This is a genomic window from Streptosporangium pseudovulgare (assembly GCF_014648055.1).
Taxonomy (GTDB): Bacteria; Actinomycetota; Actinomycetes; order Streptosporangiales; family Streptosporangiaceae; genus Streptosporangium; species Streptosporangium pseudovulgare.
The window spans coordinates 112313-168906 of record NZ_BMQJ01000013.1 but is presented as its reverse complement, the minus strand read 5'-3'; the positions used below and the strand labels follow the sequence as shown (position 1 = coordinate 168906).

Genomic DNA, 56594 nt, shown 5'->3' with positions numbered 1-56594 from the left:
ACCGGTGGCCATGGCCGCCAGCGCCAGCGCGTAGCCGAGCTCGATGGTGGTCAGGCCGGCCAGGTCCACGGCGGTCAGGCTGCTGCCCACGACCTGGCGCGTAGTCTGCACGTCGGTGACCTTCGCCGTCGGCCCGAGCCTGCCGCGAAGCGCGGCGGCGACCTGCCTCGGCTGGGCCCCGTCGGTGCTGATCAGGTACATGGTGTCGGCAGGCATGGTGCGGGCCAGGTAGGAGGCGTTGGCCACGAGGAAGCTGTCGCGGGGCGCGGTCGGGAACTCGGTGATGACGCCGGCGTAGTGGAAGGGGACGGTCCTGCCGTTCTCGGTCCGCAGCCGCACCTGGTCACCGAGGTGAAGCTGGAAGTCGTTGACGGTCTCCTGGCTGACCAGAAGCGCATCCGGCTGCCGGGCGAGCCGGTCGAGGATCTCGCGGGCGGTGCCGCCGGAGACGTAGGCGTCGTGCAGGCGCACGGTGGAGGGACGGATGCCGTACAGGTCCTGCAGGTCGGAGCCGACGTAGGCGAAGCGGTGCTGCAGCGGCTCCACCCGGGCGACGCCGGGCACGGCTGCGAGCTGCCCCTGGGTGGCGGCGGCCTGGGAGACGGTGACGTCGGCGCCGTTGGTCAGCTCGGCGTCCACCTGGGCCTGCTGGCGGTAGGTGGTGTCGAAGACGGAGGTGGAGACGGCGAACGCGACGGCCAGCGCCGCCAGGGTGGCCGTGCGGGCCAGCGGGGCGCGCTGGCGCGTCAGCATCGCCGATACGGTGCCCGCCAGGCCGCCGGCCAGCGGCCGCACCGCCCAGGTGATGGGCATCGTCCTGGTCAGGCGCCAGATGAGCAGGCCGGCGCCGGTCCACAGCAAGGCCGGTCCGGCGAAGGCCCAGTAGTCGACCGACAGCTGAGGCAGGCCCTCGGGGACCAGGACGAGCTGGTAGCCGTTCTTGCTGGTGATCCAGAAGACCACCGCGGATCCGGCCAGCAGCCACAGGTCCAGCCCGTACCGCAGCCAGGCGGGAGAGCGGCGCGGTCCGCCGACCGGGCGGCGGGCGGCGGCCACGGTGGTGGCGTGCAGCGTCGGCGGCAGCACGGTGACGGCCGCGACCAGCAGTCCCAGGGCGGCGGCCCACCACGACACGTTCGCCGATCCGAACAGCGCCCGCCCGGCCAGCGCGGCCAGTCCCAGACCTGCCAGCACTCCCGCCACGCCCACCAGCGCCGTCTCGGCCAGGGCGAGCCGCACCAGCGTGCCCCTGGAGGCGCCCCTGGTGCGCAGCAGCGCCTGCTCGGCCATCCGCCGTGGCGCCCCGGTACGGGTCACGAGGCCGGCGAGCAGGGCCGCGAGTACGACCGCCGGGGCGCCCAGAAACAGGAACAGCACCTGGGAGTACAGGGCGTCCTCGCGGGCGGCGTCCAGGGCCGCGCCGAGGTTGTCGCCGACCAGGCCGCTGCCGGCCATGCGCTCCTCAAGGTTGCGCGCCTGCCCGGTGACCGCGGTGTAGGCAGCGGCCGGGTCGGGCGGCAGCCGGTGGTCGATGCGGACGTGGAACTGGGTGCGCACCCGGTCGCGCGCGATGCCGTCGAACATCCGGCGCCAGTCGCTCTCCGGCAGCAGCAGCACGTTGTCCGGGGGTGCCTGCGGCTGCGCGCCAGGGGGTGCGCCGACGCGCTGGAACAGCGAGTCGGCGGCGAGCAGTTCCACCACCCCGGTGACCGTCACCGTCGCGTCCGGCAGCCCTGGGCGGCGCACGGTGACACTGGCGCCGGGCTGGGCGTGCAGGTTGGCTGCGGTCTGCTGGGCCAGCAGCGGCCCATTCGCGTTGCCGGCGAGCAGGCGCAGCTCGCCGGGGAAGGTGGCGGCGTAGCCGGCGGGCAGGCCGAGGACCTGGCCCGCGCCGGTGGTCAGCGTCTGCCCGGCCTGGCGGGACTCGAAGCCGCCGATCCTGGCGAAGCTCACTTGCTTGGACGTGCCGGGCATCGGGACGGACACGCTCTGGCCGGGCTGCTGCTCCACCTGCCAGTCGACTGCCACCCGCTGGATCGAGCGGGCCGTCATGGTGGCCTTGGCAGTCGCGAGGAACGCGCCCAGCGCGGCGGGAAGCGCCACGGCGAGCGCGATACCCGCCGCGGCCGCGGCCAGCCTGCCCGTCCGGCGAACCAGCAGGCCGCGCAGCCAGATGAGGATCAACATGTGAGAGCTCCGTCGCTCATGGTCCAGGTAGCGGGCAACCGCGCCGCGACCAGCGGGTCGTGCGTGGCCACCACGAGGGCCGCCTCCAGCCGGGAGGCCACCTCGATGAGCAGGTCCACCACTCTGCGGGCCAGGTCCGAGTCGAGCTGTGCCGTGGGCTCGTCCGCGATGATCAGGCGCGGCTCGGCGGCCAGTACGCGGGCGACCGCCACGCGTTGCGCCTGCCCGCCCGACAGCTGTTCGGGCAGTGACGCGGCCAGGCCGGCCAGGCCGATCGCACTCAGCGCGGTCAGCGCCCGCTCCTTGGCCTCGGCTTCGTCGATGCCCGCGATGATCAGCGGCAGCGCGACGTTCTCCGCGACGTTGAGCGGGGGCAGCAGGCTGGGCCCTTGGAAGACCACGCCGACGTGGCCGCGCGGGTGGTCGTCGAGGGCGGGCCAGGCGATCCGGCCCGCCGTGGGCCGGTCGAGCCCGGCCAGCAGGTGCAGCAGCGTCGTCTTGCCCGACCCCGACGGACCGGTGATCGCGACCTGCTGGCCCGGCCACAGCTCGCAGGTGACGCTGTGCACGGCGACCAGTGCGTTCGCCCCCTTGCCGTACGAACGGGCCAGCCCCTGGCAGCTGACCAGCGCGGTCATGCCCACCGCCCGGTCCTTGAGCTCCGCGGTCATGTCGCCCGGCCGTCCTTCAGCTCCAGGATGCGGTCGGCCAGCCGCCGCACGGCCGGGCTGTGCGAGGCGATCACCACGGCCGTGCGCTCGCCTGCCTGCCGGCGGATCAGCCGCAGCACGGGCCCCTCCGTGTGCTGGTCCAGTTCGCCGGTGGGCTCGTCGGCCAGCAACAGCGCCGGACGGTTGGCCAGCGCCACCGCCAGCCCCGCGCGGGCCGCCTCACCCCCGGACAGCTCACTCGGCCACGCCCGCGCCCTGCCCGCCAGCCCCAGACCGTCCAGCAACTCATCGCGCAGGCGACGATCACGCCGCCCCGCCAGCCGCTGGGCCAGGTCGACGTTGGCCGCGACCGTCAGGTGCTCGATCAGGTTGCCGCTCTGGAACAACACACCCACCAGCCGGGCACGCAGCGCGGCCCGCTCGGCCTCCGGCCGATGGCTGATGCGGTGACCGTCCACCCTGACGATGCCGCCGTCCGGGTCGTCCAGCCCGCCCAGGCAAGCCAGCAACGTGGACTTGCCCGACCCCGACGGGCCGCTGACCAGTACGACCTCTCCCGCGGCGACATCGAGACTGACTCCGCGCAGCGCCCTGGTCTCCTCATCACCCGACCGGTAGAACCGGTAGAGCTCTTCGGCCTGCACGATCACGACGCCGTCCAGCCGAAGGAGTCGGAGACCGTGCGCCATGGGTCCACGTTGTCCGCGCCGACCGGCCCGGACAGGGTAAGGATCGCTTCGTGCCCGGCCTGGTAGAAGGCATAGCGTTCGACCTCGTCCTTGATGACCTTGCCGGTGACCGGGTCAGGGCTGCTGTCGGCGCGGTAGACGATCCGCACCGCCTTTCCGCCCTTCCTGATCACCGTGTCCACCGTGCGAATGTCGCTGCTGTGCACCTGGCTCCTGACCGATGCCTCGGTCGGCGGGGAGGCGGCGGGCCTGGTCTCGATGCGGATGCTGTTGAGCTTGTCGGTGAAGCTCGCTCCGGTGGGCAGGTCCGTGCGCGCCCACCCTTCGGGCACCTTCACCTCATACGGCTGCCCGGGGTGCCGGTAGGTCACGAACACCGTGTCGTCCGGGATGTCGCCCGGCGGATTCGACTCCGTAGGCTGCGGAGCCGAGGTGTCGTTGCCCGCGGGCGCCTGCGCGTGTGTCTGTACCTGCGTCTGCGTCTGCGGCTTGGCCTGAGTCTGGGCGGGCGTGGCTGCCGAGCAGCCTGCCGCCAGCCCTGCCGTGACCAGGGCGATGACGCTCTGCCGTACCTTCATGCCTCCCACGCTAGGAACAGGCCGGCAAGCGCCCGCTCAGCAACCGGTTAGCGGGACGTTTACCTTCCATATGCCACCCTGGAAGGGTGACAGCGCAGGGCGTGCCGCTGCGGCGGCGGCTGCTGGTGGGGATCGTCAGCGTGACCGCCCTGGCCGTCGCGCTCTTCCTGGTTCCCCTGGCAATCGCGATGAACATCCTTTACCACGACCAGACGGTGGCCGCCCTGCAACGCGACGCCGCCTGGGTCGCCGCCGCCGTCCCCGACGAACCACGGGCGCCGTTGAAGCTGCCAACAGGCCTGCCCGGCGACCTCGCCATCGGCGGCTACACCACGGCCGGCGCCCGCCTGTTCGGCAACGGCCCTGCCCACTCACGCCTGGCCACCTCCGGCAAGGACGGCCGGGTCCACGACATGGTGGAGGACGGCTTCCTGGCCGTGTCCGCCCCCGTCCCCTCCGACGAGGGCCCCGCCCTGATCATCCGGGTGGCCACGCCGAACTCACAGGTCGAGCAGCGCATCCAGCAGGCGTGGCTGCTCATGGGCGGGCTGGCGCTGATCGTGATCGCGCTGGCCGCAGGCGCGGCCGTACGCCAGTCGGCCCGGCTCGCCGCGCCCCTGGAGCGGCTCACCGCCGCGGCGCAGGCACTCGGCGGCGGCGACTTCAGCGTCCGCGCCGCACCCTCCGGGCTACGCGAGGCCGACCAGGCCGCACAGGCGCTGGAGATGACGGCGCGCCGCCTCGGCGACGTGCTCGCCCGCGAGCGGGCCTTCAGCGCTGACGTCTCCCACCAGCTGCGCACCGGACTCACCGGCCTGCTGCTCGGCCTGGAATCGGCGCTGTCTCGCCCCGGCACGGACCTGACCCCGGCGGTCCAGGCCGCGCTGACCAGGGGCGAGCGGCTACAGGAAGTCCTCGACGATCTCGTACGGCTCAGCCGCGACAGCCGCGCACCCGCCGAGCGACTCGACGTGGACGCGCTGATGGAGGAGACCCGGCAAGAATGGCACGGCCCGCTGGCCCGGCAGGGCCGCCGCCTGACCATCACCGTGGAACCCGCACTGCCGCCGGTGACCGCCCAGCCTGCCGCCGTCCGGCAGATCCTGCGCGTCCTGCTCGACAACGCCCTGCGCCACGGCCAAGGAGAGGTCGCCATCACCGTCTCCGACGTGGGGCCCGGCACGGCCGTCGAGGTCAGCGACCACGGGCCGGGCATGGCCCCGGACAGCGACCCGTTCACCAGGTCCAGCGGACACAGCCATGGCATCGGCCTGGCCCTGGCCCGCTCACTGGCCGAAGCCGAAGGCGGCCGGCTGGTACTCAGCCGCGCCAGCCCCCCGCTGTTCAGCCTGCTGCTCCCCGGCCACGACACCTAACGGCCAGACGGGGGCCGGCCGGGGGCGGGTCATAGCTCGTAGCGGTAGCCGCGCCCCCGCACCGTGACGATCCGCTCCATCGCCTCGCCATGCTCGGCCAGCTTGCGGCGCAGCGCGAACACGTGCACATCCAGCGTCTTGGTGGAGCCGAACCAGTTCACGTCCCACACCTCGTCCATCAGCTGCTCGCGCGTCACCACCTCGCCCGCCCGGCTGACCAGCGCCGCCAGCAGATCGAACTCCTTGGGCCGCAACATCACCTCGGCCTGCCCCACATAGACGCGCCGCGCGGGCAGGTCCAGGCGCAACCGCCCGGCCGTCAGTATCCGCTCCCCCGCTGCCGGGCCCCGCCGCCGCAGGTGCGCGCGGATCCTGGCCATCAGCTCCGTCAGCCGGAACGGCTTGGTCAGATAGTCATCAGCCCCCGCGTCCAGCGCCACCACGACCTCGAACTCCTGCGTACGAGCCGTCAACACGACGATCACCGTGTCCGGCACCCTCAAACGCAACCGCCGGCACAGGGCCACCCCGTCCACATCGGGCAACCCCAGATCCAGCAGCACAAGGTCCGGCTGGTGCCGCTCGACCGCCTGCACCGCCTCGGCCCCATCCGCGGCCGGCTCCGCCTCATAACCCTGAGCGGTCAGCGCCTCGACCAGCTCGGACCGGATGACCAGATCGTCCTCCACGACCAGCACACATGCCATGCGGCCGATGGTATGAGTTGCCCTGCCAAGGCGAGGAAACCAGTCAGCGATCAGCCCGGTCACCGCCAAGCTGATCGACCACACGCCACGCCCACGCCGCCGGAAGTCCCCGGAGCCGTTACGCGCGCGGCAACCACACGATGTGACCGCAGATCTTCCCCACCAGGCGGAGAGGATCACTCGATCAACGGTCTGTGCCCGTACGGACCTGCGGCGCGACGGTGCCGTCTGCGTGCAGCAGGCCGAGCCCCAGCAGGATCCAGGTGGCGGAGAAGACCAAAGGGATCGGCCCCGCCTCCAGAACATGGAAGGAACTCGGGTTGATGAAGGCCAGCCCCACATGTTCACCGGTATTGATGACCGGCGCCCAAGGGTTCGGATCGATGACCCCCAATGCCGAGTCCGCCATCCCGACCAGCCCGAGGGCGAGCCCGACCCCGGCCAGGAGCAGGCCAAGGAGTTCCAGGCGGCGATGCCGGCCGCGCAAGGCCAGGTACAGGCTGCGTCCCGGCCCGCAGTCGGGGAAGGCCACCGGAGCCAGGCAGCGTGGTTAAAACGAGAACGCTCCCTCCGCCGGCCGTCCGCATGTCCCTTGTACCCAGCCGACAGGTAGCTGGGGCGATCCTGGCCGCGTCCCAGTTCAGCTCCGCCTGCTGGCTCAGCCCGCTCATTCCGGCACATCCGACACACCGTTTCGTGGCCACACCCTTGCCTGTGGAGAGGATCCCTCATGCATCCCAGGCACGGTCCCAGGGCCTGCAACCGGCGATGTGGCACAGAACTTGCATTATCTGTCACTCAGGCTGCCATCCGCCCGTTTCCGCCCAGCTTGGCCGCCGCCGCCACGACGGCGACTCGGCTGCATTATGTGTCACATCGTCTGCCTGGGAGACGTCCGTGTCCGTCATGTCCTTCCCCGGCCCGCCGACCCCGGCCGCCGGGCCCCCGCCTGCCTCGCCGCTGACGGCCGCGGTCGAACGCTTCCTGGAGTCGGCACAGGCGGCCACCACCCGCACCGGCTACGCCGAGACCCTCGCCCGGCTGACCGCCGTGGCCGGGCCCACCTATCCGGTCGCCGCGCTGACGCCCGAGCAGTACGCCGCGGTGATGGACCGCTGGACGACCGCGGCCGCCGCCACCTGGAACCGGCACCTGTCCGCTCTGGTCTCCTTCACCACCTGGGCCCAGCGCCAGGACCTCCTGGCCACCAACCCCGCCCGGCGCCTGGAGCGGCGCAAGCCCGCCCGGCGCGGCGACCGCGCCATCCCGGCCGCCCGTCTGGACAAGCTGTTCACCGACCCCAAGCACGCCCTGCGGGAGAGGGTGCTGTGGAGACTCCTGTATGACACGGCCGCCAGAGCCGAGGAGATCCTCAGCCTCAACGTCGAGGACCTCGACCTGGAGTTCCGCCGCGCCCGTGTCGCCTCCAAGGGCGGCGCCATCGAGTACGTGCACCGGGCCACCTTCACCGCCCGGCTGCTGCCCCGCCTGCTGGCCGGCCGCACGGCCGGGCCGGTGTTCCTGGCCGACCGGCGCGCCCCCACCTCCGGATCTCGCGTGCCCGCGCGCGGTGACATCTGCCCGATCACCGGGCGGGGGCGGCTGTCCTACCCGCGCGCCGAATACATGTTCAAGACCGCCTCCGCAGAGCTGGACCCGCACCGGCAGGGATGGACGTTGCACCAGCTCCGGCACAGTGCGTTGCAGCATCTCGCGCAGGCCGGACGGACCGCCCCGGATTTGCAAGCCAAGAGCCGCCACCAGCACCTGGCCAGCCTCGGCCGCTACGTGCGCCTGGGCGAGGAGACCTCCGCACGCATCACCGCCGAAGCCGACCCCGCCCAGCGCCGCCGTCCCCGCTGATTCAGCACCCCGGCGCCCAGGTGTCGCCCACCGCCTGACCAGGTCCGGGGTCAGGGACCGGCCAAGACCGTGATCAGCTTGCGAGCAGTGGCTCTCGTCAGGCGCCGCAGTGCCTGACCGGTCCTTTCGCCGTCCCCACGCGGCGCGACCCCCGTGCCCTGAACCACTGCGTCGAAGGCGGTGTCGAACCGCTCGCGCCCGACCTTGCCCACCAGCGTGCTGAGGTACTTCAGCTGCTTGTCGGTGACCGGCCCCGGCTCAGCTTCGGGATGACGTTCACACCGTTGGGCACCGCCAGCACCGGTCGCTGCGCGATCGCCGGCGACTGCATCGCTCCGCTCGACGACCCTCACCGCCTCCGCCCGGCCAGCGCCGGGTTTACCGGTGACGGCCTCCCAGAGGGCATCAGTGGTTAGCGCGGACTCGTCGACGTCCTCGGTCAGACCTGGACCGGTTAGGGCAACCCAGCCGGTACCGGAGCGCACCACAGTGAAGCCGGCCGGCTCAGCATGCTCGGTGACCCAGTTCAGGCCGCACCTGCAGTGGGCGTCGTGATAGCGGCGCCACTTCGAGCCGAGCGCCTCGTAAACGAGTTTGTCGCCGTAGCGCTTGGTGTCGCGCGTGAATCCCGACATCACAGCAGCGTTCCACGGGTTGCCGGCAGTTTCGGCCCGCTCGACCGACGCTGTGCCCTGCACTGGCGATGCCTTGCCGTTTCGAGCACCGACCTCGTGGCCCTCTACCGTAACCGAACCGAGACCTCATCCGGACGACGCTCCGTTATCGCAGGTCAGGATCAACTTCGTTGAAAATTTCTTCATTGCTACCGGGACCCCCTTTCCGTCGGCGGATGACGCCGGCTTCAGGGCCTCCACGAACTTTCCGTCGGCGGATGGCGCCGCCTTCAGGGCCCCCACGAAAGCAGGGCGGTCCGCCCCTGGAGGCGGACGCCTCCGGCAGGGACCCCGGGCTTCGGGATGAACCGCGGCGCGTCCGGCTATAGAATGCGACAAGGATGTCGCAATTTCGACGGAAGTGTTGTAGATGGCGGTAAGCCGAGAACAGATCGTCACCAGGGCGATCGAGCATCTGAACCAGGCGCCGGCCGCCTCGATGGCCGAGATCGCCCAGGCCGCTGGGGTCCATCGCGCGACCCTGCACCGGCACTTCGCCACCCGCGAAGAGCTGATCGTCGCGCTGGGCTGGCGAGCGCACGAGGCCTGGCAGCGGGTTCACGACGAGATCGGCCTCGACGCGGCGCTCAGGACCGGCGAGCGCGTGGAGGAGACCCTCCACGCGCTGCTCGTCGCCCATATCGAGGTGGCCGAGGAACACGGCTTCGCGCTCACCGAGCACCTCGTCGGAATCAACCCCGAGCTGGTGCGGCGGGCCGAGGAACTGGAGGCGCGTGAGATCGAGTTGATCGAGGCCTGCCAGCGCGCCGGCGTCCTGCGGGCCGACCTTCCGCCCCGATGGGTGAGCAACACCGTGTACGGCCTGCTCGTGGCCGTCCGCGAAAGCCTGCGGCGCGGCGACGTCGCCCGGCGCGACACGTCCCGCCTGCTTCTCGAAACCTTTCTCCGGGGAACGTCATGACGCACACCGCGGTCAAGCCGTACACCAGACGCTGGGCGGCGCTGGCCGTCCTGTCGGCCAGCCTGCTGCTGGTCGTGATGGACATGACCATCCTCAACGTGGCGCTGCCGGAGATGTCGGCCGATCTGAAGCCGGGCGCGGTGGAGCTGCTGTGGATGGTCGACATCTACTCCCTGGTCGTGGCGGGCCTGCTGGTGACCGTCAGCGCGCTGGGCGACCGCTGGGGACGCAAACGCATGCTCGTCTCCGGCTTCGCCGTGTTCGGCCTGGCCTCCGTCGCCGTGTTGTGGGCCGACCGCCCGGCCGAGGTGATCGCGGTGCGGGCGCTGCTCGGCATCGGCGGTGCGATGATCATGCCGTCCACCCTGTCGATGATCCGCAGCCTGTTCACCGACGGCCGCGAGCGGGCCACCGCGCTGGGGATCTGGGCGGCGATGGCGGCCGTGGGCGGCGCGCTCGGCCCGATCACGGGCGGGCTACTGCTGGAGGCCTTCAGCTGGCACGCCGCTTTCCTGGTGAACGTGCCGGTGATGGCCATCGCCATCGTCGCCGGGCTGTTCCTGCTGCCCGAGTCGCGCAATCCCACGCCAGGCCGCTGGGACGCGTTGGGGACGGTGCTGTCGGTGGTCGGCATGGTCGCCTTCGTCTACGCCATCAAGCATCTGGCCACCGAAGGGCCGAGCGCCCCGACCATCGGCGCCGCCGCCCTCGCCGCGATCACTCTGGTCTGGTTCGTACGGCGATGCCTGCGCCGCCGAGACCCCTTGCTGGAGGTCAGGCTCTTCCGCAGCGGCGCCTTCACCTCCGGCACCCTGGCCGCCCTCACCACCTCGATCGCCATGGCGGGCATGATGCTGCTCATGGTCCAGTGGATGCAGCTGGTCCAGGGCTACTCCCCGCTGCAGACGGGTCTGGCCATGCTCCCCATGGCCGCCGGCTCCGCGGTGCTCTCGCCGCTGGCCCCGGCCATGGCCGCGCGGATCGGCGCGCGCACGGTGCTGGCCGGCGGGCTGGCGATCTCGGCGCTCGGCTTCCTGGTGCTCTGGATCGCCCCGACGACCTACCCGTGGGTGGCCGCCTCCGTGCTGCTGATCGGCGCGGGGATGGGCTCGCTCGCCATCGCCTCGGCTGTGATCATGTCGGGCGCCCCGGAGGAGAAGGCGGGTAGCGCGGCCGCCATCGAGGAGACCTCCTACGAGGTCGGCGGCACCCTCGGCGTCGCGGTCCTGGGCAGCCTGGCCGCCGTCCTCTATCGGGCCGGGCTGCCCGAGAGCGCCGCCCCCGCGGTCCGGGAATCCCTCGGCGGCGCGCTGGCGGTGGCCCGAGAGCTCGGCTCCTCAGACCTGGCCGTCCAGGCCACGCGCGCCTTCACCGAATCGCTGGAGGTCACCGGCCTGTACGGCGGAGTCCTCATGCTGGTGGCGGCGGTGGCCGTCTGGTGGCTGACCCCTGCCCGGCTGGACCTGGCCTCGGCGCATCACTGAGCCGGACGTTCAGGGCACGGGCGCCCGGTGGGCGCCGGGCACGGGCCGCCGGACGTGTGCCGGCGGCCCGCCCGTCGTCATTGGGCCGTCAGCCGATCGTCCATCGCTGGAGGGCGGACCCGGAGTTCGCCTGCTGGGTGACCAGCGAGCCGTCCGTGGTGAGCAGCAATCCGCTCTTGGCGGATGCGAGGGTGTAGGTGCCGTCGGCCTGGCGGGTGACCACCCAGCGCTGGTTGGCGCCTCCCGTGCAGGTCCACAGGATCACTTCGGCGCCCGCGGCGGTGGAGCCCGCCTCGACGTCGGCGCACAGCCCCGACTCGACACCGGTGAGGGTGTAGGAGCCGTCGGCCTGCTTCGTGAAGTTCCAGTTCTGGTTGGGGCCACCGGTGGGGCTCCAGGTGGTGAGCCGGGTGCCGGGGGTCGTGCCGTGGTCGGGCACATCGAGTGCCTCGCCGCCGGTGACCAGGGTGTGAACGCCGTTGAGGTCGGCGGGCGCCGTCCCGGCCGGGGTGATGGTCAGGGTCTGTTCGGCGGCCGTACGGGATCCGCCGACGCCGCTGCCGCTGACGTCGGTCCAGGCGCGGACCGGGGTGGTCTCGGCCGGCCGTCCCGAGGTGGCCGACAGGCCGATCACCAGGCCGCTGTAGCGGTTGACCAGCCGGTAGGTGCCCGTGGGGGCGCCGTTGGAGGCGGAGGTACCGGCGATGACGAACCACTGCTGGCCGACGGTGGGCCCGCCGCCGCCGGCCGCGGTGACGGTGGGTGCGGTGCCCCAGGCGCGGCCCGAGGTCGAGGTCGAGGTGACGCCCAGGAGCCGGCCGGTGGCGGCGTTGACGACGCGGTAGGAGCCGTCACCGTTGCCGATGAAGGACCACGCCTCCAGGTTCGAGCCCGTCGCGGCGGCGAGGGAGGTGGTGGCGGAGCCGCCGGAGACCTGGGCCAGGACGCGGCCGTTCCCGGCGGCGATGCGGTACGTCCCGGCGGGGTCGAACGGCGCCGGCGCCGGCGTGGACGTACCGATGGAGACGTTGACGTACTCCCCCGAGGAGCCGCCGGAACAGCCGAAGGAGCAGTAGGAGCGGAAGTTCTTGCCGACGATGGTGGATCCGGTCCTGTTGACGCCGTCGAGGAACCAGCGGTACCAGGAGGCGTTGTGGTGGCCGCCGGTGTCGCCGATCAGCGTCCATTTCTGCGTGGCGAGGTTGTCGGTGGCGTAGAACTGCTGCGGCGCGTTCCCGGACTGGTCGACCGCCTGCGGCTCACCGATGTACAGCCCCAGATGGGCGTTGTAGGTGATGTCCATGACGAACAGCGGCGAGGTCGGCGGTGTCCTGCCGGCTGCGACCTGCTGGTCCGTGGTGCCGGTGTTCGCCGGGTCGTACTCCTTCGCCGTGGGCGTGTAGCCGGTGGTGTTCGCCGGGGTCACCGGCACCATGTTGCTCTCCCTGCCCTGCACGCCGGGCTGTGACCACGCGCCGCCGTACCACTTCCGCCACGAGCCGGTCGCCATCTTCCCCGAGATGGGGGCACGGGCCACATGGCTGTGGAACGCCTTCCATCCGCCGTTCTTGTCCACGATGCGGGAGCCGTAGTAGACGTAGAAGTAGCCTGAGGCGGCGTCGACGAACAGTCGCGGATCGCCGTCGCCGTAGTGGTACGTCTGGTTGGGGAAAGCCGCGTTGTCCCCCCGCTTCGTGCTGTACGGCGAGGTGATGGCGTGGCCCTTGATGGCCCACGTCCTCCCCCGGTCCTTCGACACGGCGTAGTCGATCGAGTCGTAGTGGAGACCGTCGCCGAAGGGCTGCGGGGTGAACTCGTTGTGCACCAGCCCGTACCAGTCGCCGGTGTCCGGATCGACCCACACGCCGGCGAGGTCGCAGAAGTTGCGCTGGGAGTAGCCCGATCCGCTGGGTGGATCGGTGGATTCCAGGCCGGTGGGGCTGTTGTTGCAGCGCCAGGTGGTGTCGTTGTTCCTGTCGTTGGGGTTGCCCGGATTCACCGCGTCGCTGATCGCGCCGGAGCGGGTGGCGGAGTCGAAGTCGGCGCCGGTGTAGAAGGTCCACGCCCGGCCCTGGGTGGCTCCGTAGAGGGCATGGGCCTGCTGGTAGTAGTAGGCGCCGTCCTTGTCGATGTAACCGGCGGCCGGGGTGTCGTCCGGACGGGTCCAGGATCCCTTCGAGGTGACGGTGACCGTGTAGGAGGCGCCGGACACCTCCGCGGAGGCCGGTGCCGCCACCGCGCCTCCGGCCACGACCAGGGCCGCGGTGGTCAGTGCGCAGGCGAGTGCCGAGTGGGGGGTACGCATGCCGTGTTCCTTAGTTCCGGCACGGTGCCCGGCGCGGCTGAGCCGGGCACCGTGCCGATGACGTGGGGGAAGTGGTTCGGGGCCTGTGGGCGCGCCGCACGACCAGGCAGGAGGCGACCGCGCAGCCGACGCGGACGAGTGCCGGGCTCACCTTCGCGCGAGAGGCGGGCGGCGTGAGTCTCTGTTCGGTGGATGGCATGACCGTTCATCGGCGACACCGGTGTCGCGCGAAATGTGGTCGGTACCCGTTCGAGCTCTGCGGGATGGCTCGACTATGGCAGAGAATGTTATCGATGCCAAGACACTTCTGGCCCCGTACACGGATGCCGCGGCGCACAGCCGCGACGCCCGCCTGTTCGTCGCTCGTCGACGTCGCATCCCGCGCCCTGGCGGGACCGGCCCGGCGGCGAAGGCGTCACGTACCGCTTGACGAGCCCCTCGGAGGCTTCTCACCACGTGATCCGCCCGGCGGGGCGGTGCTGGCGCGCACGACCAGGGCCGGTTCGACGGCGGCGGGCTCGGGCGCGGCCTCCGGATCGTTGAGATGGCGCACCAGATGGCGGACGGCGAGGGCGCCCATCTCGGCGAACGGCTGGGCCACGGTCGTCAGCGGGGGCGAGCAGTACGAGGCCAGCGCGATGTCGTCGACGCCGACCACGGAGATGTCGCCGGGCACGCGCCTGCCGAGTTCGTGCAGCGCGCGGACGACGCCGAACGCCATCTCGTCGCTGGCCACGAAGACCGCGGTGACGTCGGGGATCCTGCCCAGGATGAGGCCGTTGCGGTAACCGGACTCGGGCGACCAGTCCCCTTCCAGCTCGGGCGGGACGACCCTGCCCTCCGCCTCCAGGGTGTCACGCCATCCCCGCGTGCGGCTGGCCGCCTCAAGCCACTCCCCTGGCCCGGCGACGTGCCAGACGGTCTCGTGCCCCAGGTCGAGGAGGTGCCGGGTCGCCAGCCGCGCGGCCAGCGACTGGTCGACGGCCACGACCTCGGTGGCCGAGGTGCGCGACCCGTCGATCGTGACGGTGGGCACCGACCGGGTGAGCTGCTCGATGCGCCTGCTCACGTGCATGAGCGGGACGGCGAGGATCACCCCGTCCACGCCCTGGTCGGTCAGCCGCGACAGGGCGTCCTCGATGGCGGAGGTGTCGAGGCAGTCCGTGGTGGCGGCCGAGACCGAGTAGCCGGCTTCCTGGGCGGCGCTCTCGATGCCGTACATGAGGGTGACGCGCGAGTAGAAGACGGTCCGCAGCATCACCACGCCGATGCTGCGGCTACGGCCGGACGACAGCACCCGGGCGGCGTTGTTCTTGCGGTATCCGAGCTGGTCGACGGCCGCGAGAACCTTCGCCCGCGTGCTCTCCTGCACGCTGGGGTGGCCGGAAAGGGTCCTCGACACGGTCTGGGGGGAGACTCCCGCCACCCGGGCGACGTCGGCCATCGCGGGCGGCCGCACGGCGTCGCCACCCGCGCTTCGCATCTCCATGAGTCCCTTTCGCCGTCATCTTCGCGGGCCATGATACCGCGCCATCACTCATCACCGCTGTTGCCGCCGCGTTGACGGTCTCCCGGGAGCTTCCTATTGGCATCGATAACATGTTGTGCCATAGTCGCGGCACATCAGTGCGAGCGCCGCACCGAGACCGGGCGGCGGTGCGTCGCCTGCGCCTCGTGACGGGCCGCGGGAGAGCAGGGTCCCGCTCTCCGCTCGTGAAAGGAAAGACCATGAAGAAGCCGATGACGCGCACGGTCACGATGACGGGTGCGCTCGCGCTCGGACTCGTCCTCGCGGGCTGCTCGGATACCGGGCCGGGTGCCACCGGGGCGGCCGGCGGTGGCGGCAAGGCCACGGTGACGTTCTGGGGCTGGGCGCCGGGCTACGAGGACGCCGTCAAGGCGTTCAACGACGGTCATCCCGACATTCAGGTCGTCTACCAGCAGGTACAGCCCGGCGCCAAGGGCGGCTACCAGAAGCTGCTGAACGCGGTCCAGGCGGGCAACGCACCGTGCCTGGCCCAGCTCGGCTACGAGACCCTGCCGAGCTTCGCCGCCCAGGGCGCCCTTCAGGACGTCGCCCGGTACGCGACGGCCGCCAAGGACGAGTTCCAGCAGGCGGCCTGGAAGTCCGTCTCGCTCGGCGACGCCGTCTACGGCGCCCCCGTCGACACCGGTCCCATGGCCCTGTTCTACAACAAGGAGCTGTTCGACTCGCTCGGCCTCAAGCCTCCCGCCACCTGGGAGGAGTACAGGACCGCCGCCGAGAAGATCCACGCCTCCGACCCGGACAGGTACGTCTCCTCGCCGTACATGGACTACGACTACGCGGGTCTGGCCTGGCAGGCCGGCGCCGGCTGGTTCGGCGTCGACGGCGACTCCTGGAAGGTCACCCTGAACTCCGAGGCCAACAAGAAGGTCGCGGACTACTGGCAGGGCCTGATCGGCAAAGGCCTGATCAGTGGCGCCCCGATGTACGACCAGGCCTGGTACGGCGGGCTCGGCGACGGCAGCATCGCCACCGTCGTCGGCGCCGTCTGGCAGGCCGGCGTCATCAAGAGCGGCGCGAAGGACGGCTCCGGCAAGTGGGCCGTCGCGCCGATGCCGCAGTGGAGCGCCGGCGAGGCCAAGGCCGGCAACGCGGGCGGATCGTCCACCGCCGTCCTCAAAGGCTGCAAGACACCCGAGGCGGCCTGGAAGTTCGCGCACTGGATGAGCACGGACCGTGACGCCTACGGCGTCCTCGTCGACAAGGCCGCGCTGTACCCGGCCGCGAAGGCGCTGCTCGACCTGCCGCAGCTCACCGCCGACGACCCCTACTTCGGCGGGCAGAAGATCTACAAGGTGTTCGCCGAGGAGTCCGCGAAGGTCGACACCGGCTGGACATGGGGCCCGATCATGACCAAGACCACCGCCGACCTGAACGACGGCCTCGGCAGGGCCTGGGCGGGCAAGGGCACCATCACCGACGCGCTGCGGACCGCGCAGGAGAAGACGGTCGCGGAGCTGAACGGCCAGGGCCTGAAGGTCTCCGGGTGACCCATGCGGCAGAAAGAGCTCCTGACCGGGTCGTACGAGGAGGAGAGCCGGTGACCGACCTCGCCACGGTGACGGCCACCGCACCCGGACCGCGCGCCGTACCGCGACACGGCGGAGGGAGCGACGCTCCGCCGAGGTGGCGCACGCCGCTGCTGTTCTGCGGCCCGTTCGCGGTGCTCTTCCTGGCCATGTACGTCGCGCCGATCATCTACGCGGCCGTCAGCAGCCTGTTCGCCGTCCGCCGGTCGGGACTCGGGCTGGCGCCGCCGGTGAAGGTGTTCGACCCGCTCGGCAACTACGTCCAGGCCCTCGGCGACAAGGCCTTCGTCGCCTCCCTGGGCCGGGTCGCGCTCTTCGGCGTCGTGCAGGTGCCGGTGATGCTCGCCCTGGCCCTCGGGCTGGCGCTGCTGATCGACTCCAGGTCCGCGCGGGGCAAGGGTCTCTTCCGGCTCGCCGGCTTCCTGCCGTACGCGGTCCCGGGCGTGAGTGCGGCGCTGGTCTGGTCGTTCATGTACTCACCGCAGTCGAGCCCGGTCAACCACCTCCTGCGGCCGCTCGGCCTCGGGATCCCGTTCTTCGACGACGGCGTCGTCCTGTGGTCGGTGGCGAACATCGTCACCTGGAGCTGGACCGGCTACAACATGATCATCATCTACGCCGCGCTGCAGTCGATCCCCGCCGAGGTGCTGGAGGCCGCGAGAATGGACGGCGCCTCGGCGCTCCGGATCGCCTGGAACATCAAGATCCCGGCGGTGCGCGGCGCCATCGTCCTGACCGCGGTCTTCTCCATCATCGGATCGGCCCAGCTGTTCAACGAGCCGACCGTGCTGCAGCCCATCTCCGGCGGCGCGGTCCCCTCGACGTTCACCCCCATCATGTCCGCCCAGGCGGCCGTCGCCGCCGGGAACTACCCGTACGCGGCGGCCCAGTCGGTGATCCTGGCGGTGCTCGTCGGCGCCGTGTCGCTGGCGTTCTTCACGCTGACCGGCCGGGGGGCGAAGGCATGAGCGCGGTCACCGCCAAGCCGCTCCGACTGCGGCCCCGTCGCGAGACCACCCCGCTGAGCCGTACCGTCGTGACGCTGCTCCTGGCACTGTCCACCCTCTATTTCCTCTTCCCGCTGTGGTGGCTGCTGGTCTCCGCCACCAAACCGTTCGGAAGGCAGTTCAGCGGCGACGGCCTGTGGTTCGACGGCTTCGGGCTGTTCGACAACCTCGCCAGGCTCACGGCGCAGGGCGACGGCATCTTCTGGCGGTGGATGCTCAACAGCGTCGTCTACTGCGGGGTCGGCGCCATGGTGGGCACCGTGCTGTCCGCCCTGGCCGGGTACACGATCGCCAAGTACGAGTTCCGCGGCCGTGGCGTCCTCTTCGGGAGCGTGCTCGCCGCCGTGCTGGTGCCGAAGATCCTGTTCACCCTGCCGCTCTACCTGATGTTCTCCGGCATCCACCTGATCAACACCCCGATCGCCGTGCTGCTGCCCAGCGTCGTCAGCCCGTTCGGCGTGTACCTCTCCCGCGTCTTCGCCGCGCAGTCCGTACCGGACGAGGTGATCGAGGCGGGCCGCCTCGACGGGGCGGGCGAGTTCCGGATCTTCCGCACGCTCGCCGTGCGGATGATGCTCCCCGCCCTGGTGACCATCTTCCTGTTCCAGTTCGTCGAGATCTGGAACAACTACCTCCTGCCCGCCATGGTGCTCGGCGATGACCGCCTGCAGCCGGTCACCGTCGGGCTGGTCGGCTGGAACGCGAGCCACGTGGCGGTACCGCCGCCGCTGGTGATCATCGGATCGCTGGTGTCGATCGTCCCGCTGCTGGCAGCCTTCCTCGCGCTGCAGCGGTTCTGGCGCGCCGGCATGACGGCAGGAGCCTTCAAGTGACACTCACGACAGCGGCGGAACACAGGCGCCGGTCCGCGGCGATCCTGTCCTACCCCCACGGTGAACTCCTGCGCGACGGCCGCCCGCACCGCATCCTCGCGGGATCACTGCACTATTTCCGGGTCCATCCCGACCAGTGGGCGGACCGGCTGGAGCGCGTCGCGGCCATGGGCCTGAACACGATCGACACCTACGTCCCCTGGAACTTCCACGAACGCCGACGAGGGCGGCGCCGCTTCGACGGCTGGCACGACGTCGAGCGGTTCGTCCGGCTCGCCCAGGACACGGGCCTCGACGTGATCGTCCGGCCCGGCCCCTACATCTGTGCGGAGTGGGACAACGGCGGCCTGCCGGCCTGGCTGACCGGCACCCCGGGCATGCGGCTGCGCTCCTCCCACCGCCCCTTCCTCGACGAGGTGGCACGCTGGTTCGACGAACTCGTCCCGCGGATCGCCGCGCTCCAGGCCTCCCGCGGCGGGCCGGTCGTCGCGGTGCAGGTCGAGAACGAGTACGGCAGCTACGGAGACGACCACGCCTACCTGCGGTGGGTCCGTGACGCGCTCGTCGAACGGGGCGTCACCGAGCTGCTGTACACCGCTGACGGCCCCACCGAGCTGATGCTCGACGGCGGAACCCTGACCGATGAGCTCGCGGCCGTGACGTTCGGCTCTCGGGCGGCCCAAGCCGCCGAGCTGCTGCGCTCACGCCGCGCCGGAGAGCCGTTCGTCTGCGCGGAGTACTGGAACGGCTGGTTCGACCACTGGGGCGAGAAACACCACGTCCGCTCGGTCGCGAGCGCGGCGGAGACGCTCACCGACATCCTCGAGGCCGGCGGCTCGGTCAGCATCTACATGGTCCACGGCGGCACCAACTTCGGCCTCTGGGCCGGCGCCAACCACGACGGCGACACCATCCAGCCGACCGTGACCAGCTACGACTCCGACGCTCCGATCGCCGAGCACGGAGCGCTCACCCCGAAGTTCTTCGCGCTCCGCGATCGGCTGCGCGCCGTGACCGGCGCTCCGGACCGCCCCCTGCCCGCCGATCCGCCGCTGCTCACCCCCCGCACACTCCGGGTCACCCGCGTCGCCGGCCTGCTCGGCGCCCTGGGCGCGGTGTCCGAGGCCGTGGCCTCCCCGCACCCGCTCAGCTTCGAGGAACTGGGGCAGTCCTCCGGCCTGGTGCTCTACCGCGCACACCCGCGCCTGCCCCGGGGAACCACCGAGCTGACGGTCTCCGGGCTGCACGATCGCGCCCAGGTCTTCGTCGACGGCCGGCCGGCCGGTGTGCTCGACCGGGACACGGCCTCGCTCCCCCTCGACGGCGCAGGCGAGGAGGCGCGGCTCGAACTGCTGGTCGAGAACCAGGGACGTATCAACTACGGACCGCTGCTCGGCCAGGGAAAGGGCATCCTCGGTGGCGTCCGGATCGAACGCCGTCTGGTGCACGGCTGGACGATGCACCCCCTGCCGCTCGCCGAGTGGACCGGTGACGACCTCGCCCGCGCGACCTCCGCCGCGGCTCCCCGGGGCTCGGCCGGATTCGCGACCGCACGCCTGTACGTGGACGAGCCGAGGGACACGTTCCTCGCCTTCCCCGGCTTCGGCAAGGGCTTCGTCTGGATCAACGACGTTCTGCTCGGCCGCTACTGGGAGGTCGGCCCGCAGATGACGCTCTACCTGCCCGCCCCCTTCATGGTGCGGGGCGAGAACACCGTCACCGTGCTGGAACTCGAGCATTCGGGGGACCGGATCGAACTCCGCGGCGGGCCCGACCTCGGGCCGGCCGAAGAGTACGTCGAAACGCTGTTCTGAGCACCGGCACCCGTCGAACACTCCGGTGTCGTCGGCGACCGCGTCGTCGCGGTCGCCGCCCGCGACGGCCACCTCCTCACGGCCGCAGCGAAGGAACCGCGGGGCCGGGCCCGAAGCTCGCCCCCGCCTTCACCCGCCGGTGAGACAGGAGCGTGATATACACCCCCTTAACGAATGAACGAGACTGATGTGCCGCAAGTGGCACAACCGGACGCGCTCGCACCGGCGCTCATCGGCCGCGACGACGCCATGGCCACGATGGTCGCCGCGCTGTCGCGGCCCGCCCTCGTGCTCGTCGAAGGCGAGGCGGGCATCGGCAAATCCCGCCTGCTGGACGAGTGCCTGGCCGCCCCCGCCCTACGCGGGCGCGTGGTGCTCATGGCCGCCTGCCCTCCCCTGGAGGAACCCTTCCCGCTCGGCGCGGTCGTCGACGGGCTGCGCGTCTTCCACGACCGCCTGGGTGGGCTGGCACTGAGCCCACTGGCCGGCGCGCTGCGCCCGCTGTTCCCGGAGTGGGCGCCGTGGCTGCCGCCGGCATTGGAGGCGCTGCCCGACCCGCAGGAGACCCGACACCGGCTCTTTCGCGCGCTCAGCGAGCTGATCGACGCGCTCGGCGTGGACGTACTGGTGGTCGAGGACGCGCACTGGGCGGACGCGGCCACGCTCGACTGGCTGCTCACCCTGGCCGCCTCCCGGGACGCCAAGCGCTCCATCGTGGTCACCTACCGGCCGCTGGACGTCGGCGAGGGCTCGCCGCTGCTGCGCCTGACCTCGCGGCCGCCCAGGAACATGGCCTGGGAGCGCATCTCGCTGGAGCCGCTGGACGTGCCGCAGACCCGCGCCCTGGTGGAGTCGATGTTCGCCACCGCCGACGTGTCCGACCGCTTCGCGGCCTTCCTGCACGAGCACACCGGCGGCATCCCGCTCGCGCTGGAGGAGACCGTGCGCCTGCTGCGCGCCCGGCGTGACATCTTCCGGTCCGAGAGCGGCTGGCGCCGCCGCATCACCGAGGAACTGCGCGTCCCGCCCACGATGCGCGACTCCGTCCTGGAACGCGTCGCCCGCCTCGACCCGGGCACCCGCGCCGTGCTGGAGGCCGCCGCGGTGCTGGAGGCGCCCGCCGACGAGGCGCTCATCGCGGCGGTCGCCGGCCTCGGCGAACCCGCCGCCCGCGACGGCCTGACCGGCGCGCTCGCCTCGGGCCTGCTGCGCGAGGCCGGGCGCGGCACGTTCGCCTTCCGCCACGTGCTGGCCTCGCGCGCGGTCGCCGAGGCCACCCCGATCCCCTCCCGCCGCAGGCTGCACCACCGCGCGGCCCTGGCCCTGCGCGAGGGCGAGCATCCGCCCGTGGTACGGCTGTGCCGCCACTTCCGCGAGTCCGGCGACGTCGAGGAGTGGTGCCGCTACGCCGAGGCGGCGGCCGAGCTCGCCCTGGAGGCGGGCGACGGCCACACCACGGTCGCCATGATGCTGGACCTGCTGACCACCGCCGACCATCCGGTGGAGCGCCGGGTCCGCCTGGCGCGGCGGCTCGGCATGGCCGTCTCCGTGACCGCCGAGCCCCTGCTGGGGCTGGGGGAGCGGGTCCGCGCCGCGCTGGAGGAGACCCTCGCCCACCCCGGCCTGCCGGCCCAGGCCAGGGGAGAGATCGGGTTGCGGCTGGGCCGGCTCCGCTTCCACCTGGGCGAGTTCGAGGCCGCGATGGTGGGCCTGGAGGCCGCCATGCCGGACCTGGAGGACCGGCCCGAGCTCGCCGTCCAGGCCATGCTGTTGCTGGCCAACCCGATGATCCGCGCCTGGCCCCGCACGCGGCACCTGGCCTGGGCCGGCCGGGCGGAGGAGCTCTTCCCACTGGTCAGCGGGCCGGTCGAGCGGGCCGCCTTCCTCAGTAACCAGGCCGCCGCACTGCTCGGCCTCGGCGAGGAGGACGGCTGGCGGGTGGCGCGCAGCCTCCCCGCCGACGGGGCGGGCCGGCTGGAACGCCAGGAGATCGCCCGCGGGCGCCTGATGGCGGGCCAGTTCTGCACGCTGTGGGGCAGGCACGACGACGCCCGCGCCTACCTGGACTCGGCGGCGGCACTGGTGGAGCGAGTGGGGTATCGCCGGATCGAGAGCGTCCTGAGGCTGGCGCGGGCGCACCTGGCCTGGCACGACGGGCGGTGGGAGGGCCTGGACGACGTGGCCGCCGAACTGGCCGGCTCGGAGGCGGCCGACGAGGCGACCCGCCTGGAGGCGCGCATGATCCAGGGCTTGCTGGACCTGGCGCGCGGCGCCCCGCAGCGGGCCGAGCGTCGGCTGCGCGAGGTCCTGGCCGCCAGCCTCCCTCGCGGGCACGTCGATCCGTTCATCTTCCCCGACGTCGCGCTGGCGCGGATCCTGCTCTCGCGCGGCGAGCCGGAGGCCGCGCTGGAGATCACCGAGCCGGTCCTGGACATGATCGCCGGGAAGGACGTGTGGCTGTGGGCCACGGAGGTCCTGCCGGTCCATCTGGACGCCCTGCTGGCCGCCGGGCGGGCGGAGGAGCGTGGCGGCCTGGTGGCGGCCTTCGCCGCCGGGATGTCCGGCCGTAACGCCCCCGCCGCCGCCGCGGCCGTCCTGACCTGCCGTGCCATGGTCACCTCCGACCCGCGAGCGGCGGCCGGCCTGTTCGGCCGGGCCGCGGCGGCGTGGGCGGCGCTGCCGCGCCCCTATGACCGGCTGCTCGCCACCGAACGCCAGGGGCGCCGCCTGCTCCAGGCGGGAGAGCGCGAGCGGGGCTTGACCGTGCTGGAGCAGAGCCAGCGGCTGCTGACGGAGCTGGGCGCGCGCTGGGACGCGGACCGGGTGGCCCACCTGCTGCGCGAGCAGGGAGTCGAGGTGGCCCGCCCGTGGCGCGGCGGGCGCAGGGGCTACGGCGACCGCCTCTCCCCGCGCGAGGTGGAGATCGTCGCCCTGGTGGCGCGCGGGTGGACCAACAAGCGCATCGCCGAGATCCTGACGCTGTCGCCGCGCACGGTGGAACGCCACCTCAGCGCCGCCATGCGCAAGCTGTCGGTCACCACGCGCACCGCACTGGTCACCGCGGCCGCCGCCGAGGGACTGCTGGACCAGGCACCGACATAGAACGCCTCTTCCGTATTAATTGGGTGATTTGCCGAATCGCGACGTAGGTGGGCCCGCTCGATCCTGATCTTCATGGGCAACGATCAGCCGGACACCGAGCCGGACACAGCGTCGGGCACGGTGCCGGACACGACACCCGATACCGAGCCGGACACCGCCGGGGAGCGGCAGCACCTCCCCGACGAGCCCCCGCCCGACGGCGCGCACGAGCCGCTGTGAACCACCACGTCGTCCGCCTGCCGTACCGGTGCGGGCAGAAAGCGGAACAGAGATGACAATGCACAGGTTGGGCTTCGCGCGCCTCCCGCGCCTGGCCACGACCGGCCTGGCGCTGGCGCTGGCAGGGACCGGCCTCGCCGGGCCCGCCGCGGCCGCCCCGCCGCGCGATCCCTCCGCGATCACCACGAACCCCGTGAACCCCACGGACCCTGTGAACCCCACAGGCCCCACGACCCGGCCCGGTAAGGCGAGCACCTCCACGGTGACGCTGCTGACCGGCGACCGCTTCCGGGTCGACGTCGACGAGCACGGCGGCCAGCAGGTCAGCCGGCTCCCCGGCGGCTCCCCGGCCGGCGGCACGTTCTCGCAGTTCACCCTCGGCGGCGACACCTACGTCGTGCCGTCCGAGGCGGTGCCGTACCTCGGCAAGACCATCGACATGCGCCTGTTCAACATCGGTTACCTCGTGCGGGCCAAGCTGGACGACGAACGCAGCGCGACCCTCCCCGTCACCGTGCGGGCCGGCCGCGCCCGGGCCGAGGCCCTGCCCGCCACCAGCGTCACCGCCGCCGCCGGCGGCGCGGCCACCGCGACGGTCACCAAGAAGGACGCCGCCGCGCTGGGCAGGCTGCTGGCCGAGACCTGGCGCGACGCGAAGGGCGCCGCCGTCGGCACGCTGCCCGACGTCGAGCGGATCGAGCTCGCCGTCCCCGAGGGCGCGCCCGAACCTCCGCCCTCGCCGCTGGCCGCCGACGCGCCCGCCACCAAGGCCGCCGCCGGGGGCCTGCGCTACCACATGCTGACCGTCGACTCGATCGACCGCGACGGCACTCCCGGCACGATGATCGGCGCGGTGCAGAACGTCGACGACGGGGCCCTGGCCACCTTCGGCTTCGCCTTCCCCGGCGAGGCCAAGAAGTCGTTCATGGTGCCCGAAGGCACCTACAGCATCATGGCCACCGTGCTCACCGCCCCGGGGACCGATCTCACGGCGAAGACCGCGCTGGTGATCAAGCCCGAGGTGCGGGTCACCTCCGACACCAGCGTGGTGCTGGACGCCCGGGACGCGGTGCCGTACCGGCCGGTTCTGGCCACGCCGCCGCAGGCGCCGCTGATCCGGTCCGACTCGCTGGCGTTCCTGCGCACCAGCGTCGCGGGCGACCGGACAGGCGTCAGCCCGTCCGGGATGGTGGCGGGCTTCCTGTGGCAGACCATCTCCGACCCGGTCACCGGCAGCCCCGACCTGTACGTCACCCCGACCAAGCCGGTCAAGCGGGGACGCTTCAACTTCGCGGGCTTCACCATGCTGGCCGAGAACGCCGACTCCGGCCCGCAGATGGGCGCGACCTACAAACTGGTCTTCCCCTACGGCGACGTCGTCCCGGCCACGATGACGCAGACCGTCAAGAAGTCGGAGCTGGCCGCGATGCGGTCGACGCTGTACAACACCGCATCCGACCACGCCTCGCCGGGCCCGCTCAACCGGCTGTCGTACGTGTTCCTGCCGTGGGGGTGGTCCGACGCCGGCCACGGCAACCTGCCGGCCACCGGAGAGCGCGTCGACTACGTCTACAGCACCAAGCCCGACCAGGTCTACTGGCAGCACGCCATGGGCACCGACACCCAGGAGCGCCTTTACGGCGTGCGCCGCAAGCTGCGTCCGGGCCAGGAGGTCCGCGAGGTGTGGAACCTCGGCCCCAGGACGCCGTCGGCGGGCGCCACCTACGTGCAGGAGGCCCGCCCCGGGATGGGCGGAACCCCGGACATGGAGGTGGACGAACCGCTGCTGCAGGTCTGCCTGGCCTGCCGGCAGGGCTCCCTCGGCACGGTCTACCTGACGGGATTCGCCGACTCCGAGCCGCTGCACTCGGCGGAGGAGCAGTACGCCGCGTCGCGGCTGACGTTCTACCGGGACGGCAAGCCCGCCTTCGACCTGGGCACCGGCGGCTACTCGCCCTACCTGCCCGCACCGGTGACGCTGCCGCTGCTGCCCCGCCCGGCGGACTACCGCCTGGTGTGGAACTTCGCCAGCCAGGCGAACGCCCAGTCGCAGAGCCGGACCGAGTGGACGTTCCGCGCCGGCCCCGGCGACACGGCCGCCGCGCTGCCCGACACCGTCCAGTGCGCCGACCCCACGCGGGGCTGCTCCTTCCTGCCGCTGTTGTTCGTGCACTGGAATCTGGCGCTCGACTTCGACTCCCGGGCCGAGGCCGGGCAGGCGTTCGACGTCGGCTTCCGGGTCTCGCACCAGGAGCACCAGGCCCCGCCCACCCGCGTGACGGCCACGGTCGAGGTGTCCTACGACGACGGCAAGACCTGGTCGGAGCCGAAGGCCGCCACCGCCGGGCCCGGCGGCACGTTCACCGCGCCGATCACACACCCGGACTACTCCGAGCCGGTCCGCTGGGTGTCGCTGCGGGTCACGGCGCAGGCCGCCGGCGGCGGCACCGTCACCCAGACCAACATCCGCGCCTACCGGCTCGCCGGCTGACCGGGAGACATGACATGCGCATCCATCGGATGACGACGCTCGGCGGCGTGGTGGCGATGCTGCTCACCACGCTGACCCCGCTGACCTCGCTCGCCCCGGCCGCCTCGGCCGCCGCCGCGCCGCCGGCCGCGAACGCCGCCTGCCCCCAGGACACCGGGCAGGCGACGTGCCTGCTGCGCGCCGCCGCCGGCGGCGGCGACCGCCCGCTGCCGAACGGCGCCGCCACCACCGGCGGCGGGCCGCTGACCGCCAAGGACCTGCAGGAGGCCTACCGGCTGCCCGCGGACTGGCTGGGCGGCGGCCAGACCGTGGCCATCGTGTCCCCGTACGACAACGTCGCGGCCGAGGACGAACTGGCCGAGTACCGCAAGGTCAACGGCATGCCCCCGTGCGACGCCGACTTCCCCTGCTTCAGGAAGGTCAACCAGCGCGGCGGCGACACCCCGCCGGCCCCGAGCCCCGCCTGGTCGCTGCACGGCACCATCGGGTTGGAACTCGCCGCGGCCGCCTGCCCCAACTGCAAGCTCCTGCTGGTGCAGGCCGACGACGAGTCCCTGGCCAGCATGGCGGCGGCCGTGGACCAGGCCGCCGCCCAGGGCGCCACCGCGGTCGTGCCCATGTGGGGCGTGGCCGAGCACGAGGGCCAGGGCGCGCAGGCCGCCCACTTCGACCACGCCCGCACCGCCGTCGTCGCCCCCTCGGGCATGGGCTTCAACAGCGGCGGACGCCAGACCGTCCCGGCGGCCTACCCGTCGGTGATCGCCGTCGGCGGCACCCAGCTCCACCGGGACCCGGCCACCGCTCGCGGGTGGAACGAGTCCGTCTGGCGCGACACCGCCTCCGGCTGCTCGATGTACGAGCTCCGCCCGGCCTGGCAGCCGCGCGGAGCCTGCGGGACCCGGCGCACCGTGGCCGACGTCTCGGCGGTGGCCTCCGCCGACACCCCGATCCAGGTCTACAGCTCCCGCCTGGGCGGGTGGGGCACCGCCGCGGGCACCCCCGTCGCGGCGGCGTTCATCGCCGGCGTGTACGGCCTGGCCGGCACGGACTCGGCCACCCCGGCCGGCAAGCGGCTCTACGCCGCCTCCCGGTACCTGAACGACATCACCGCGGGAAGCAACGGCACCTGCGGCGGCGGCATCTGCACCGCGGTGCGCGGTTACGACGGGCCCAGCGGCATGGGCACCCCCAACGGCACCGGCGCCTTCTAGGAGACCCCTGATGCGAACACCACGATCCCCGCGCCGGCGGTTGCGGCGCGCCACCGTCGCGGCCGGCCTGACCGCCCTGCTCGGCACGGCCCTCACCGCGATCACCACCACCCCGGCCGGCGCCGGCGCGCCGGCGGGCTGCGCGCCCACCTGGAAGATGCTCGACGCTCCCGCGAGCGAGGGCGTCGTCGACGTCGACGTGGTCGCCCGCGGCGACGTGCGCTTCTCCGAGCAACTCGGCGGGGGCGTCCGGTCGCTGCGCTGGAACGGCCGCTCCCTGGTCGAGAACGGCCCGCAGATCCCCGTGCCCGCGCGGACCGCGAACCGCTTCCAGGTGGGCAGCGGCTCGTTCGACGCCACCGGCGGCTGGACACTCGTCAACCTGCACGGCCCCTACCAGCCGGACGGCACCGGTGTGCTGGCCCGCCTCGACGGCGGGCGCTGGACGCTCACCCCCGCCGGGGTGTCGCACAACCCCGAGACCGGCCCGTCGTGGCTGTCGGACGTCGCCACGGTGGACCCCGCCCAGGCGTGGGCGGTGGGCCGCACCGAGGGGACGGAGGGCGGCGCGCTCATCCAGCGCTGGGACGGCACGGAGTGGACGGCGGCCGACCACCCCGCCGCCCGCAACGCCTGGGCGAGCCTGCGGTCGGTGAAGGCGGTGTCGGCCACCGACGTCTGGTCCGCCGGGTACCGCAGAAACGAGCAGACCGGCAAGTACCAGCCGCTGGTCCTGCACTACGACGGCACGGCCTGGACCGACGCCGCGCTGCCGGACACCGGCCCGGAAGGGATGCTGTACGCGGTCGCCGCGTCCGGCCCCGACGACGTCTGGGCGGCGGGCATCTCCGGCAGCCAGAGCAACCCGAAGCCGCTCCTGCTCCGCTGGGACGGACAGAGCTGGACCACGATGACCCCGCCGCCGATGGGCCCCTACGGCAGCGAAATCCGCAACCTGTACGCGCCCGCTCCCGGCAGGCTGTGGGCCATCACCAACGACAGCAGCAAGGGCGTGTTCCACCTGCAACATTGGGACGGCGCCGCCTGGCAGGAGGCCAAGCCTCAGGGCGAGCAGCCGGAGGCGTACGGATTCTTCTTCTTCGACGTGGACGGCAGCGGCCCCGACGACGTGTGGCTGGCGGGTTCCTCCTACCGGACGGAACCCTCCGAGATCGGCTACCCGCAGGTGCTGTCCCGCCGCCTGATCGCCCACCTGAGCTGCGGGAGCAAGTGACGTGAGATTCCCCCGTACGGCGCCCGCGCTGGCGTGCGCCCTGAGCATGCTGGGCTCCGCCCTGACCGGCGCCACCCCGGCGCGGGCCGCCGGGGACGAGCCGGTGATCGCCCCGGCCGTGCTGGCGAGCTTCGCCGAGCACGCCACCACGGACTTCTGGGTGCGCATGTCGGGCAAGGCCGACCTCGCGCCCGCGGCGAAGGCCAAGAGCCGTACCGCCCGCGGTCAGGACGTCGTCGACCGGCTGCACGCCAACGCCGACCGCGCCCAGGAGCCGCTGCGCAGGCTGCTGAAGGCCGAGGGCGTGAAGTCCGACGCGTTCTGGGTCACCAACGCCGTCTACGTGGAGAACGCCTCCGAGGCGCTCGCCAAGAAGATCGCGAAGCTGCCCGGCGTCGAGGAGATCCGCGCGCCCGCGACGTACACCATCCCCGAGCCGGTCCGGAGCGAGCCCTCCGGGGCCGCCGCCGCGACGGGGCTCCCCTGGGGCGTGTCCAACATCAACGCCGATGACGTGTGGGAGCGGACCGGCCGCCGCGGCGAGGACATCGTCATCGCCAACATCGACTCCGGCGTGCAGTACGACCACCCCGCGCTGGTCAGGAACTACCGGGGCAACAACGGCGACGGCACCTTCACCCACGACTACAACTGGTTCGACCCGCTCGGCGAGTGCGGGAGCGACGCGCCGTGCGACCTGAACTCCCACGGCACCCACACCATGGGCACCATGGCGGGCGACGACGGCCAGGGCAACCGGATCGGCGTCGCCCCGGGCGTGCGCTGGATGGCCGGCAAGGGCTGCTCCAGCGACACCTGCTCGGAGCGGGCCCTCGTCGCGGCCTCGCAGTGGATGCTCGCACCCACCGACCTGTCCGGCGCCCACCCGGATGTGTCCAAGCGACCGCACATCGTCAACAACTCCTGGGGTGCGCCGCTGACCACCCAGCCGTTCATGGAGGACATCCAGCTCGCCTGGGCGGCCTCCGGCATCATGGGCGTCTGGTCCAACGGCAACGACGGCCCCGGCTGCCAGACCTCCGGAACGCCCGGAGGCCGCATCATCAACTACGCGGTCGGCGCGTACGACGTCGACAACAAGATCGCGAGCTTCTCCAGCCGCGGCCCCGGCCAGGACGGCGAGATCAAGCCGAACATCTCCGCCCCCGGCGTGAGCGTCCGCTCGTCGGTCCCCGGCGGCGGCTACGCCTTCTACGACGGCACCTCGATGGCGGCGCCGCACGTCGCCGGAGCGGTCGCGCTGCTGTGGTCGGCCCGCCCCGAGTACGCCCGCGACATCGAGGGCACCCGCCTGCTGCTGGACCTGTCGGCCATCGACACCGACGACACCACCTGCGGCGGCACGGCGGCCGACAACGCCGTCTACGGTGAGGGCCGCCTGGACGCCCTGGCTCTGGTCGACGCCGGCACGAACGGCACCGCCACGCTGGCGGGCACCGTCACCGACGCCGCCACCGGCAAGCCGGTCCAGGGCGCCACCGTCACCGTCACCGGCCCGCTGACCCGCACCTCCACCCTCGGTGCCGAAGGCGCCTACGACTACGCGCTCATCGCGGGCGAGTACCACGTCAAAGCCGAGGCGTTCGGCTACCAGACCACGACCGCGGCCGTCACGCTGAGCAAAGACGACTCCGCCACCCGGGACATCGCGCTACCGCCGACCACCCGGATCGACCTGACCGGCACCGTCGCCGACGGCTCCGGCCTCGGCCGCGGGCTCGCCGCGGAGATCACCGCCGACGACGGCAAGGGCCACACCTGGAGCGCCGAGTCCGACCCCGGCACCGGCGCCTACAGGCTGCCCCTGCTCCCGTCGCTGGCCTATACCGTCACCATCCGCTCCACCGAACCCGGCTACGACCCGGCCGTCCGCCAGGTCACCATGGGCGAGACGGGCGGGCGGCTCGACGTCGGCCTGACCGTCTCCCTGGCCTGCGTCGCCCGAGGCTACGAGGTGGTCCGCGACGGCAGCACCCAGCCGTTCGACGGCACCGCCAAGCCCAAGGGCTGGACCGTCACCGACATCGATCCCCGCATCCCCAACTACGCCTACCAGCCCGGCTGGGTCTTCACCGACGCCGGCAAGCGGGGCAACCACACCGGCGGCAAGGGCGGCTTCGCCATCGTCGACTCCCTGCACTCCGGCAAGGGCCATATCCAGGACACCTACCTGACCAGCCCCTCCTACAACCTGACCGGCCGGACCACGGCCACCCTCGAGTTCGCCCACGACCTGAAGCCGGCGGTCAACTCCACGACCGGCGTGGACCTCAGCGTGGACGGGGGCCGCACCTGGAAGACCGTCTGGTCGGCCAAGGGCTTCCCCGGCGCCCCCGGCCCGGCCGTCCACGTCGTCCCGCTGGCCGCCGCCAACGGGCAGGCCGACGTCAAGGTCCGTCTCCACTACCGGGGGCAGCTGTCCGGTTGGTGGGCCGTCGACGACCTGTTCGTCGGCGACCGCGCCTGCCGGCCCGCGGCGAGCTGACCCTCCGCCGCTCAGCGCGACCCCCGGGCCCCGCCCGGGGGTCGCCCTGTGTGTGCACATCTTCCCGCGGGTCATGTGGCGGACAGGGCGTCATCTGGTCGCACGGCCGCTGCCGATCACCAAGGGGGCCGCGCTCCGGCCCGGCGCGACTTCGAAGACGCGCCCTAGGCGTCGTGGCGCTGCGCGCCCGCCGTGGCGCGCAGCGACGCCTGCAGCATGATCCTGGCCACGTCCGCCGCGGTGACCATGCCGACCACCCGCCCGCCCTCGCACACCACCGCGGCCACCTCCCCGCCACCGGCCGACAGCACGCCCACCGCCGGATCCTGCGCTTGCAGCACCCGCCCGGCCGGCAGCGGCCGCATGATCTGTGAGACGCGCACCTCGCCGCGCCGCTCCGCCGGCACCGCGCACAACGCCGCCAGCGACACCGTGCCGACCGGCGCGCCGGAGAAGTCCACCACCGGGAAGACGCTCTGCGCCGACCGCAGCGCCACCGTCCCGGCGAAGGCGCCCACCTCCAGCCACGCCGGCGCCTGGTCCACCCCGGAGGTCATCACCTCCCGCACGCTCAAGCCCTCAAGCCCCGACTGGGCCGAGCGGGCCAGCCCCTCGCTGCGGGCGCTGCCGGACAGAAACCAGCCGATCAGCGCCGTCCACAACCCGCCGACCGGCGACCACACCAGCGTCTGCACCACTCCCGCGGCGATCAGTGCCATGCCCAGCGACTGCCCGGCCCGCGCCGCCACCCGGTCGGCCCGTCCCCGGTCCCCGCAGCGCCACCACAGCACCGCGTGCAGCACCCTGCCGCCGTCCAGCGGCGCACCCGGCAGCATGTTGAACACCGCCAGCACCCCGTTGACCGTGGCCAGCCACACCAGCGCCGACCACACCAGCGGCACCCCCCGCGCCGCCGCCGCCACCGCCAGCGCCGCCACCGCGACCAGCGCGCTCGTCACCGGCCCCGCCAGGCTGATGCGCAGCTCCGCCCGCGGCGAGCCCACCTCACCGTCGAACTCCGTCACCCCGCCCAGCAGCCACAGCGTGATCGACTTCACGCTCACCCCCGCCCTCCGGGCCACCAGGGCGTGCGCCAGCTCGTGCGCCAGCAGCGAGGCGAAGAACACCGGTGACGTCACCGCGGCGGCCACCCAGTACAGCTGCGGCGCCAGCCCCGGCGCCGAGACGGGCAGCACCGCCGTACCCAGGATCACCGCGATCAACGCGACGATCAGCAGCGCGGACCAGTGGGCCCCCACCGGGACCCCCGCCACGCGTCCCAGACGCAGCGTCGGATTCACCCCTCAAGCGTGAACCGCCACCGCGCCCGCAGTCCAGAGGCCTTCGCCCCGCACCCGCCGGGACCTTCGTCGCCTCCGGTGCCCCCACCGGCCGGCGCCGCCCCTTTTCCCGCGGGTGAGGGGGCGGCGCCGGCCGGTGGGCCGGTCACGACGCCGGCAGTGCGGCCTCGCGTCCCCGCCCGGCCTCCACATGCGCGTCCGGGCCGGGGAACACCAGGCTCTCGTGCTCGGCGCCCTCCCAGCGCACCACGTACGGCGGCTCCCCGCCGGGATGACGCAACTCCACGATCACACCGATCCGCCGTCCCTCACCCGTATGGGCCCCCTCGACGATGAGCCGGTCCCCCACCTGTGCCTTCATCACACGTCCTTTCCGTTCGCTTCCCCTGAAAAAAGGGGGGCGATCCCCCTCCTCGCAGTTCCCGGCCCGGCGGCCGGGAAGAACCACGGCCGGCCCGGCGCCTCACGCCTGCCGCCTGCGGCGCCAGCGCTGGTCGGCCAGCGCCCACGCCCGCTCCCACTCGGCCGCCCGGTGCCGGTTCAGCAGCCCCCGCAGCCCCGCGACACCCAGCAGCAGCAGCGCCGCCGCCCATCCGACCAGGGTCACCACCGCGAACACGGTGTCCAGGACCGTCTTGACATGGCTCTGCGGCGCCGACGTCGGCCTGCCCGACGTGTCCAGCCACACCCGGGTGTGCGTCCCGGCCCCCACATCCGGCGGCAGCGTCACCTTCGCCGTGCGCACCGCCCCCTCGGCCGTGCTCCAGCGCACCGTCCGCACCCGCCACTGCGGACCCGTCTCCGGCGCCTTCGGCGCGTCCACCACCTGCGCGGTCACCGGCACCCGGTGACCCGGCCCGCTCAGCTCCGCCCGCATCCCCCCGGCGTACACCTGCCGCCCCAGCGCCATCGCCGGCCACAGGCACGCCACGAACAACACGACGGCCACCAGCAGCGCCACCGTCTCCAGCCGGTCCGAACCCCTGCGCAGCGGATTGCCGTCGAACCGGTGCAGGTTCAGGCGGCACCTCGCCCACCGAGTAACGCAGCGCATCGGGCCACCTCCCGCGGCCGACATCCACAATCCCCAGCATTCGGCACATTTCCAGCGTTCGGTGCGCCACACTCCACCTGCCAGGGTCTTTTGACGCCCCCGCCCGGGACCTTAGACCTCCCAGACCAACCCTCGCCCCGGTCACGCCCAACCCGGGACCTTCGTCCCTACCACCGCCGCCGCCCGGCCGCTACCGTGCACCTATGATTCGCGTGTTCCTTGTAGACGACCACGAAGTCGTACGCCGGGGCGTCGCCGCCCTGCTCGAGTCCGAAGGCGACATCGATGTGATCGGCGAAGCCGGAACCGCCGAATCCGCCATCGCCCGCATCCCCGCCCTCAAACCCGACGTCGCCGTCCTCGACGTCCGCCTGCCCGACGGCAGCGGCATCGACGTCTGCCGCGAGGTCCGCTCCAAGATGCCCGACCTGGCCTGCCTGATGCTCACCTCCTTCGCCGACGACGAAGCCCTCTTCACCGCCGTCATGGCCGGCGCGGCCGGATACGTCCTCAAGCAGATCCACGGCTCCGACCTCGTCGGCGCCGTCCGCACCGTCGCCGCCGGCCAGTCCCTCCTGGATCCCCAGACCACCGCCTCCATGCTCGCCCGCCTGCGCGACCAGGCCGCCCGCAAGGACCCCCTCGCCGCCCTGTCCGACCAGGAGCGCCACATCCTCGAACTCATCGGCGAGGGAATGACCAACCGCCAGATCGGCGAACGCCTCTACCTCGCCGAGAAGACCGTCAAGAACTACGTCTCCAACCTGCTGGCCAAGCTCAACATGCAGCGCCGCACCCAGGCCGCCGCCCTCGCCGCCCGTCTCAAGGCCGACCACCACGAATGACGGGACCTTCGCCTCTTACCCGACCCCGAAGACGATCGGCACCCTGAACCACATGAAAGTCGATTCCGCCGGCCTGCACGTACTCTCCCGCCAGGAGTGCATGCGACTGCTGTCGACCACCCCCATCGGCCGGATCGTCTTCACCGACCGCGCCCTGCCCGCCGTCCAGCCCGTCAACTTCTGCCTCCACCACGGCGACATCGTCATCCGCACCAACGCCGGCTCCAAACTCGCCGCCGCCACCCGCCACGCCGTCGTCGCCTTCGAAGCCGACGACTTCGACCTCCGCACCCGAACCGGCTGGTCCGTCACCGCCGTCGGCCGCGCCCGCGCGGCCAGCGACCCCGACGAGATCACCCGCCTGGCCGCCCTGCCCCTCACCCCATGGGCGCCCGGCCAGCGCGACCACTACATCATCGTCACCGCCGAGCAACTCTCGGGCCGCCGCCTCCACCGCTGAAGAAGACCCCGCGCCCCGGCAACCGCCCGGCCCGCCCCCCTCTCTCGGCCCGCTCCCCTCGCCCGCGGCCCACGGCACCCCGCGGCACCTGCCGTTTGCCGTCCCCGGCCCCGGGCAGACCCGCACCATGCCGTTTTCCGACCACACCCTGCCCCTGCTCACCGAAGGCTACGCCTGGCTGCCCGAACGCCGCCGCATCCAGGGCTCCACCGTCGCCACCCGCCTCATGGGCCGCCGCGCCACCGCCGTCCACGGACCCGACGCCGTCCGCTTCTTCTACGACGAGAACCACATCCGCCGTCACACCGCCCTGCCCGAACCCATCAAAAGCACCCTCTTCGGCCACGGAGCCGTCCACACCCTCGACGCCGCCGCCCACCGCGTCCGCAAGGCCATGTTCACCTCCCTCATGACCGACGACGGCATAGCCCGCCTCAACGACCACGCCGCCGCCGCGTGGGACAAGGCCACCGCCGCCTGGAACGGCCCGCGACCCGTCACCCTCTTCGACGAGGTCGGCCGCATCCTCACCCGCGCCGCCTGCCGCTGGGCCGGCGTCCCCCTCGACGACGCGGACGTCCCCGCCACCGCCCGCGACCTCCTCGCCCTCGTCGACGGCTTCGCCACCCTCGGCCCCCGCCACTGGAGGGCCCGCGCCGCCCGGATCCGCCTCGAGAACCGGCTGGCCCGCCTCATCCACGACACCCGCACCGGCGCCGCCCCCACACCACCGCCCGGCACCCCCCTGGCAGCCGTCGCCACCCACCGCGACGCCGACGGCCACCCTCTCGGCGACCGCCTCGCCGCCGTCGAGCTCCTCAACCTCATCCGTCCCACCGTCGCCGTCACCTGGTACGTCGCCTTCGCCGCCCACGCCCTGCACCGCCACCCCCACCACCGCGCCGCCCTGCGCACCGGCGACGAGGCCCACACCCACGCCTTCGCCCAGGAGACCCGCCGCTTCTACCCCTTCGCCCCCTTCGTCGGCGGCAAAGCCGTCACCGACCTCACCTGGGAAGGCCACCGCATCCCCGAAGGCTCCCTCGTCCTGCTCGACATCTACGGCCACAACCACGACCCCCGCCTGTGGCCCGACCCCCACGCCTTCGACCCCGGCCGCTTCCTCAACCGCCCCACCGGCGAGTCCGACCTCATCCCCCAGGGCGGCGGCGACCCCCGCACCGGCCACCGCTGCCCCGGCGAGGCCATCACCCTCACCCTCCTGCAGACCCTCACCACCCGCCTGGCCCGCCTCGACCACGATGTGCCCGACCAGGACCTCACCATCAGCCTGCGCCGCATCCCCACCCGCCCCGCCAGCGGCTATCTCCTGGCCAACGCCCGCCCCGCCGTCTGACGGCCCCACCCGGGGACTTTCGCCCCTACCCCCGCCCGCCCCCGGCCGCCCACCCTGGAAAACGAACCCCCCACGGCCGGGAGGGACCATGACACGACCCGTCATCGCCGGCGCCGACGGCTCAGCCTCCTCACTGCGAGCCGTCATGTGGGCCGCCCAGGAAGCCGCCCTCAGAGAAGCACCCCTGCTCATCGTCCACACCGCCCTCCGCTGGACCAGCAACGTCCCCCTCGTCCCCCAGCCCCATCACTGGGGAGCGGCCGCCGAAGCCACCGCCTGGGAACTCCTGCGCCAGGCCGCCGAACGCGCCCAGACCGGCACCGACGTCCAGCACGTCACCACCGAGATCGCCGACGGCCCCGCGGCCGAAGCCCTCGCCGACGCCGCCCGCCACGCCCAGCTCCTCGCCGTCGGCACCCGCGGCCGCGGCGGCTTCGCCGGACTCCTCCTCGGCTCCGTCAGCCGCGACCTCGCCACCCGCTGCCCCTGCCCCCTCGTCGTCGTCGGCCCCCCGCCCCCCGGCCGGCCCACCCACATCGTCGTCGGCGCCACCGGGGAACCCGGCCAGGAACCCGTCCTGGAATTCGCCTTCGAAGAAGCCCTGCTACGCGAGCTCCCCCTGCGCGCCGTACACGCCTGGACCCACCCCCACGCCACCCCCGGACGGCCCCAGCCCCTCGTCTACGACATCGACGCCGTCGGCCGGGAAGAAGCCCTCCTGCTCGCCGAGGCCATCGCCGGCTGGCGCGAGAGATTCCCCGGCGTCACCCTCACCGAGCACACCCTGCACACCCACCCCGCCAAAGCCCTCATCGACGCCTCCCACGAGGCCGAGCTCGTCGTCGCCGGCGCCACCGCCCGCCGCGCCGCCGTCCTCGGCCCCACCACCTCCATCCTCCTGCACCACTCCCACGCCCCCGTCGCCGTCATCCGCCACCCCACCCCCTGACCCGAAAACCCTCAACACCCCACAAAGAACCATCAACCCGGCGTGCCACCACCCCACCCCCGGAAACACTCCTCATCGACCGCCACCGCGGCACCCGACCACGAGGAGACCAGGGCCCATGACCCACGCCACGCCACGCCCCGACACCCTCCCCACCACCCGCCCCAACCACTTCGACCCCCCGCCCCAGCTCCTGCACTGGGCCCGCCAGGCCCCCATCCGCCCCCTCACCTACGCCGACGGCCACCAGGGATGGCTCGCCACCGACCCCGCCGTCATCCGCGCCATCCTCACCCACCCGCACTTCAGCAACCGCCCCGAGCACCTCCATCTGCCCGTCGACCCCTACTCCACCCAACGCCGAAGACAACACCGCCCCGGCTTCTTCCTCCAGGCCGACCCACCCGAGCACACCCGCTACCGCCGCCGCCTCATCGGCCACTTCACCGTCCGCCGCATGAAAGCCCTGCGCCCCCGCATCGAAGCCATCACCACCCACCACCTCGACGCCATGTGCCACCACGGCCCACCCGTGGACCTCGTCCCCGCCTACGCCCTGCCCGTCCCCTCACTCGTCATCTGCGAGCTCCTCGGCGTCCCCTACACCGACCGCGCCCGCTTCCAGCGCGACTCCCGCACCCTCCTCAGCCTCGCCTCGACCCCCCAGCAGGCCGACGCCGCCCTCGACGACCTCACCGCCTACCTCCGCGACCTCACCCATCACAAACACGCCCACCCCGCAGACGACCTCATCACCGACATGACCCGCGACGCCGGCCTCACCCACGAAGAGATCACCAACATCTCCGTGCTCCTGCTCGTCGCCGGCCACGAGACCACCGCCAACATGATCGCCCTCGGCGTCTTCGCGCTCCTGGCCGACCCCGCCCAGCTCGCCACCGTCCGCGACGACCCCGCCGCCACCCACACCGCCGTCGAGGAACTCCTGCGCTACCTCACCATCGTCCACCTCGGCCCCGTACGCGCCGCCACCCGCGACACCGACATCGGCGGTCACCGCATCACCGCCGGCCAGTGCGTCACCCTCGCCCTGGCCGCCGCCAACCGCGACCCCCGCCAGCACCCCGACCCCGGCACCCTCGACGTCACCCGGCCGCCCACCGGCCACCTCGCCTTCGGCCACGGCATCCACCAATGCCTCGGCCAGCATCTGGCCCGCACCGAACTCGCCGTCGCCTACCCCGCCCTGCTACGCCGCCTGCCGACCCTCCGCCTCGCCGTACCGCCCCACACCATCCCCATCCGTGCCCACACGGCCATCTACGGGGTCGATCACCTTCCCGTCACCTGGCAGGAGCCCGCCGGGTGACATCCACGCCGGCGCCTCCGCCCGCGTCGGCACCGGCGGGCGTGCCCTCACTCTAGGCTCCCCCGCCCGGTCAGCATCAGCCGCAGCCCCACCACCACCCCGGCCACCGCCACCAGGAAGCACACCACCGCGAGCACCCATCCCGCCGCCCGGCGCCCTCCGCCCCGCCGTGCCGCCGAGACACCCGCCACACCCAGCGCGTACACCGTCACCCAGCCCACCCCACCGGCGAACGCCACCAGCACCACCCGCAGGAACTCCCTCATCTCACCGTCGAACACCGTCACGCCTCCTCCCACTTCATCCGGCGTCCCCTCCGCTCGGCATTGACGTTGGAGGCGTTCACCGGCCGCAGATCGGCCGCCACGTAGAACCAGAACGCCGCCACCAGCGCCAGGACGAACATCAACCCCACGCCCTGCATCCCGCCGACCCACTGCGCCCCCCACCACACCAGCGCCCCCAGCACCGCCGCGCCCGGCAACGTCACCAGCCACACCACCGCCAGCTCCGCGACCACCCTCCAGCGCACCCTCGACAGCCCCTGGTGCATCCCCGCGCCGACCACCGAACCGCAGCACACCTGCATCGTCGACAACGGGAACCCCGAATCCGACGCCACCAGGATCAACGCCGCCGACCCGCTCTCCGCCGTGAACCCCTCCGCGCCCCGGATCCGCACCAGCCCCCGGCCCACCGTACGGACTATCCGCCATCCCCCGAAGAAGGTCCCCGCCGCCATCGCCGCCGCGCTGCTCACCACCACCCACCCCGCGGGAGCCTCACCCGCGCCCACCGCGCCCCCGGTGACCAGCGCCAGCATGATCACACCCATCGTCTTCTGCGCGTCGTTCGTCCCGTGCGCCAGCGCCACCAGCGACGCCGAGCCGATCTGCCCCACCCGGAAGCCCCGTTCCCGCATCCCCTCCGGCACGCTCCGCGTCACCCACCGCACCGCCCACGACCCGGCGCCCGCCACCAGCATCGCCGCCACCGGGGACAACAGCGCCGGCAGCAGCACCACCGACACCACCCCCATCCCCTTGACGGCCGACGCCCCCACCGCCACGAACGCCGCCCCCACCAGCCCGCCGACCAGCGCGTGCGAAGAACTCGACGGCATCCCCAGATACCACGTCACCAGATTCCACAGCATGCCGCCCATCAGCCCCGCGAAGACGACCGGCAACGTGATCACCCTGCTGTCCACGATCCCCTCGGCCACCGTCGCCGCGACCTCCAGCGACAGGAAGGCCCCGGCGAAGTTCAGCACCGCCGACAGCCCCACCGCCGCGTACGGCCGCAACGCCCCCGTCGCCACCGACGTCGCCACCGCGTTCGCCGCGTCGTGGAATCCGTTGGTGAAGGCGAAGACCAATGCCGCGGCCACCACCACCGTCAGCAGCAAAGGCCCCGTGTCCATGCCAGACCCCTGGGCATCAAAAAGCCTAGATAATCGGGAAAAATAGTAAGAAACACGAAAAATCGGTTATGAGGTGGAGCTGTGTGCTTCGGGGCCGGACCGGGCGGGCCGCCTGTGCCGCACCCGGCCGGTGTCTGATCCGCGTCAGGGTGTGCCGAACCAGTGGGAGAGCGCTTCGCGCAACGCGGGTGCGGCGGTGCCGGCGGGTTCGCCGACGGGTGCGGCCCAGGCGATGTGGGCGTCCGGGCGGATCAGCAGGGCGTCGGCCGGACGGTCGCCGGTCTTGGCGGTGTGGACGTCGATGCGATCCTTCCAGTCATGGGCGGCCTCGCGCAGGTCCGGGCGGCCGGCGAGGTCGAGCAGGACGGGTCTGGCGGGGTGCATGAGCTGGGCGAGGCTGGTCACGCCATCGTCGGCGTGCAGGGTGAGGTCCGGGGCGAAGGTGCCGGTCAGCGGGTGGTGGCCCGAGCCGGGCATGGGGTAGCGGAGGTCGGTGCCGGCGACGAGGGCTCCCATGCGGCGCAGCGGCTGCTCGTCGCCGAGCAGTTCCTGGAACACCTCGCGCAGGGCTTCGGCGGCCGCGTCGTGGCCGCGCCGCAACGCCACCTGGGCCCGGGTGTGCAGCATGGTGCGGGCGCCGGCGAGGTGGCGTTCGGTGTGGTAGGTGTCCAGCAGGCCGAGCGGGGCCCGGCCGTGCAGGTCGGCGGCCAGTTTCCAGGCAAGGTTGACGGCGTCCAGCATGCCCGCGTTGAGCGCCACTCCGGTGGCCGGGAACAGGTGGGCCGCGTCCCCGGCCAGCAGGATCCGGCCTTTCCTGTAGTGGTCGGCCTGGCGGGCCTTGAAGGTGAAGCGGGACAGCCGGGTCGTTCCGGCGATCGGCAGGTGTGCGCCGAGCACGCGGTGGATGCTGTCCTGGAGTTCGGTGACGGTCATCGGGACGTCGTCGTCGTACTCGACGCTCTCGTCCTCGATGGTGTAGAGGGAGACGCTCGTGGCGCCGGGTGCGGAGCCGAGGCCGAGCAGGCCGTGGTCGGTGCGGGTGAAGCCGGCGCGGACCGTGCCGAAGCCGGGGACGTCGAGGTCGCCGTTGCCGAGCACGGTCACCGAATCGGGCAGGGTGACCTGGGCCAGCCGGTTGACCTCCGGGTAGACGGTGCCGGGGAAGCCGATCCCGGCCCGGTCACGGACGCGGCTGCGCGCGCCGTCGCAGCCCACCAGGTAGCGGGCCCGCACCCGGTACGGCCCGTCCGGGCCGCGCACGTCCACGCTGACCACGGTCTCGTCCTGGCTGATGCCGGTGACCTCGTGCCCGCGCCGGACGTCGGTCTCGAGCTCGGCGGCGCGCTCGTCGAGCAGCCGCTCCAGCAGTTGCTGCGGTAGTGGCAGCGCATGCAGCGGCGGGTCGGCGAGCTGGGTGAAGTCCAGATGCACGCCGCCGAACGGGAACCGGGGCGCGGGCGGCGGTCCCGGGCAGGCGGCCTCGAAGCGCTCCAGCAGGCCGCGGTAGCGCAGCAGTTCCAGGATCTGCCCGCCCAGGCCGCCTGCCTTCGGGGTGTCGCGGCGGTGCGGCTGCCGCTCGAGCACCAGCGGCCGCACCCCGGCCAGCCGCAGCTCGGCGGCCAGCATCAGGCCGGTCGGACCGGCTCCCACAATGATCACATCGGCGTTGGTCACCTGACTGCCTTCCTCGTCATTCGTCCTCGTCGTCAGCGTGCGCATGTCGTTGCTTTCCGGTCCGCTGATCCCGGGCCCGGCCGATGCTCTCCCGGGCGGCTCCGGCGACGGTGTGGTGCCGGCCTGGCCCGGGGACGGCGTGGCCGAGGTGGGATCGTGATGGGTCATCGTGCGATTTGTCAGCTTCCGAGGTCGGCCACGGTGGAGGCCGGGTCGTCGGGGTCGTCGTAGTAGGAGAACTCCCCGACCTCTATCAGCGGCGAGATGACCAGTGGTTTCAGCAGCACCAGGCGCGGCCGGCCGGGCATGGGGTGCACCGCGGACGGGTCGGCGGGAACAGACATCACGAAATCGTCATCTTTCCGATGATGTGGTGGAGAACGTCAGACCTGGTTGCCTTGGCGTCGTGCGCGCCGAGGTAGGGCGCACCCGCTTGTCGTCCTTGAGGACGGGCTTCGACCTGACCGTTCTTATCGGTACGGAACGCACCGTACCGATAAGATGATGTCCAAGCCGGGTTCCGGTGTCAAGTACGAACCGTTCCGTACCGATAAAGTGCCGGCATGACCGACACGCCCCACCGTCGCGGCGCCGACCGAACCGAGGCCATCATGCGGACCACGCTGGAACTCGGCCAGGAGATCGGTTACGCCAAACTGAGCATCGAGGCGGTCGCGGCCCGTGCGGGCGCCAGCAAGCAGACCATCTACCGCCGATGGTCATCCAAGGGAGCCCTGCTGCTCGACTCGCTGCTGTCGCTGAACGAGCCCGGCCTGGACTACCCCGAGACCGGCGACCTCGTCGCCGACCTGCGCGCGCAGATCTACGCGGCCGTCGATCTGCTGGGCAGGCCACCCTTCGGCCCCTTGTTCAAGGCCCTGATCGGCGAGGCCCAGCACGATCCCCAGATCGCCGCCACGCTCAACGAGCGCTTCATCGCCCCACAGGCGGACAAGACCATCGCCCGACTGAAGACGGCCCGCGACCAGGGCCAGCTGTCGCCCGCCTTCGACCTCGACCTGGCGATGGCGATCCTGTCCGGCCCGCTGTACTTCCAACTCCTGATCACTCAGGAACAACTGACCCATGAGTATGTCGACCGGATTCTCAACGTCCTTTTCGCTGGCATGGGGCCCCGGCCACAGATCGACCGGGAACCTCCCGAAGCCCAGTGAGTCGTCATACCCCCGCCGCACCCACGGCGACCGTCGTTTCCGCCGGTCGGTCACATGTTCCGGATGTTCGGCGGATACCACGGCAGCCCCCTCACCCCCGGCCCGCCTCCAGCACCGCCCCCACGATCGACGCCGAATCGGCCGACACCCCCAGCCCCTCCACCAGCACCGACGGCGTCGCCTCCACCCCCGCCCGGCCCGCCATCGCCGTCACGAACCCCACCCATCCCAGATGGGACATGACCCAGATACGCCAGAAACCCGCCACGAGATGATCTTGGTTATTGATCGAGTGTGCTGACGCGGTTCGCGTACTCGCGGCGGGCCTTGCGCTATGCCGGGACTGCCGTGTTCCCCGGGGTGCCACCGAGAGACTGGCAGAGGCCGAGGAGTCGGCGGTGGATCGCCGGGACGGCGGTGACGCGCAGGGTGTAGCCCTGGCCGCGCCGTACGGGCACGCCCTGGTCGAGCGTGGCGCGCTCGGCGGGTCCCAGGTCGGCGGTGCGGAGGAAGTCGGCGACCTTGCCGGGCATGTCGAGGGCGACCGGCGCTTCCGGGGCCGGGGCGTCCGGGTCGGCGGCTGTGTACTCGGGCAGGAGGTCGGCGACGGCGGTACGGATGGCGCCGCGGCTGACGCCGTGGTCGCGGGCGAGGGCGGCGATGGACCGGCCTTCCAGGTACGCGGTGCGTACGGCGTCGGTCTTGTCGGCCGGGACGGCAGGGCGGCACCCGCCCTTGCCGCCCTTGGCCTCGGCGGCCCGCAGCCCGTCGTAGGTCAGCTCGCGCTGGAGTTCGCCGGCGGCGGCGAGGGGCTGCACCATGAACTTCACGGTGGACAGCAGCTCTCCGGTGCGCGGGTGGCGGGCGGTGAGGTCCACCGCGGAGAACACGCCGTCGTGAATGCGCAGGGAGAGACGGTCGCGATGCAGGACGTCGAACACGTCGAGGATGTGCCCAGTGCCGCGCACAAGGCGGAACATCTCGGAGATGTGCACGGTGTCGCCCGTCCGCGCGTACGTCAGCAACTCGCCGAACTTCGGGCGCTCCAGGGGGTGGAGGCGGCTGGAGGTGCCAGCCTGTTCCTCGAAGACGACCGGCTCCTCAATCCCGGCTTCGTCCAGGACGAGGTTCTGCCGGGCGGTCGACTGCTGGTCGGTCGAGACCCTCTTGTAGACCAGGTTCGCCACCGAGGGCCCCCTTCCGTACGGAGGATCGGACCCTATCTGTCGTCAAACCCTGTCAGCAATCGCCATCGGATCTGATTGGATTCGCGCTGCCGTGACCCCCCGGATTGCACGGGTTCATTGGACGCGTCGCCTGCCTGTCGGCAAACGTTTGCGAACACCATTCAGCCGGGCGAGGAGGCCGGAGACCGGCGGAACACGGTGGGGGGCGAAAGTCCGTGGGCGCCGGTCAAGTTCCCAGCGCGGCAGGCCCGGCGGGCGGCACGCTGGTCGACATGGCGACACCGGCCGACGGCCTGGCGACGCTGGGGGACCTGGTCGGCAGTCATCGCCGAAGGCCGACCGCCCCAACGTGCTGACCGGCAGCAATTGGCTGGGGGCGAGTTCTGCTCTCCGTTTCGGCTTCGGCTGTGTCTCGGCTGACCCTGTGCGTACATGCCCGGCCGGGCCGCCCCGGGCCGCGGGGTCCCTGAGTGTCCTCCGCTCAGCCGGCGTTGAACGCCTCGGCGACGGTCAGTGTGTCCTCGTACAGGTGCATGCGAACGATTCGGCCGTCCTCGACCGCCAGGTGCATGGCCACCGGTGTGGTGAACTCCTTGCCGCTGGCCACGGCGGTGTGCGTGAAGACTGCCAGCAGCACCACGTCACCACCGTCGACGATAAAGCGCTCCAGCACGACCTCGCTCTGGCCGTGCGCGAAGTGCGGCCACATGGTGGTGAAGTAGAGGGCGACCTCCTCCCGGCGGGTACGGCGCCCGGTCCAGGGCAGCGCGTCGCTGCCGGGGACGTGCCAGTCGATCTCCTCGGAGAACAGTTCCTGGATGCCGTCGGGGTCCTGCCTGCCGAGGCGCTCCAGGAATTTCTCGGCCACGGTCCGCGAGGTCTGAGCATCTGGTGCCATCGTCCTTGTCCTTTGTCTCTTCGTCTCTTGAGGGTGTCGGTCGGGCCTCAGCCCTGGAACAGGAAGTGCTTGCCGCTCAGCGGCCCGCCGAGTTGCATGAGCGCCCCGCCTTCGCGCAGCGCGCCAAGGTCGACCGGCGCGAACCCGAATTCGGTCAGCAGCCGTGTGAAGGGGGTCTTGGCGCTCTCGTCGTCACCGGCGAGGAAGACGACCTGGTTGCTGTCCTGGTGCCGGGGATCGGGAGCCATATAGGTGGCGAACATGGCGTTGAGGCCTTGATCAGCGTGGCGCCGGGCAGTTGCTGGGCGACCCACTCGCCGCCGGTCAGCGGCGAGACATCGGCGAAGCCGCGGTAGGGGTCGGACCGGCCGAACTGGTTGGTCATGTCGACCACCACTCGGCCCGTCCAGTCCCCGAGCCGCCGCCCGACTGCGGGGACCGCGCCGAACGGGACGGCGAGCAGGACCAGGTCGGCCGCCGCCGCTTCTTCGAACGTGGCCGCCGAGGCGCCGGGCCCGATGGCGGCGACGGCGTCGCCGAGTGTGCTGGGGCCGCGGCTGTTGCTGACCAGCACCGGGTGCCCGGCGCGTGCCACGTGGGCGGCCACGGCTTGTGCTGGTGCTCCCGCACCGATGGTGCCGATGGTCTTGAATTTCATGCGGTCACTGCTCCCCTGCGGTCCAGGCTTGGTCAGTTCAGCTTGAGCAATACGGTGCCGGTCCCGCTGGTCCGCGCCGCCGAGATGGCGCTCGGCAGCTCGTCGAGCGGGTAGGCGGCATGAACGGCGAGAAGGTGTGGATGCTGCGCGGCGATCTGGAGGGCGGCTCGCCGATCGGCGGCCCGGATATCCCCAGGGCGGGTCGCCCAGCGCGTGATGCTCACCGCGCGGACCTTCAGTTCCCGCATGAGCAGCTCCAACGTCGAGAGCGTCCACGGCTGCGCGGCTAGATCGCCCCAGACGACCAGCGTCCCGCCATCGTCGACAAAGGGCAGGATCTCCCGCACGAAGGGACCGCCGTGCGCATCGGCGATGACCGGCACCGGCCTCCCGCGGACCGCCCCCCTCCAGCTCGCGCTGCCAGCCGCCGCTTCCGGAGACCACGACGGGCACGTCCGGCCAGTTTGTGCGGACCGTTGACGCAGCACGGTCACTGCGGACGACGGCGACAACGGGCCAGCCACGGTCGCGGGCCTGCTGAACGATGAGCTTGCCGACGGCGGACGCGGCCCCCGACACGAGGAGTGGAGAATCGCTCGGTGCTGCCGCGGCAGCCCTCAGCTCATCGACCGCACGGAGCACGTCACGAGAGGTGATGGTGTTGACGAGCAGGACGCTCGCCGTTTCGTCGCTGAGGGAGTCCGGGACGGCTACGGCGGCCTCGGCCGGCACGGTGATGTGCTCGGACCATGCGCCGGGGGCCGGAAAGACCGCTACCCGATCACCGACACGGAGCGCCGGCACCGAGGGACCCATCGCAGTCACCACGCCCGCCGCCTCGGTGCCCAGCCTGCGCCCCGCGGATCCGTCCGGCAGGCCGGTCTCCGTCGCGACCAGATCGCCGCGGTGGACCGGGGAGATGCTGACACGCACTTGGATTTCGCCGGTCCGAGGGGCCGGCGCCTCCGGCCGGTCCTCGATGTGTGCGACGGCTGCCGCATCGCCCGCCCGGTAGTGGACCACGCTCTTCATGACGCACTCCTTGTTGTGTCAAAGCCGTTGCCCTGGCGAGACGGTCGCAATTACGCGGCTCGGAGGCCCTGGAGCGTCGATGCGTCCCGCCTCGCCGATTCGCCGCCTAGAGCTGTGTGACGCCGCCGTCGACGAGAAGTTCCGCGCCGGTGGTGAAACTGCTTTGGTCGCCGGCCAGGTAGAGGGCGGCAGCGGCGATCTCGTCGGGACGGCCGAGGCGGCCGAGCGGGGTCGGCGGGGCGGGCTCGGCCGCGGTGGGCCGATCGTCGCGCGGAAAAGCGGCGACGAGCTCGGCCAGGCCAGGGGTCTCGACAGGGCCGGGGGTAAGAGCGTTGACGCGGATTCCGCGGCCGGCCAGCTCAGCGGCCCAGGTGCGTGCGAGGCTGCGGACCGCGGCCTTGGAGGCGGCGTAGACGCCCAGGCCCGGGGTGGCCAGCAGGGCCGAGTTGGAAGAGATCAGCGTCACCGAGGCGCCGGCCGTCAGCAGCGGCAGCGCCTTCTGGACAGTGAAGACCGTGCCCTTGAAATTGATCGAGGCAGTGCGGTCGTACTCTTCCTCGGTGATCGTGCCGAGCGGGCTGTATTCCCCGACCCCGGCGTTGGCCACCACAATGTCCAGGCGGCCGCTGCGGTTCGTGATCTCGGCGAAGACCCGGTCGAGGTCGCCGAGATCGGAGACATCGGCCTGGATGGCGATGCCTAGGGCTCCGACCTGTGCGACGGCGGCGTCGAGCTCGGTCTTGCGGCGCCCGGTCAGGTAGACGGTGGCGCCCTCGGCGGCGAAACGGCGGGCGATCGCCAGGCCGATGCCGCTGGAGGCGCCGGTGACGAGGGCGGTCTTGTCGTCCAGTTGTCCCATGAGATTCTCCAATTCCTTAGTGTAACTATTTTGGTTACATCGATGGCCGCGGAATGCGACCCCTCGATCAGGGGAAGTCGACGGTTCGAGGTCAGGCGGCTTTCAAGACGTCCCGCAGCACGTCCTCCAGCGTGGTCTTGGCCAGCTCCCTGCGCAGGGCGGCCTCCACGTCGTCGTACACGGCGGTCATTGCCGGCCCGATGCCGTGGCCCACGACGCACTCGGGGTTCGGTGTCGCGCGATGCAGGGCGAAGACCGGTCCCGGTTCGATCGCCTGGTAGACGTCGAGCAGGGTGATCGCCGCCAGGTCCCGCACGAGCATCCAGCCCGCCCCCGCCCCCCGCCGTGAACCGGCCAGGCCGGCCTTACGCAGATCGCCCAGCAGGCGGCGGATCACCACGGGGTTGGTGTTGACGCTCGTCGCGATCTGCTCGGAGGTGGCGACCTCGTGGCCACGCCGCTGATACAGCCCGATCCATGTCAGGGTGTGCGCCGCGATGGTCAGTCTGCTGTTGGCACTCACGTCGGACTCCACCTCCCCCACCCCCCGGCTTTAGTCGTAACCATAGCTATTACAACCCTATGCGGCAAATCCTGCGGAGCTGGCTGGACCGGCCTCGTCAAGGAGCACGCCACCCGCGAGCACACCATCGCCGAGTTCTTCTCCGTCAAGCCGGGCCACCGTCCATCGACTCCTGGAACGCACCCACGGCCGGCACCACACAGAAGCCGAACGGCGGTAGGGCCCCGCCAACCTACCGGCGGGTCCGGTGTCCCCTGGTCTCTGAGCCAGTAGGACTCCAGGGCCGACTCTCCTGGTCATGCCGCCTGGCCGTAGCCGTCCGGGGCGGGCGGGTCGTTGCCTCGGAGCGGGCTGAAGTCGACGTCCAGGTGCGGGCCGTACGCCTCGGGCTGGATGCCGAGTTCGTGGGTGGAGTACTCGCCGAAGCGGCGGATGTGCTCGGTCGAGTACGGCGAGATGTAGGCGAGGTCCTCGGGGTCGATGATGTAGCCCTCCTCCTGGAGCTGGCGCACGATCTCGGCGATGTCCAGGGTGTTGTGGAAGATCACCGCGTTCGTGAGCAGGGCGTTGAACTTCACGGTCTTCTCCTGCTCGACGGGGTCTTTGTCGGTGATGACGCCGCCGTTGCCGAAGCCGATCCACTGGGAGAAGCCGTTGAATGCTTCGACCTTGTTCGTGGCGGCGGTCACCCGCCGGCGCAGCGGGGCGTCCGAGAGGTAGCGCAGCAGCTGGACGGTGCGGATGATGCGGCCGACCTCGCGGAGGGCCGTGTAGGTCGCATTCTTGCGTGAGCCCGCCCGCAGGCGCCGCAGCAGCAGCGTGGAGGAGATGGCGCCCTCGCGCACGGAAACGGCCACCCGCACCAGGTGCCGGAACTGAGACTCGATCAGGTCGAAGTCGATGACGTTGCGGCCCGGCTCCCCGAACAGGGCGTCGATGTGCACGTATTCGGCTCTCTTCGTGGGCCGGTAGAAGGTCAGGTCCTTCCGTGCGGGAGATGATCCCGATCAGTGAGCGCTCCGGCATCCTCGCCTTGATCTCCTGCTCCAGCACCCTGGCCGAGGCCCGCTGCCCCTCGGAGCGGTGCGCCTTGAGCGAGGGGATACCGGTCTCCGAGTCGATGACCAGACCCTCGTTGTCCGGGTACCCGGCATCCGCCGCCGCGGCGGCCGCGGTGAGCTGTCCTCCAGCTGCCGACGGAAGGCGACCGCGTCGTACGGCGTCTCGTCGCCGGGCGCGGCGAGGCCGACCTCCACCAGGTAGTCGCCCAGCTTCGCCTCGACGTCCTCCCACGGCAGGAGTTGCTCGCTCCAGTCGGCGTACTCCTCCAACCCGGCCACCGCGACGTCACCGGTGCGCAGTTCCTAAGCGAACGCGGCGAACACCATCGCCTCGAAGTGCTTGCGCACGAAGACACCGGGCCGGTTCTTGTCCCGTACGGCCTTCTGCCAGTTCAGCGTGGCGAAGGAGATGTCGACCGGGCGGCCGCCCTCGTGCCGCTCCAGGATGTAGTCGCGGGAGGTCTTGTACCGGCGGGCGTGCGCGAGCGCGTCCAGGACGCGGTTGTCCTCGGAGGTTGCCCGCAGCTCCAGTCGGCTGGTCAGGTCGTACATTGTGGAGCGGTCCTTGAGCAGGTGCCCGTACAGCAGCACCTCTCAGTAGTTGCCGTGGTGGGCCGCGACCTTCTCGATCTGCTCGTACTGGCCCGCGAACCCGCCGGCACCCGCTCCGGCCGCGCCACCCCATCCGGCCAACCCGCCATCACGCCCCCCGTACTCCCCCGAACGGCCGACGCCCCGCACCCCGCGGCCTTCCCCGTTCCTACCCATCCCCCGGCCCCGCCCCCGGTGACGGCCGGTCCACCGGCGCGCCCCCGGACCGGACCGTCCCCGCGCGGAGGCGGCTATGCGGACAGCCGATCCAGCCATTCCGCCAGCAGCCGCTGTTCGGCGTGGCTGAGGACGTTCTGGTCCGGCAGTGCGGCGCGCAGGGCGCGGGCGGCGCCGACCGGGCCCTGTTCCTGCACGGCCGGTTCATCGTTGGTGACGGTGGCGATCATCGCTTCGCGCAGCGCGAGGAGGAGGGCGGGGTCACGCTGGGGTTCGGGCAGGGACAGCCAGGTCAGGACGGCGCCCCGTGCGGTGGCGTGGATGATCTGGGCCGCGAGGTCCTCCCTGACGCGCAGCCGGCCGGCGACGGCCAGGCGGCGGATGCGGTCCATGAGGAGTTGGAGGCCGACCCGGAAAGCGGTGGTGGACCTGGCGGGCTCGCCGTACATCAGCGCGTACAGCGCGGGGTTGGCCAGTCCGAACTCGACCGCGGTGTCCCAGCCGGCGCGTAGTTCCCCGATCGGGTCCTGCGGGTCGGGGTCGATGTGCTTGGCGGCCAGGAACCGGGTGAAGCCGTGTTCGGCCACGGCGTCGAGCAGCCCCTCCTTGTCGCCGAACAGCCGGTACAGGGCCGGTGGTTGCAGTCCGGCGGCGTCGGCGACCGCGCGGGTGGTGATCGCGTCGCGGCCCCCGCGCTCCAGCAGGTCGATCGCGACGTCGATGACCCGGCGGCGGGTCTGCTCGCGTGCTGTGGCGCCGGGCTCCGCGCCAAGCTCCACGCGGTTCTGGTCAACCGGCATGTATCGATGATAACGCCGCCCGGATACCGGCGTGTTATCGCCGTTAACGCCTCTCTGTTGACGCTGTTAATAACAGTGATAACGTCTTAGCCGTTCCATTGGAAACATCAGCGCAAGGAGCGTCGCCATGACCGATCGGCTGCGGATCATCGGGGTGGAAGAGACCGTCGTCGTACCCGCCGTCTACGAGGCGTACCAGCGGGCCGGATCGCCGCGCATCCCCGCCCGCGGCTTCGGGGACGGCCCGATCGCCAGGAACCTGCGTGAGGTCGGAGAACAGCGGCTGGCCCACATGGACGACCAGGGCATCGACGTCGCCGTCCTGTCCCTGTCGTCGCCGGGTGTGCAGGACCTGCCGGAGGCCGACGCGATCGTGGTGGCCCGTGAGGCCAACGACCAGCTCGCGGAGATCGTCGCCTCGCGCCCCGACCGCTACCAGGCGTTCGCCGCGATCCCCACCGGGTCGCCGGCCGCCGCCGCGGCCGAGCTGGAGCGCGCGGTGGGCGAGCTGGGCTTCCCCGGCGCCATGTTGTACGGCCGCACCGGGGACAAACTGGCCGACCACCCGGACAACGACGAGCTGTACGCCACCGCCGAGCGGCTTGGCGTGCCGCTGCACTTCCACCCGCAGATGCCGGTCCAGCCGGTGATCGACGCCTACTACTCCGGCGTCGGCCAGATCGGCACGCCGCTGGCCGGGGCGGCGATCGGCTGGTACTACGACCTGGGCGTGCAGTACCTGCGCATGATCTTCTCAGGTGTCTTCGACCGGTTCCCCGACCTGCAGGTGATCGCCGGCCACTGGGGCGAGATCGTCATGTTCTACCTCGACCACACCGGATTCTTCGCCGAGGCCGGCGGCCTTCAGCGGCCGCTCGCCGACTACTTCAGGCAGAACTTCTGGGTCGCCGGCAGCGGCACCAACAGCCCCCGCTACCTGCGCTGGACCGCCGAGGTCATGGGCACCGACCGGATGCTGTACTCCACCGACTACCCCTTCACCTACGGCTTCCGCCCCGGCGGCTTCCCCTACGTCGACACCAGCGACGGCGCCGCCCGCTCCTTCCTGGAGGAGGCGCCCTTCACCGACGACCAGAAGGCCGACATCGCCCACCGCAACTGGGAACGCCTCACCGCCCGCGCGGCCGGACGCCCGGCGGCCTGAACTCCTCCGTGGCCGCGCCGTACCCGACGCCGGTTTCGGCGGTGGCCCACAGGCGGGCGGCACCAGGGACACGGCGGCCGAGGCGGCCCGTGCGGAGCCGGCCGTCCGCTCGCCGCTCGCGCCCCGTCACTCACCACGCGCTCAACGTGCGGCCTGCTCGGCGACGCGCTCGATGGCCTGGACGGCGACGTCGGGCTGGTCGACGTAGATGTAGTGGCCGCTGTTCTTGGCCGTGCTGAGCTTGCCGGCGCTGGACAGCGCGAGCCACTTGCGCTGGCCTTCGGCCCACGCCTTCTCCAGACGCGGCCCGTACTTGGGGACGGCCGCGAGGTACGGCTGCCCGTGCTGGATCACCTCCACCGGGATGTCCCCGGCGGAACGGACCTTCCCGTCGGTGATGACGAGCTTCTCCGGGTTCTGTCCCTTGAACACCGCGAGGTTCTGTGCGCGCAGCTCGGCCGCCGGGCCGGTGGCGGACTCGGGGATCGCCTTCGTGATGTCGTCCAGCATGGTGGAGGGGGTGGCGTCCATCAGGACCAGCCCCTTGACCCTGTCCTGGTGGTCGGGGGCGTACCTGGCGGCGATCAGCCCGCCCAGCGAGTGCCCGGCCAGGACGACCGGGCGGTCGCCGGCGACGCGGTCGAGCACCCCGGTCAGGATCTCGCCGGTGCTGGCGAAGTCCTGCGGGCCTTCCGGCTGGTCGCTGGCGCCGGCACCGAGCCGGTCGTAGGAACAGACCCGGTTCCGCTCGCTCAGCGTCTTCTGGAGGGCGGCCAGCTTGTCCAGCCCGTCGCCGGCTCCGGCGATCAGCATGACGACCGGACCGTCCTTCTCCGGGTCGCCCGAGCAGGACACGTTCACCGACCGGCCCGCGACAGTGATCTTCTCGGTCCCGGAGATCGGGGCGGCGGCCGTCCGCGTGGCGGTGGGCGTCTGCGTGGTGGAGGCGAGGGGGTCCCAGTCGTCCAGCTTGTCCAACTTGTCCGCGCCGCAGCCGGTGACCCCCGCGCCGAGCACGGTGCAGCACAGCGCGGCCGCAACGGATGTCCTGGTCTTGCCGAGCATGAGGTCCTCCAGTGAGAGTCGACGCCGGGGTGATGCGCACGGCGGTGTCGTGGAAGGCGACGGAGCGCCGTGGCTGCGTCGTAACGCTAGGGATCCGGCGGCCCGAGATCGTCCCCGCGCGGTGGACATTCGCCGGTAGCTCGCACGGGGGACAAACGCGGCCTGCCGGAGAGGATCGCGATCGCCGCGCTCCGCCGTGCGGTGCGGACGCCACCGGAGAGGGACGCGATCGCCGCGCTCTGCTGTGCGGTGCGGACGCCACCGGAGAGGGGCGCGATCCACGGCGGCGCCGTACGGCGAACCGCACGTGCGCCTGTCCCCCGTGCGAGCTACCGGCGAGTGTCCACCGCGCGGGGACGACTCCGGACCGCCGGATCCCTAGCGTTTCCCTGCGTAGCGGCGGTGTCCCGCCGTGGAAGCCCCCACGTGAGGAAGATCGTCATGCGGTTGTTGAAACAGCTCGTGCCCGTCGCGTTGGTCGCCTTCGCCGGCGGCGCGATCGTGGGCGCGGTGCAGGGGAACTGGTTCCTCACCCTGATCCTCGGCGTCGCGACGGCCGTGCTCGCGGTGCTCGTGTACGCCCGGGTGGTGCGGTGGTCCGAGCGCCGCGCACCGGTGGAGGTGGCGGCGCAGGGCGCCGCCCGCGCCATCACGCGGGGGACGGTGATCGGTGTCGCGCTGTTCACGGCGGTCATCGTGAACATCGCTCTCGTGGGCGGCTACCGGATCGACGGCCTGGGCTCACCGGCGGGCGCGCTCGGGTTGTTCGGCTTCATGGCCGCCGCCGCGGTGACGGAGGAGCTGCTCTTCCGCGGCATCCTGTTCAGGATCGTCGAGGAACGCATGGGGACGTGGGTGGCGCTGGCGCTGACCGGCCTGTTGTTCGGCCTGTCGCACCTGTTCAACCCGCACGCCGACCTGTGGGGTGCGATCGCCATCGCGATCGAGGCGGGCGGCATGCTCGCCGCCGCCTACGCCGCCACCCGCACCCTGTGGGTGCCGATCGGCGTGCACTTCGGCTGGAACTTCGCGGCGGCCGGCATCTTCGGCACCGAGGTCTCGGGCAACGGCGCGACGCAGGGGCTGCTGCACGGTGTGACGTCGGGCCCCGCCCTGCTCACGGGCGGTGGATTCGGGCCCGAGGCGAGCCCGTACGCGGTGGTGTTCGGCCTGCTGCTGACGGTCGCGTTCATGTGGCTGGCCCGCCGGCGCGGCAACGTGGTCCCGCGCCGGCGCCGCTCGACCGCTACGCTCCCCCAATGATCGATCTGCGGCGGGTCACGGACCTGTGGCGGCGGTGCGACGTCGTGGTCCGGGACCTGCCGTTCGGGCTGCTGCTGGCCGTCGCGTCGCTCCTGCCGGCGCTCCACGGCAAGGGGACGCAGGTCGGCGACCTGCCGATCCGCCCCTTCGACGCGCTGGCGTTCGTGGTGATCGCCCTGGAGTGCCTTCCGCTCGCCGTGCGCCGGCGGTGGCCGGCCGTGTGCCTGGCCCTGGTGTCGCTCGGTTTCGTCCTCGACCAGCTCCACGCCTACCACGTGCTCGCGAGCAACGCGATGCCCATCGCGCTCATCAGCGCGGGCGCCCATCTGGAGCGCCACCGGCGCGTCACCGTGGCCCTCCTCTCCATGGCGTACGTGTCGCTGGCGTTCGCGCTCGGCCGGCTCGGCGCGCCCGAGAAGGTGGAGGGTTACGTGGTGTTCTACCTGGCCCTGGCCCTGGCGTGGGGCATCGGGACCTGGCTGCGCTCCACCCGCGCCGCCGAGGCGGAGCACCGCCGCCACGTCGCCGAGGCCACCCGCGCGGCCGAACGCACCCGGATCGCCCGCGAGCTCCACGACGTCGTGACGCACCACGTGACGGCGATGGTCGTGCAGGCCGAGGCCGCACGCTACCTGACCGCCGTCCCCGACCGCCTCGACGCGACGCTGAGCGCCGTCACCGACACCGGCCGGCGGGCCATCACCGACCTGCGGCACATGCTCGACCTGCTCAAGGCCGATCACGACACCGACGTCGGCATGCCCTCCGCCAAGGAGCTGCGCACCCTCGTGGAGCAGACCCGCCAGGCCGGGCAGCCGGTGGAGTTCACCGAGGAGGGCAGTCCCGCCGAATCGGCGGGCAGCGCCGAGTTCGTGACCTATAGGGTCGTCCAGGAGGCCCTGACGAACGCCCTCAAATACGCCCACGGCAGCCCGACCGTGGTCCGGGTGCGCTACCGCGAGAAGGAGATCAGCGTGGAGGTCAGCACCGGCGGCCCCGGCTCCAGGGCCGTCTCCCCCGGAGGGAGCGGGCGGGGCCTGGCCGGGCTCCGCGAGCGGGTGGACGCCCTGGGCGGCGAGTTCAGCGCCGACCGGAAGGCGGGTGGCGGCTTCGTGGTGCGGGCCCGCATCCCCGCGGGGAGCCCGTCGTGAGCGCGCCGATCCGGGTCCTGTTCTGCGACGACCAGGCGCTGATCCGCACCGGCTTCGCCACGATCATCGACGCGCAGCCGGACCTGGAGGTGGTGGGCGAGTGCGGCGACGGTCGCGCCGCGGTCGACCTCGCCCGCCGGCTGAGCCCCGACATCGTGGTGATGGACGTGCGGATGCCGGTGCTCGACGGCATCGAGGCCACCCGCCTGCTGGCCGGCGCCGGGGTCGAGAGCCCGATCAAGGTGCTCGTGGTGACGACGTTCAACCTGGACGAGTACGTGTACGAGGCGCTGCGCGCGGGGGCGAGCGGGTTCCTGCTGAAGGACGCCCCGCCGGCGCAGCTCCTGCACGGCATCCGCACCGTCGCGACGGGCGCGGCGCTGCTGGCGCCCGAGGTGACGCGGCAGCTCGTCGGCAGGTACGCGGCCCGGATCCGCCCCGTCCGGGCCACGCCGGGCGAGACCGCGCTGACCCCGCGCGAGCTGGAGGTGCTGCGCCTCATCGCCGACGGCCGGTCCAACAGCGAGATCGCCGCGACGCTGGTGATCAGCCAGGAGACCGTCAAGACGTACGTGTCGCGCATCCTCACCAAGCTCGACCTGCGTGACCGCGTGCAGGCGGTGGTCTACGCCTACCGCAGGGGCCTGGTGACCTGAGACGCACCGCCCGGTGCGGTGATCGTCACTTCTTCCGTTTCGTCCTGGATCGCGCTGCGCCGACGCGTCGATTTCCACCCCGGCCGGCGCGTCCTCGTCCTCGGGACCGGTGAGCGAGCCGGTCCCGGGACCGGGCCGCACTACGCGGAGGCGTCGGCGAAGCGTCGGGCCAGGCGCGCGAAGGCGTCCTTGAGCTCGGCCGGGCCGACGACCTCGATGTCGGCGTCGAACCTGCCGACGGCGGAGGCCAGGCCGGTCCACGACCACGAGCCCAGGACGAGCCGGCAACGGTCCGGACCGAGCTCCTCCACGGCCCCGTCGCGGACGTAGGGGGACACGTCGGCCGCGGGCAGGCCGAGGATCACCTCGCCGCGGCAGGGCTGGTCGCCGGAACCGTCGGAGCCCAGGAACCTGCCGGCCACGAAGGCGGTCACCGTTCCCCCGGGCAGCTCGCGCGGGGTGAAGCGGGGCCCGGCCGGGAGGCGCGGGACGATCCGGTCGGCGCGGAAGGTGCGCCAGTCCTCGCGGTCGAGGTCCCAGGCGACGAGGTACCAGCGCCCGCCCCACGTGATGAGGTGATGGGGCTCCGCCCGCCGCGGCGAGGACCGCGGACCGTAGTCGAAGCGCAGCACCTCACGGGCGTGGACGGCGGCGCCGAGCACCATGATCACTTCATGGCCGACCTGCGGGGCCGGCCGGGACGCGGGCCGCTCGACGGCGGTGACCTGGAGGGAGTCGATCCGGTGGCGCAGTCGCGCGGGCATGACCTGCCGTACGGTGTTCAACGCGCGGGCCGCCGCCTCCTCGATGCCGGCGCCACCGGTGACGGCGGTCCGGAGCGCGATGGCCAGGGCGACGGCCTGCTCGTCGTCGAACAGCAGCGGAGGCAGCCGCGTGCCGGAGTCCAGCCGATACCCGCCGTCGGGTCCCTTGAACGTCGCGATGGGATAGCCGAGCTCACGCAGCCGGTCGACGTCACGGCGCACGGTACG

The 56594-nt window shown here is 72.1% G+C and carries 52 protein-coding genes and 2 pseudogenes (2 of these 54 running past the window's edge); 24 read left to right on the top strand and 30 right to left on the bottom strand.

Going from position 1 to position 56594, the window contains the following annotated elements:
* The 4 genes in view from IEZ10_RS24870 to IEZ10_RS24855 are tightly spaced (each overlapping or abutting the next) and all read right to left on the bottom strand, a layout consistent with a single transcriptional unit that may run on beyond the window.
* Positions 1-2187, bottom strand: the 5' portion of a protein-coding gene (locus IEZ10_RS24870) for an ABC transporter permease (protein WP_229811615.1). It extends 339 nt beyond the left edge of the window; only the first 2187 of its 2526 coding nucleotides appear in the window; the start codon lies at positions 2185-2187; its stop codon lies off the left edge, out of view.
* Positions 2181-2858, bottom strand: coding sequence for an ABC transporter ATP-binding protein (locus tag IEZ10_RS24865; RefSeq protein WP_229811614.1), 678 nt, complete (start codon positions 2856-2858; stop codon positions 2181-2183). Before IEZ10_RS24865 ends, IEZ10_RS24870 begins: the two co-directional genes overlap by 7 nt.
* Complete coding sequence (locus IEZ10_RS24860; protein WP_189248925.1) at positions 2855-3547, bottom strand: ABC transporter ATP-binding protein; 693 nt, start codon at positions 3545-3547, stop codon at positions 2855-2857. The genes IEZ10_RS24865 and IEZ10_RS24860 overlap by 4 nt, the downstream gene beginning before the upstream one ends.
* Complete coding sequence (locus IEZ10_RS24855; protein WP_189248924.1) at positions 3505-4125, bottom strand: hypothetical protein; 621 nt, start codon at positions 4123-4125, stop codon at positions 3505-3507. The genes IEZ10_RS24860 and IEZ10_RS24855 overlap by 43 nt, the downstream gene beginning before the upstream one ends.
* A gap of 86 nt (positions 4126-4211) precedes the next feature.
* Here IEZ10_RS24855 and IEZ10_RS24850 point away from each other — a divergent pair, with 86 nt between their 5' ends.
* Positions 4212-5501 (top strand): sensor histidine kinase, encoded by a 1290-nt coding sequence (locus IEZ10_RS24850; RefSeq protein ID WP_229811613.1) that lies wholly within the window; start codon positions 4212-4214, stop codon positions 5499-5501.
* A gap of 29 nt (positions 5502-5530) precedes the next feature.
* Here the strand turns inward: IEZ10_RS24850 and IEZ10_RS24845 are convergent, their stop codons facing one another.
* Positions 5531-6208, bottom strand: a complete 678-nt coding sequence (locus IEZ10_RS24845) for a response regulator transcription factor (RefSeq protein ID WP_189248923.1) — start codon at positions 6206-6208, stop codon at positions 5531-5533.
* Between the two features lie 184 nt (positions 6209-6392).
* Positions 6393-6740 carry a hypothetical protein gene (locus IEZ10_RS24840; RefSeq protein WP_189248922.1) on the bottom strand — a complete coding sequence of 116 codons (348 nt, stop codon included), beginning with the start codon at positions 6738-6740 and terminating at the stop codon, positions 6393-6395.
* 374 nt (positions 6741-7114) lie between these two features.
* Between IEZ10_RS24840 and IEZ10_RS24835 the strand changes: the two genes are divergently transcribed.
* Complete coding sequence (locus IEZ10_RS24835) at positions 7115-8071, top strand: tyrosine-type recombinase/integrase (RefSeq protein WP_189249032.1); 957 nt, start codon at positions 7115-7117, stop codon at positions 8069-8071.
* A gap of 50 nt (positions 8072-8121) precedes the next feature.
* On the opposite strand, the gene IEZ10_RS39195 is transcribed toward IEZ10_RS24835, so the two are convergent.
* Entirely contained in the window at positions 8122-8769 is a 648-nt protein-coding gene (locus IEZ10_RS39195) for a hypothetical protein (protein WP_229811612.1), read from the bottom strand.
* Between the two features lie 346 nt (positions 8770-9115).
* Between IEZ10_RS39195 and IEZ10_RS24825 the strand changes: the two genes are divergently transcribed.
* Together IEZ10_RS24825 and IEZ10_RS24820 are read left to right on the top strand one after the other, a co-directional pair.
* Positions 9116-9667, top strand: a complete 552-nt coding sequence (locus IEZ10_RS24825; protein ID WP_189248921.1) for a TetR/AcrR family transcriptional regulator — start codon at positions 9116-9118, stop codon at positions 9665-9667.
* The gene (locus tag IEZ10_RS24820; RefSeq protein ID WP_189248920.1) at positions 9664-11151 is read left to right on the top strand and encodes an MFS transporter; all 1488 of its coding nucleotides are present in this window, start codon (positions 9664-9666) and stop codon (positions 11149-11151) included. The genes IEZ10_RS24825 and IEZ10_RS24820 overlap by 4 nt, the downstream gene beginning before the upstream one ends.
* An 88-nt stretch (positions 11152-11239) precedes the next feature.
* Here the strand turns inward: IEZ10_RS24820 and IEZ10_RS24815 are convergent, their stop codons facing one another.
* Both IEZ10_RS24815 and IEZ10_RS24810 read right to left on the bottom strand, forming a co-directional pair.
* On the bottom strand, positions 11240-13456 hold the full coding sequence (locus tag IEZ10_RS24815) for an RICIN domain-containing protein (RefSeq protein WP_189248919.1): 2217 nt from the start codon (positions 13454-13456) through the stop codon (positions 11240-11242).
* 415 nt (positions 13457-13871) lie between these two features.
* Entirely contained in the window at positions 13872-14945 is a 1074-nt protein-coding gene (locus IEZ10_RS24810) for a LacI family DNA-binding transcriptional regulator (protein WP_229811611.1), read from the bottom strand.
* Between the two features lie 239 nt (positions 14946-15184).
* On the opposite strand from IEZ10_RS24810, the gene IEZ10_RS24805 reads away from it, so the two are divergent.
* The 10 genes from IEZ10_RS24805 (at position 15185) to IEZ10_RS24760 (ending at position 30948) form a co-directional block, all read left to right on the top strand.
* Positions 15185-16492 (top strand): ABC transporter substrate-binding protein, encoded by a 1308-nt coding sequence (locus IEZ10_RS24805; protein WP_189248918.1) that lies wholly within the window; start codon positions 15185-15187, stop codon positions 16490-16492.
* Positions 16493-16542: 50 nt separating this feature from the next.
* A complete protein-coding gene (locus tag IEZ10_RS24800; protein ID WP_229811610.1) occupies positions 16543-17499 on the top strand; it encodes a carbohydrate ABC transporter permease in 957 nt (318 codons plus the stop codon).
* Positions 17496-18371, top strand: coding sequence for a carbohydrate ABC transporter permease (locus IEZ10_RS24795; protein WP_189248917.1), 876 nt, complete (start codon positions 17496-17498; stop codon positions 18369-18371). The genes IEZ10_RS24800 and IEZ10_RS24795 overlap by 4 nt, the downstream gene beginning before the upstream one ends.
* Positions 18368-20185, top strand: coding sequence for a glycoside hydrolase family 35 protein (locus IEZ10_RS24790; protein ID WP_189248916.1), 1818 nt, complete (start codon positions 18368-18370; stop codon positions 20183-20185). Before IEZ10_RS24795 ends, IEZ10_RS24790 begins: the two co-directional genes overlap by 4 nt.
* Before the next feature lie 174 nt (positions 20186-20359).
* Complete coding sequence (locus IEZ10_RS24785) at positions 20360-23287, top strand: AAA family ATPase (RefSeq protein ID WP_229811609.1); 2928 nt, start codon at positions 20360-20362, stop codon at positions 23285-23287.
* A gap of 72 nt (positions 23288-23359) precedes the next feature.
* Positions 23360-23506 carry a hypothetical protein gene (locus IEZ10_RS24780; RefSeq protein WP_189248914.1) on the top strand — a complete coding sequence of 49 codons (147 nt, stop codon included), beginning with the start codon at positions 23360-23362 and terminating at the stop codon, positions 23504-23506.
* A 52-nt stretch (positions 23507-23558) separates the two neighbouring features.
* On the top strand, positions 23559-25997 hold the full coding sequence (locus IEZ10_RS24775; protein ID WP_189248913.1) for a hypothetical protein: 2439 nt from the start codon (positions 23559-23561) through the stop codon (positions 25995-25997).
* Between the two features lie 14 nt (positions 25998-26011).
* Positions 26012-27208 carry a S8/S53 family peptidase gene (locus IEZ10_RS24770; RefSeq protein ID WP_189248912.1) on the top strand — a complete coding sequence of 399 codons (1197 nt, stop codon included), beginning with the start codon at positions 26012-26014 and terminating at the stop codon, positions 27206-27208.
* Between the two features lie 10 nt (positions 27209-27218).
* Positions 27219-28442 carry a beta propeller repeat protein gene (locus IEZ10_RS24765; RefSeq protein WP_189248911.1) on the top strand — a complete coding sequence of 408 codons (1224 nt, stop codon included), beginning with the start codon at positions 27219-27221 and terminating at the stop codon, positions 28440-28442.
* A 1-nt stretch (position 28443) separates the two neighbouring features.
* Positions 28444-30948 (top strand): S8 family serine peptidase, encoded by a 2505-nt coding sequence (locus tag IEZ10_RS24760; protein ID WP_189248910.1) that lies wholly within the window; start codon positions 28444-28446, stop codon positions 30946-30948.
* Between the two features lie 164 nt (positions 30949-31112).
* Here IEZ10_RS24760 and IEZ10_RS24755 read toward each other — a convergent pair whose 3' ends face one another.
* The 3 genes from IEZ10_RS24755 to IEZ10_RS24745 form a co-directional block, all read right to left on the bottom strand.
* Positions 31113-32249, bottom strand: coding sequence for a site-2 protease family protein (locus IEZ10_RS24755; RefSeq protein WP_189248909.1), 1137 nt, complete (start codon positions 32247-32249; stop codon positions 31113-31115).
* 145 nt (positions 32250-32394) lie between these two features.
* On the bottom strand, positions 32395-32610 hold the full coding sequence (locus IEZ10_RS24750) for a DUF1918 domain-containing protein (protein ID WP_189248908.1): 216 nt from the start codon (positions 32608-32610) through the stop codon (positions 32395-32397).
* A 102-nt stretch (positions 32611-32712) separates the two neighbouring features.
* Positions 32713-33303: an Rv1733c family protein gene (locus IEZ10_RS24745; protein ID WP_189248907.1), complete on the bottom strand. Its 591-nt coding sequence runs from the start codon at positions 33301-33303 to the stop codon at positions 32713-32715.
* A 203-nt stretch (positions 33304-33506) separates the two neighbouring features.
* On the opposite strand from IEZ10_RS24745, the gene IEZ10_RS24740 reads away from it, so the two are divergent.
* The 5 genes from IEZ10_RS24740 to IEZ10_RS24720 all read left to right on the top strand — a co-directional run bounded on the left by IEZ10_RS24740 (position 33507) and on the right by IEZ10_RS24720 (position 38244).
* Positions 33507-34148: a response regulator transcription factor gene (locus IEZ10_RS24740; RefSeq protein WP_179828590.1), complete on the top strand. Its 642-nt coding sequence runs from the start codon at positions 33507-33509 to the stop codon at positions 34146-34148.
* Positions 34149-34200: 52 nt separating this feature from the next.
* On the top strand, positions 34201-34608 hold the full coding sequence (locus tag IEZ10_RS24735; RefSeq protein ID WP_189248906.1) for a pyridoxamine 5'-phosphate oxidase family protein: 408 nt from the start codon (positions 34201-34203) through the stop codon (positions 34606-34608).
* A 127-nt stretch (positions 34609-34735) separates the two neighbouring features.
* Complete coding sequence (locus IEZ10_RS40035) at positions 34736-35965, top strand: cytochrome P450 (protein WP_189248905.1); 1230 nt, start codon at positions 34736-34738, stop codon at positions 35963-35965.
* An 88-nt stretch (positions 35966-36053) separates the two neighbouring features.
* On the top strand, positions 36054-36914 hold the full coding sequence (locus IEZ10_RS24725) for a universal stress protein (RefSeq protein WP_189248904.1): 861 nt from the start codon (positions 36054-36056) through the stop codon (positions 36912-36914).
* Positions 36915-37032: 118 nt separating this feature from the next.
* Complete coding sequence (locus IEZ10_RS24720) at positions 37033-38244, top strand: cytochrome P450 (RefSeq protein WP_189248903.1); 1212 nt, start codon at positions 37033-37035, stop codon at positions 38242-38244.
* Between the two features lie 47 nt (positions 38245-38291).
* On the opposite strand, the gene IEZ10_RS24715 is transcribed toward IEZ10_RS24720, so the two are convergent.
* The 4 genes from IEZ10_RS24715 to IEZ10_RS24700 form a co-directional block, all read right to left on the bottom strand.
* Complete coding sequence (locus tag IEZ10_RS24715; RefSeq protein ID WP_189248902.1) at positions 38292-38531, bottom strand: hypothetical protein; 240 nt, start codon at positions 38529-38531, stop codon at positions 38292-38294.
* Positions 38528-39667 (bottom strand): inorganic phosphate transporter, encoded by a 1140-nt coding sequence (locus tag IEZ10_RS24710; RefSeq protein ID WP_189248901.1) that lies wholly within the window; start codon positions 39665-39667, stop codon positions 38528-38530. The genes IEZ10_RS24715 and IEZ10_RS24710 overlap by 4 nt, the downstream gene beginning before the upstream one ends.
* A 144-nt stretch (positions 39668-39811) precedes the next feature.
* Positions 39812-41386, bottom strand: coding sequence for an FAD-dependent monooxygenase (locus IEZ10_RS24705; protein WP_189248900.1), 1575 nt, complete (start codon positions 41384-41386; stop codon positions 39812-39814).
* Between the two features lie 134 nt (positions 41387-41520).
* Positions 41521-41685, bottom strand: a complete 165-nt coding sequence (locus IEZ10_RS24700; protein ID WP_229811608.1) for a hypothetical protein — start codon at positions 41683-41685, stop codon at positions 41521-41523.
* 219 nt (positions 41686-41904) lie between these two features.
* Between IEZ10_RS24700 and IEZ10_RS24695 the strand changes: the two genes are divergently transcribed.
* The gene (locus IEZ10_RS24695) at positions 41905-42516 is read left to right on the top strand and encodes a TetR/AcrR family transcriptional regulator (RefSeq protein ID WP_229811607.1); all 612 of its coding nucleotides are present in this window, start codon (positions 41905-41907) and stop codon (positions 42514-42516) included.
* A 91-nt stretch (positions 42517-42607) separates the two neighbouring features.
* On the opposite strand, the gene IEZ10_RS24690 is transcribed toward IEZ10_RS24695, so the two are convergent.
* From IEZ10_RS24690 to IEZ10_RS24640, 12 genes and pseudogenes are all read right to left on the bottom strand, one after another.
* The gene (locus tag IEZ10_RS24690; protein WP_189248899.1) at positions 42608-42757 is read right to left on the bottom strand and encodes a hypothetical protein; all 150 of its coding nucleotides are present in this window, start codon (positions 42755-42757) and stop codon (positions 42608-42610) included.
* A 91-nt stretch (positions 42758-42848) separates the two neighbouring features.
* Entirely contained in the window at positions 42849-43703 is an 855-nt protein-coding gene (locus tag IEZ10_RS24685; protein ID WP_189248898.1) for a recombinase family protein, read from the bottom strand.
* 481 nt (positions 43704-44184) lie between these two features.
* The gene (locus IEZ10_RS24680; RefSeq protein WP_189248897.1) at positions 44185-44601 is read right to left on the bottom strand and encodes a nuclear transport factor 2 family protein; all 417 of its coding nucleotides are present in this window, start codon (positions 44599-44601) and stop codon (positions 44185-44187) included.
* 47 nt (positions 44602-44648) lie between these two features.
* Complete coding sequence (locus IEZ10_RS39180; RefSeq protein ID WP_229811636.1) at positions 44649-44864, bottom strand: NAD(P)-binding domain-containing protein; 216 nt, start codon at positions 44862-44864, stop codon at positions 44649-44651.
* Between the two features lie 125 nt (positions 44865-44989).
* Positions 44990-45235: pseudogene (locus IEZ10_RS39175) on the bottom strand (NAD(P)-binding domain-containing protein); the annotation flags it as partial.
* A 56-nt stretch (positions 45236-45291) separates the two neighbouring features.
* Complete coding sequence (locus IEZ10_RS24670) at positions 45292-45642, bottom strand: MDR/zinc-dependent alcohol dehydrogenase-like family protein (protein WP_189249050.1); 351 nt, start codon at positions 45640-45642, stop codon at positions 45292-45294.
* A 328-nt stretch (positions 45643-45970) separates the two neighbouring features.
* A pseudogene (locus tag IEZ10_RS40430) lies at positions 45971-46291 on the bottom strand (alcohol dehydrogenase catalytic domain-containing protein); the annotation flags it as partial.
* Positions 46292-46397: 106 nt separating this feature from the next.
* On the bottom strand, positions 46398-47162 hold the full coding sequence (locus IEZ10_RS24660) for an SDR family NAD(P)-dependent oxidoreductase (protein ID WP_308426297.1): 765 nt from the start codon (positions 47160-47162) through the stop codon (positions 46398-46400).
* 79 nt (positions 47163-47241) lie between these two features.
* Positions 47242-47673: an Rrf2 family transcriptional regulator gene (locus tag IEZ10_RS24655; protein WP_189248896.1), complete on the bottom strand. Its 432-nt coding sequence runs from the start codon at positions 47671-47673 to the stop codon at positions 47242-47244.
* Between the two features lie 296 nt (positions 47674-47969).
* Entirely contained in the window at positions 47970-48653 is a 684-nt protein-coding gene (locus IEZ10_RS24650; RefSeq protein ID WP_189249026.1) for a Tn3 family transposase, read from the bottom strand.
* A gap of 384 nt (positions 48654-49037) precedes the next feature.
* Complete coding sequence (locus tag IEZ10_RS24645) at positions 49038-49325, bottom strand: hypothetical protein (protein WP_189248895.1); 288 nt, start codon at positions 49323-49325, stop codon at positions 49038-49040.
* Between the two features lie 251 nt (positions 49326-49576).
* Complete coding sequence (locus tag IEZ10_RS24640; RefSeq protein ID WP_189248894.1) at positions 49577-50302, bottom strand: TetR/AcrR family transcriptional regulator; 726 nt, start codon at positions 50300-50302, stop codon at positions 49577-49579.
* Positions 50303-50429: 127 nt separating this feature from the next.
* Here IEZ10_RS24640 and IEZ10_RS24635 point away from each other — a divergent pair, with 127 nt between their 5' ends.
* Positions 50430-51467, top strand: coding sequence for an amidohydrolase family protein (locus IEZ10_RS24635; RefSeq protein WP_189248893.1), 1038 nt, complete (start codon positions 50430-50432; stop codon positions 51465-51467).
* 141 nt (positions 51468-51608) lie between these two features.
* On the opposite strand, the gene IEZ10_RS24630 is transcribed toward IEZ10_RS24635, so the two are convergent.
* Positions 51609-52532 (bottom strand): alpha/beta fold hydrolase, encoded by a 924-nt coding sequence (locus IEZ10_RS24630; protein WP_189248892.1) that lies wholly within the window; start codon positions 52530-52532, stop codon positions 51609-51611.
* Between the two features lie 426 nt (positions 52533-52958).
* On the opposite strand from IEZ10_RS24630, the gene IEZ10_RS24625 reads away from it, so the two are divergent.
* From IEZ10_RS24625 to IEZ10_RS24615, 3 genes are read left to right on the top strand one after another with little or no spacing between them, the layout of a single operon-like run.
* Complete coding sequence (locus IEZ10_RS24625) at positions 52959-53795, top strand: CPBP family intramembrane glutamic endopeptidase (RefSeq protein ID WP_229811605.1); 837 nt, start codon at positions 52959-52961, stop codon at positions 53793-53795.
* A complete protein-coding gene (locus IEZ10_RS24620; protein WP_189248891.1) occupies positions 53792-54946 on the top strand; it encodes a sensor histidine kinase in 1155 nt (384 codons plus the stop codon). The genes IEZ10_RS24625 and IEZ10_RS24620 overlap by 4 nt, the downstream gene beginning before the upstream one ends.
* Positions 54943-55602 (top strand): response regulator, encoded by a 660-nt coding sequence (locus IEZ10_RS24615; protein WP_189248890.1) that lies wholly within the window; start codon positions 54943-54945, stop codon positions 55600-55602. Before IEZ10_RS24620 ends, IEZ10_RS24615 begins: the two co-directional genes overlap by 4 nt.
* 140 nt (positions 55603-55742) lie before the next feature.
* On the opposite strand, the gene IEZ10_RS24610 is transcribed toward IEZ10_RS24615, so the two are convergent.
* Positions 55743-56594, bottom strand: partial view of a helix-turn-helix transcriptional regulator gene (locus tag IEZ10_RS24610; protein ID WP_189248889.1) — the 3' portion only. It continues 102 nt past the right edge of the window; 852 of the gene's 954 nt are visible here — the last part of the coding sequence; the start codon falls outside the window, past its right edge — the gene reads right to left on this strand; it ends in the stop codon at positions 55743-55745.

Excerpts from the sequence above, each read along its gene's own strand:
- IEZ10_RS24865 (WP_229811614.1), bottom strand. The coding sequence starts at position 2,858 with ATGACCGCGGAGCTCAAGGACCGGGCGGTGGGCATGACCGCGCTGGTC.
- IEZ10_RS24860 (WP_189248925.1), bottom strand. The coding sequence starts at position 3,547 with ATGGCGCACGGTCTCCGACTCCTTCGGCTGGACGGCGTCGTGATCGTG.
- IEZ10_RS24855 (WP_189248924.1), bottom strand. The coding sequence starts at position 4,125 with ATGAAGGTACGGCAGAGCGTCATCGCCCTGGTCACGGCAGGGCTGGCG.
- IEZ10_RS24845 (WP_189248923.1), bottom strand. The coding sequence starts at position 6,208 with ATGGCATGTGTGCTGGTCGTGGAGGACGATCTGGTCATCCGGTCCGAG.
- IEZ10_RS24835 (WP_189249032.1), top strand. The coding sequence starts at position 7,115 with ATGTCCTTCCCCGGCCCGCCGACCCCGGCCGCCGGGCCCCCGCCTGCC.
- IEZ10_RS24825 (WP_189248921.1), top strand. The coding sequence starts at position 9,116 with ATGGCGGTAAGCCGAGAACAGATCGTCACCAGGGCGATCGAGCATCTG.
- IEZ10_RS24820 (WP_189248920.1), top strand. The coding sequence starts at position 9,664 with ATGACGCACACCGCGGTCAAGCCGTACACCAGACGCTGGGCGGCGCTG.
- IEZ10_RS24815 (WP_189248919.1), bottom strand. The coding sequence starts at position 13,456 with ATGCGTACCCCCCACTCGGCACTCGCCTGCGCACTGACCACCGCGGCC.
- IEZ10_RS24810 (WP_229811611.1), bottom strand. The coding sequence starts at position 14,945 with ATGGAGATGCGAAGCGCGGGTGGCGACGCCGTGCGGCCGCCCGCGATG.
- IEZ10_RS24805 (WP_189248918.1), top strand. The coding sequence starts at position 15,185 with ATGAAGAAGCCGATGACGCGCACGGTCACGATGACGGGTGCGCTCGCG.
- IEZ10_RS24795 (WP_189248917.1), top strand. The coding sequence starts at position 17,496 with ATGAGCGCGGTCACCGCCAAGCCGCTCCGACTGCGGCCCCGTCGCGAG.
- IEZ10_RS24785 (WP_229811609.1), top strand. The coding sequence starts at position 20,360 with ATGAACGAGACTGATGTGCCGCAAGTGGCACAACCGGACGCGCTCGCA.
- IEZ10_RS24780 (WP_189248914.1), top strand. The coding sequence starts at position 23,360 with ATGGGCAACGATCAGCCGGACACCGAGCCGGACACAGCGTCGGGCACG.
- IEZ10_RS24775 (WP_189248913.1), top strand. The coding sequence starts at position 23,559 with ATGACAATGCACAGGTTGGGCTTCGCGCGCCTCCCGCGCCTGGCCACG.
- IEZ10_RS24770 (WP_189248912.1), top strand. The coding sequence starts at position 26,012 with ATGCGCATCCATCGGATGACGACGCTCGGCGGCGTGGTGGCGATGCTG.
- IEZ10_RS24765 (WP_189248911.1), top strand. The coding sequence starts at position 27,219 with ATGCGAACACCACGATCCCCGCGCCGGCGGTTGCGGCGCGCCACCGTC.
- IEZ10_RS24750 (WP_189248908.1), bottom strand. The coding sequence starts at position 32,610 with ATGAAGGCACAGGTGGGGGACCGGCTCATCGTCGAGGGGGCCCATACG.
- IEZ10_RS24745 (WP_189248907.1), bottom strand. The coding sequence starts at position 33,303 with ATGCGCTGCGTTACTCGGTGGGCGAGGTGCCGCCTGAACCTGCACCGG.
- IEZ10_RS24740 (WP_179828590.1), top strand. The coding sequence starts at position 33,507 with ATGATTCGCGTGTTCCTTGTAGACGACCACGAAGTCGTACGCCGGGGC.
- IEZ10_RS24735 (WP_189248906.1), top strand. The coding sequence starts at position 34,201 with ATGAAAGTCGATTCCGCCGGCCTGCACGTACTCTCCCGCCAGGAGTGC.
- IEZ10_RS40035 (WP_189248905.1), top strand. The coding sequence starts at position 34,736 with ATGCCGTTTTCCGACCACACCCTGCCCCTGCTCACCGAAGGCTACGCC.
- IEZ10_RS24725 (WP_189248904.1), top strand. The coding sequence starts at position 36,054 with ATGACACGACCCGTCATCGCCGGCGCCGACGGCTCAGCCTCCTCACTG.
- IEZ10_RS24720 (WP_189248903.1), top strand. The coding sequence starts at position 37,033 with ATGACCCACGCCACGCCACGCCCCGACACCCTCCCCACCACCCGCCCC.
- IEZ10_RS24710 (WP_189248901.1), bottom strand. The coding sequence starts at position 39,667 with ATGGACACGGGGCCTTTGCTGCTGACGGTGGTGGTGGCCGCGGCATTG.
- IEZ10_RS24705 (WP_189248900.1), bottom strand. The coding sequence starts at position 41,386 with ATGCGCACGCTGACGACGAGGACGAATGACGAGGAAGGCAGTCAGGTG.
- IEZ10_RS24700 (WP_229811608.1), bottom strand. The coding sequence starts at position 41,685 with ATGTCTGTTCCCGCCGACCCGTCCGCGGTGCACCCCATGCCCGGCCGG.
- IEZ10_RS24695 (WP_229811607.1), top strand. The coding sequence starts at position 41,905 with ATGACCGACACGCCCCACCGTCGCGGCGCCGACCGAACCGAGGCCATC.
- IEZ10_RS24690 (WP_189248899.1), bottom strand. The coding sequence starts at position 42,757 with ATGTCCCATCTGGGATGGGTGGGGTTCGTGACGGCGATGGCGGGCCGG.
- IEZ10_RS24680 (WP_189248897.1), bottom strand. The coding sequence starts at position 44,601 with ATGGCACCAGATGCTCAGACCTCGCGGACCGTGGCCGAGAAATTCCTG.
- IEZ10_RS39180 (WP_229811636.1), bottom strand. The coding sequence starts at position 44,864 with ATGTTCGCCACCTATATGGCTCCCGATCCCCGGCACCAGGACAGCAAC.
- IEZ10_RS24640 (WP_189248894.1), bottom strand. The coding sequence starts at position 50,302 with ATGCCGGTTGACCAGAACCGCGTGGAGCTTGGCGCGGAGCCCGGCGCC.
- IEZ10_RS24635 (WP_189248893.1), top strand. The coding sequence starts at position 50,430 with ATGACCGATCGGCTGCGGATCATCGGGGTGGAAGAGACCGTCGTCGTA.
- IEZ10_RS24630 (WP_189248892.1), bottom strand. The coding sequence starts at position 52,532 with ATGCTCGGCAAGACCAGGACATCCGTTGCGGCCGCGCTGTGCTGCACC.
- IEZ10_RS24620 (WP_189248891.1), top strand. The coding sequence starts at position 53,792 with ATGATCGATCTGCGGCGGGTCACGGACCTGTGGCGGCGGTGCGACGTC.